Source organism: Herbaspirillum sp. RV1423 (genome assembly GCF_000577615.1).
Lineage (GTDB): Bacteria > Pseudomonadota > Gammaproteobacteria > Burkholderiales > Burkholderiaceae_D > Herbaspirillum.
Genome location: NZ_CBXX010000001.1, coordinates 343,655 through 400,587, shown reverse-complemented (window position 1 = coordinate 400,587; position 56,933 = coordinate 343,655). Strand labels below are relative to the sequence as shown.

The 56,933-nt window shown below is 60.5% G+C and carries 48 protein-coding genes (2 of these 48 running past the window's edge); 15 read left to right on the top strand and 33 right to left on the bottom strand.

From position 1 onward, the window contains the following. The 3 genes from RV1423_RS01810 to RV1423_RS01800 form a co-directional block, all read right to left on the bottom strand. On the bottom strand, positions 1-261 hold the 5' portion of the coding sequence (locus RV1423_RS01810) for a hypothetical protein (protein ID WP_034292552.1). 228 nt of this gene lie to the left of the window's left edge; 261 of the gene's 489 nt are visible here — the first part of the coding sequence; it begins with the start codon at positions 259-261; the stop codon falls past the left edge of the window. A gap of 132 nt (positions 262-393) precedes the next feature. Then, entirely contained in the window at positions 394-978 is a 585-nt protein-coding gene (locus RV1423_RS01805; RefSeq protein WP_034292421.1) for a TetR/AcrR family transcriptional regulator, read from the bottom strand. Between the two features lie 297 nt (positions 979-1,275). Continuing rightward, the gene (locus RV1423_RS01800) at positions 1,276-1,542 is read right to left on the bottom strand and encodes a hypothetical protein (protein ID WP_034292420.1); all 267 of its coding nucleotides are present in this window, start codon (positions 1,540-1,542) and stop codon (positions 1,276-1,278) included. 637 nt (positions 1,543-2,179) lie between these two features. Between RV1423_RS01800 and dcd the strand changes: the two genes are divergently transcribed. Further along, complete coding sequence (gene dcd, locus RV1423_RS01795; RefSeq protein ID WP_034292419.1) at positions 2,180-2,746, top strand: dCTP deaminase; 567 nt, start codon at positions 2,180-2,182, stop codon at positions 2,744-2,746. Between the two features lie 32 nt (positions 2,747-2,778). Here dcd and RV1423_RS01790 read toward each other — a convergent pair whose 3' ends face one another. Beyond that, positions 2,779-3,735 (bottom strand): LysR family transcriptional regulator, encoded by a 957-nt coding sequence (locus RV1423_RS01790; RefSeq protein WP_051516413.1) that lies wholly within the window; start codon positions 3,733-3,735, stop codon positions 2,779-2,781. A gap of 185 nt (positions 3,736-3,920) precedes the next feature. Between RV1423_RS01790 and RV1423_RS01785 the strand changes: the two genes are divergently transcribed. Both RV1423_RS01785 and RV1423_RS01780 read left to right on the top strand, forming a co-directional pair. Further along, on the top strand, positions 3,921-4,505 hold the full coding sequence (locus RV1423_RS01785) for a chromate transporter (RefSeq protein ID WP_034292547.1): 585 nt from the start codon (positions 3,921-3,923) through the stop codon (positions 4,503-4,505). Beyond that, positions 4,502-5,026 (top strand): chromate transporter, encoded by a 525-nt coding sequence (locus RV1423_RS01780; RefSeq protein ID WP_034292418.1) that lies wholly within the window; start codon positions 4,502-4,504, stop codon positions 5,024-5,026. Before RV1423_RS01785 ends, RV1423_RS01780 begins: the two co-directional genes overlap by 4 nt. Before the next feature lie 164 nt (positions 5,027-5,190). On the opposite strand, the gene RV1423_RS01775 is transcribed toward RV1423_RS01780, so the two are convergent. Together RV1423_RS01775 and RV1423_RS01770 are read right to left on the bottom strand one after the other, a co-directional pair. Further along, complete coding sequence (locus tag RV1423_RS01775) at positions 5,191-7,455, bottom strand: arginine/lysine/ornithine decarboxylase (RefSeq protein WP_034292417.1); 2,265 nt, start codon at positions 7,453-7,455, stop codon at positions 5,191-5,193. Positions 7,456-7,682: 227 nt separating this feature from the next. Next, a complete protein-coding gene (locus tag RV1423_RS01770) occupies positions 7,683-8,186 on the bottom strand; it encodes a dihydrofolate reductase (RefSeq protein WP_034292416.1) in 504 nt (167 codons plus the stop codon). 364 nt (positions 8,187-8,550) lie between these two features. Between RV1423_RS01770 and RV1423_RS01765 the strand changes: the two genes are divergently transcribed. Genes RV1423_RS01765 through RV1423_RS01750 form a run of 4 tightly spaced genes read left to right on the top strand, consistent with a single transcriptional unit; the run spans position 8,551 to position 15,365 of the window. Then, positions 8,551-10,137 carry a glucan biosynthesis protein G gene (locus RV1423_RS01765; RefSeq protein WP_231502010.1) on the top strand — a complete coding sequence of 529 codons (1,587 nt, stop codon included), beginning with the start codon at positions 8,551-8,553 and terminating at the stop codon, positions 10,135-10,137. Further along, the gene (gene mdoH, locus RV1423_RS01760; RefSeq protein ID WP_034292414.1) at positions 10,110-12,659 is read left to right on the top strand and encodes a glucans biosynthesis glucosyltransferase MdoH; all 2,550 of its coding nucleotides are present in this window, start codon (positions 10,110-10,112) and stop codon (positions 12,657-12,659) included. Before RV1423_RS01765 ends, mdoH begins: the two co-directional genes overlap by 28 nt. Further along, positions 12,656-13,855: an efflux RND transporter periplasmic adaptor subunit gene (locus RV1423_RS01755; protein ID WP_051516418.1), complete on the top strand. Its 1,200-nt coding sequence runs from the start codon at positions 12,656-12,658 to the stop codon at positions 13,853-13,855. The genes mdoH and RV1423_RS01755 overlap by 4 nt, the downstream gene beginning before the upstream one ends. Before the next feature lie 28 nt (positions 13,856-13,883). Beyond that, entirely contained in the window at positions 13,884-15,365 is a 1,482-nt protein-coding gene (locus tag RV1423_RS01750) for an efflux transporter outer membrane subunit (RefSeq protein WP_034292410.1), read from the top strand. 30 nt (positions 15,366-15,395) lie between these two features. On the opposite strand, the gene RV1423_RS01745 is transcribed toward RV1423_RS01750, so the two are convergent. The 10 genes from RV1423_RS01745 to RV1423_RS01700 form a co-directional block, all read right to left on the bottom strand. Continuing rightward, a complete protein-coding gene (locus RV1423_RS01745; RefSeq protein WP_155834999.1) occupies positions 15,396-15,629 on the bottom strand; it encodes a hypothetical protein in 234 nt (77 codons plus the stop codon). Positions 15,630-15,889: 260 nt separating this feature from the next. After that, positions 15,890-16,588, bottom strand: a complete 699-nt coding sequence (gene aqpZ, locus RV1423_RS01740; protein WP_034292406.1) for an aquaporin Z — start codon at positions 16,586-16,588, stop codon at positions 15,890-15,892. 278 nt (positions 16,589-16,866) lie between these two features. Next, the gene (locus tag RV1423_RS01735; protein ID WP_034292404.1) at positions 16,867-17,661 is read right to left on the bottom strand and encodes a thymidylate synthase; all 795 of its coding nucleotides are present in this window, start codon (positions 17,659-17,661) and stop codon (positions 16,867-16,869) included. A 205-nt stretch (positions 17,662-17,866) separates the two neighbouring features. Beyond that, on the bottom strand, positions 17,867-18,799 hold the full coding sequence (locus RV1423_RS01730) for a 3-keto-5-aminohexanoate cleavage protein (protein ID WP_034292403.1): 933 nt from the start codon (positions 18,797-18,799) through the stop codon (positions 17,867-17,869). A 178-nt stretch (positions 18,800-18,977) separates the two neighbouring features. Further along, the gene (locus RV1423_RS01725) at positions 18,978-19,250 is read right to left on the bottom strand and encodes a hypothetical protein (protein WP_034292402.1); all 273 of its coding nucleotides are present in this window, start codon (positions 19,248-19,250) and stop codon (positions 18,978-18,980) included. A gap of 73 nt (positions 19,251-19,323) precedes the next feature. After that, positions 19,324-20,256 (bottom strand): 3-hydroxyacyl-CoA dehydrogenase, encoded by a 933-nt coding sequence (locus RV1423_RS01720; RefSeq protein WP_034292401.1) that lies wholly within the window; start codon positions 20,254-20,256, stop codon positions 19,324-19,326. A gap of 24 nt (positions 20,257-20,280) precedes the next feature. Then, a complete protein-coding gene (locus RV1423_RS01715) occupies positions 20,281-21,063 on the bottom strand; it encodes an SDR family oxidoreductase (protein ID WP_034292400.1) in 783 nt (260 codons plus the stop codon). Between the two features lie 26 nt (positions 21,064-21,089). Then, complete coding sequence (locus tag RV1423_RS01710; RefSeq protein ID WP_034292398.1) at positions 21,090-23,612, bottom strand: branched-chain amino acid ABC transporter ATP-binding protein/permease; 2,523 nt, start codon at positions 23,610-23,612, stop codon at positions 21,090-21,092. A gap of 8 nt (positions 23,613-23,620) precedes the next feature. Next, positions 23,621-24,496, bottom strand: a complete 876-nt coding sequence (locus RV1423_RS01705) for a branched-chain amino acid ABC transporter permease (RefSeq protein WP_034292396.1) — start codon at positions 24,494-24,496, stop codon at positions 23,621-23,623. A 158-nt stretch (positions 24,497-24,654) separates the two neighbouring features. After that, on the bottom strand, positions 24,655-25,929 hold the full coding sequence (locus RV1423_RS01700; RefSeq protein WP_034292395.1) for an ABC transporter substrate-binding protein: 1,275 nt from the start codon (positions 25,927-25,929) through the stop codon (positions 24,655-24,657). Positions 25,930-26,391: 462 nt separating this feature from the next. Here RV1423_RS01700 and RV1423_RS01695 point away from each other — a divergent pair, with 462 nt between their 5' ends. Continuing rightward, positions 26,392-27,099, top strand: coding sequence for a GntR family transcriptional regulator (locus tag RV1423_RS01695; protein WP_051516412.1), 708 nt, complete (start codon positions 26,392-26,394; stop codon positions 27,097-27,099). Here RV1423_RS01695 and RV1423_RS01690 read toward each other — a convergent pair. Then, positions 27,050-27,295 (bottom strand): hypothetical protein, encoded by a 246-nt coding sequence (locus tag RV1423_RS01690; protein ID WP_155834998.1) that lies wholly within the window; start codon positions 27,293-27,295, stop codon positions 27,050-27,052. The two genes, RV1423_RS01695 and RV1423_RS01690, sit on opposite strands and share 50 nt — an antisense overlap. Before the next feature lie 311 nt (positions 27,296-27,606). Between RV1423_RS01690 and RV1423_RS01685 the strand changes: the two genes are divergently transcribed. Next, positions 27,607-28,806: a serine hydrolase gene (locus RV1423_RS01685; protein ID WP_034292392.1), complete on the top strand. Its 1,200-nt coding sequence runs from the start codon at positions 27,607-27,609 to the stop codon at positions 28,804-28,806. 96 nt (positions 28,807-28,902) lie between these two features. After that, positions 28,903-29,547 carry a DedA family protein gene (locus RV1423_RS01680; RefSeq protein WP_034292390.1) on the top strand — a complete coding sequence of 215 codons (645 nt, stop codon included), beginning with the start codon at positions 28,903-28,905 and terminating at the stop codon, positions 29,545-29,547. Positions 29,548-29,630: 83 nt separating this feature from the next. On the opposite strand, the gene RV1423_RS01675 is transcribed toward RV1423_RS01680, so the two are convergent. The 8 genes from RV1423_RS01675 to folD form a co-directional block, all read right to left on the bottom strand. Next, the gene (locus RV1423_RS01675) at positions 29,631-30,695 is read right to left on the bottom strand and encodes an asparaginase (RefSeq protein WP_034292388.1); all 1,065 of its coding nucleotides are present in this window, start codon (positions 30,693-30,695) and stop codon (positions 29,631-29,633) included. 359 nt (positions 30,696-31,054) lie between these two features. Beyond that, positions 31,055-32,095: a GGDEF domain-containing protein gene (locus RV1423_RS01665; protein WP_034292384.1), complete on the bottom strand. Its 1,041-nt coding sequence runs from the start codon at positions 32,093-32,095 to the stop codon at positions 31,055-31,057. A 566-nt stretch (positions 32,096-32,661) separates the two neighbouring features. Beyond that, positions 32,662-33,561 carry a lipid A hydroxylase LpxO gene (lpxO, locus tag RV1423_RS01660; RefSeq protein WP_034292382.1) on the bottom strand — a complete coding sequence of 300 codons (900 nt, stop codon included), beginning with the start codon at positions 33,559-33,561 and terminating at the stop codon, positions 32,662-32,664. Between the two features lie 251 nt (positions 33,562-33,812). After that, complete coding sequence (locus RV1423_RS01655) at positions 33,813-35,120, bottom strand: D-amino acid dehydrogenase (RefSeq protein WP_034292380.1); 1,308 nt, start codon at positions 35,118-35,120, stop codon at positions 33,813-33,815. A 245-nt stretch (positions 35,121-35,365) separates the two neighbouring features. After that, the gene (locus tag RV1423_RS01650) at positions 35,366-35,812 is read right to left on the bottom strand and encodes a hypothetical protein (protein WP_034292378.1); all 447 of its coding nucleotides are present in this window, start codon (positions 35,810-35,812) and stop codon (positions 35,366-35,368) included. A 4-nt stretch (positions 35,813-35,816) separates the two neighbouring features. Further along, on the bottom strand, positions 35,817-36,236 hold the full coding sequence (locus RV1423_RS01645; RefSeq protein WP_034292376.1) for a DNA polymerase III subunit chi: 420 nt from the start codon (positions 36,234-36,236) through the stop codon (positions 35,817-35,819). A 173-nt stretch (positions 36,237-36,409) separates the two neighbouring features. Beyond that, positions 36,410-38,512 carry a M3 family metallopeptidase gene (locus RV1423_RS01640; protein ID WP_051516411.1) on the bottom strand — a complete coding sequence of 701 codons (2,103 nt, stop codon included), beginning with the start codon at positions 38,510-38,512 and terminating at the stop codon, positions 36,410-36,412. An 8-nt stretch (positions 38,513-38,520) separates the two neighbouring features. After that, on the bottom strand, positions 38,521-39,366 hold the full coding sequence (gene folD / locus RV1423_RS01635) for a bifunctional methylenetetrahydrofolate dehydrogenase/methenyltetrahydrofolate cyclohydrolase FolD (RefSeq protein ID WP_034292539.1): 846 nt from the start codon (positions 39,364-39,366) through the stop codon (positions 38,521-38,523). Positions 39,367-39,532: 166 nt separating this feature from the next. Here folD and gshA point away from each other — a divergent pair, with 166 nt between their 5' ends. The 4 genes from gshA (at position 39,533) to lpdA (ending at position 48,130) form a co-directional block, all read left to right on the top strand. Continuing rightward, positions 39,533-41,137, top strand: coding sequence for a glutamate--cysteine ligase (gene gshA, locus RV1423_RS01630; protein WP_034292374.1), 1,605 nt, complete (start codon positions 39,533-39,535; stop codon positions 41,135-41,137). Positions 41,138-41,621: 484 nt separating this feature from the next. Continuing rightward, on the top strand, positions 41,622-44,318 hold the full coding sequence (gene aceE / locus RV1423_RS01625) for a pyruvate dehydrogenase (acetyl-transferring), homodimeric type (RefSeq protein ID WP_034292372.1): 2,697 nt from the start codon (positions 41,622-41,624) through the stop codon (positions 44,316-44,318). Positions 44,319-44,465: 147 nt separating this feature from the next. Then, a complete protein-coding gene (aceF, locus tag RV1423_RS01620; protein ID WP_034292371.1) occupies positions 44,466-46,115 on the top strand; it encodes a dihydrolipoyllysine-residue acetyltransferase in 1,650 nt (549 codons plus the stop codon). Between the two features lie 233 nt (positions 46,116-46,348). Next, positions 46,349-48,130: a dihydrolipoyl dehydrogenase gene (lpdA, locus tag RV1423_RS01615; RefSeq protein ID WP_034292369.1), complete on the top strand. Its 1,782-nt coding sequence runs from the start codon at positions 46,349-46,351 to the stop codon at positions 48,128-48,130. A gap of 121 nt (positions 48,131-48,251) precedes the next feature. Here lpdA and RV1423_RS01610 read toward each other — a convergent pair whose 3' ends face one another. The 3 genes from RV1423_RS01610 to RV1423_RS01600 form a co-directional block, all read right to left on the bottom strand. Continuing rightward, a complete protein-coding gene (locus RV1423_RS01610; RefSeq protein WP_034292367.1) occupies positions 48,252-49,187 on the bottom strand; it encodes an exopolyphosphatase in 936 nt (311 codons plus the stop codon). A gap of 209 nt (positions 49,188-49,396) precedes the next feature. Further along, positions 49,397-50,431: an aldo/keto reductase gene (locus RV1423_RS01605; protein ID WP_034292364.1), complete on the bottom strand. Its 1,035-nt coding sequence runs from the start codon at positions 50,429-50,431 to the stop codon at positions 49,397-49,399. Further along, positions 50,361-50,864: a MerR family transcriptional regulator gene (locus RV1423_RS01600; protein ID WP_034292363.1), complete on the bottom strand. Its 504-nt coding sequence runs from the start codon at positions 50,862-50,864 to the stop codon at positions 50,361-50,363. Before RV1423_RS01600 ends, RV1423_RS01605 begins: the two co-directional genes overlap by 71 nt. Positions 50,865-51,059: 195 nt before the next feature. Here RV1423_RS01600 and RV1423_RS01595 point away from each other — a divergent pair, with 195 nt between their 5' ends. Then, positions 51,060-51,830 (top strand): dienelactone hydrolase family protein, encoded by a 771-nt coding sequence (locus RV1423_RS01595; RefSeq protein WP_034292361.1) that lies wholly within the window; start codon positions 51,060-51,062, stop codon positions 51,828-51,830. A gap of 72 nt (positions 51,831-51,902) precedes the next feature. On the opposite strand, the gene RV1423_RS01590 is transcribed toward RV1423_RS01595, so the two are convergent. From RV1423_RS01590 to RV1423_RS01570, 5 genes are all read right to left on the bottom strand, one after another. After that, positions 51,903-52,787 (bottom strand): carbohydrate ABC transporter permease, encoded by an 885-nt coding sequence (locus tag RV1423_RS01590; protein ID WP_034292359.1) that lies wholly within the window; start codon positions 52,785-52,787, stop codon positions 51,903-51,905. Then, a complete protein-coding gene (locus RV1423_RS01585; RefSeq protein WP_034292357.1) occupies positions 52,784-53,683 on the bottom strand; it encodes a carbohydrate ABC transporter permease in 900 nt (299 codons plus the stop codon). Before RV1423_RS01585 ends, RV1423_RS01590 begins: the two co-directional genes overlap by 4 nt. A 116-nt stretch (positions 53,684-53,799) precedes the next feature. Beyond that, entirely contained in the window at positions 53,800-55,137 is a 1,338-nt protein-coding gene (locus RV1423_RS01580) for an ABC transporter substrate-binding protein (protein WP_034292356.1), read from the bottom strand. Between the two features lie 123 nt (positions 55,138-55,260). Then, positions 55,261-56,349: an ABC transporter ATP-binding protein gene (locus tag RV1423_RS01575; protein WP_034292354.1), complete on the bottom strand. Its 1,089-nt coding sequence runs from the start codon at positions 56,347-56,349 to the stop codon at positions 55,261-55,263. Between the two features lie 282 nt (positions 56,350-56,631). Then, positions 56,632-56,933 carry the 3' end of a C-terminal binding protein gene (locus RV1423_RS01570; RefSeq protein ID WP_034292352.1) on the bottom strand. The gene runs 655 nt beyond the window's last position, so the window shows 302 of its 957 coding nt (coding positions 656-957); the start codon falls outside the window, past its right edge; it ends in the stop codon at positions 56,632-56,634.

Here is a 56,933-nt window from a genome sequence, read left to right as displayed (position 1 = left end):
ACCTCCTGCCTTCGAAAATCTGCCCGCGCTATAGCCCACAAGAAGAAAAAACAGCGTGGCGACAGCGATTGCATAGCTGACCGGCTGATGCGTCACGAAAAAGACCGTAGTGGCCCCCGCCAACATTGAAATCAGATAGACAGTGCCGGCTCTCGAACGGGGCGTGATTCGTCCATAGCGCGCAAACATATACACAGCCGCCGGAATGGCCGGCAAGCTGCCTAGTGTGTGAATCCAGCCGAGATGAGAAATTCCAAACATGAAGCGATCCTTTATCAAAAAATGCAAGGTGCAAAGAAGGGCGATCTTGTTTCAGAACAGCGATTCTTGCAATAAGGCTACCTACTAATCGGTAGGTAAAGCGGCCGAGCGTTGAAGCAATTGCTTCACACATCAACCCTGACGAACGAGGCGTGCCAGAAGCGGATTGATGATGGCGCCGAACATGTGCGCGTCCCCGTAGGCGCGCGCCGACAGCATGGCGCCGTGGACTGCCGCCATGAATATTTCAGCTTCCACCCCGGGCGGCTCGGTCAGTTGCAAGCTGCCTTGCGCTGCGCCGCGTGCGAAAACAGATGTCAGCCAGGTCGAAAGCACCCGAAAATGCGCTCTCACTTCAAGCGCGATCTCATCAGGAAGAATCGGCATTTCACTCGCCAGCAAGGCGCAAACGCAAAATGAGGAGGATGCATCAGCGATGCAAACTTCCCAAAATTTGGCATAGGCGCGAAGCTGTTCAAGCGGATCGGAAACGCTGTGCTCCAGATTTGCAATTCCAGCTTGCATCTCCTCGCGATACTGTGTCACCAGTGTGCGAACGAGAATGGCTTTGCTGGGAAAATGATGATGAATACTGGCGTTGCGGATGCCAATGACCTTCGCTATGTCGGCATAGCTGAAGCCATTGTAGCCGCCGGAAACGATCAGCGATTGGGCGCACCGTAAGATGCCGTCGGATGTATTGGATGAAGTGGACATGCATGCAGGCTACCTTTTAGTAGGTAGTCTGTCAAGCGATGATTCGTTTTCCTTCAGTCGACCCCGTTGCCGCATATGTACTGCAAGAAGATTTGAGTGTTACGGGCCAGGCGAGCGATACCTTGACCGGCGTCTGATTTCGTCATCCGGTAGTCCGCGGCATCGATTAGAGCAGATCGGATCAATCGCAGGAAAGCCGGCGAGTGCGCAATGGTTGTCGGTATTGGCGAGGTAAAAGCGGAGGGAGAAAATGGCTCCGTCAAAGCAGGATGATGCTTGAACAGGAGCCACAAAGGCTTAAGCGCCTTGGTAGAGTTGTTTGTCAGCCGCCTGCAGTTGCATGGCGTTTTCGTGCTTGCTCATGGACGGCGCGGGCTGGACTGCAACCGGATAGGCATTGGTGCGTGCCATGTTGGGATCGTTTGCACGAATCTGCTCAATGACTGCAGCGCGTGTGGTGGTCGAAACGAATGCGGTTTCGGGAGGATAGACGCCGCCTTCGGCAAAGGCAGCGCCGGCGGTGACGGCAAGAGTGGCAGCAATGGCAATGTGTTTGATGTGCATAGTGGTGTGGGTAAGTAAATTAAACGTTGATAAAAAGAAGATTCGACTGAGAAGAATTCCTGGTCGTGACATACGTCGGAGACATGACGGCTTCTTCGGCTTTTTGTCGCAGGCAGCAGCCGGTCGAATCGATTCCGCAATCAATCACTGGAGTCGATGTATTTCGAGAGCAATGAGGACCGTTTGTCGGGTCGTCTACTTGATCGATTCAGTGACGCTTGCGGGCAGCCATTGTGGTGGCGATCATCCGGGCGATATATGAGAAAACTCTCAAAACAATATTTCGCAGTCGTTTATCCTCAATTGTAGAAAATATGAACGAATAAATTCTTATTGTTTATCGTCAAGCATCAAGTAATGAGCAGTGGGAGGCGGTGAATGCGAAAATACCCTCGTCACACTCCCCCGTCCGTCGTCCTGACGCAAGTCAGGACCCAGCGTCGTATCGGCCATCCTCACGCCGCTGAATCGCAACGTTCGCTGGGATGACGGCGATAGAGGAGGCATGCTTCGTTTAGGGCCGCTCGAGTCTGTTTTCAATGCGGCAGTAGTGCGCATCCTTTTCTCAATTCGCGATTTACGCGGCATTTAGCGTAGAATTGCAGCACTTTTATCGCACTCTATTTCCAAAAAGACAATGGCAATCAAATCCGACAAATGGATACGCCGCATGGCGGAAAACACAGGCATGATCGAGCCCTTCGAGCCCGGTCAGGTGCGCGAGGCCAACGGCCACAAGATCGTGTCCTACGGGACGTCTTCGTATGGCTACGATATCCGCTGCGCCAACGAATTCAAGATTTTTACCAACATCAATTCGACCATTGTCGATCCCAAGAACTTCGATGAAAAATCTTTCGTTGATTTCAAGGGCGATGTCTGCATCATTCCGCCGAACTCGTTCGCGCTGGCGCGCACGGTGGAGTATTTCCGCATCCCGCGCAGCGTGCTGACGATCTGCCTCGGCAAGTCGACTTACGCGCGCTGCGGCATCATCGTCAACGTCACGCCTTTCGAGCCGGAGTGGGAAGGCTACGTTACGCTGGAGTTCTCCAACACTACGCCGCTACCGGCCAAGATCTACGCCGGTGAAGGTTGCGCTCAGGTGCTGTTCTTTGAAAGCGATGAAATCTGCGAGACTTCCTACAAGGATCGCGGCGGCAAGTATCAGGGCCAGCACGGCGTGACGCTGCCGAAGACCTAAGCCGTTCCGTCATCGGAAACAGCCGCATGTTCTCAGGACATGCGGCTGTTTTCGTTGGCGCGTGCTGAATGCTTCTTGACGGCTTTCGCACATTTCCTGGCTTCGGCGATGAAGCGTTTCACCGCGCCCGACTGGCCGCTGTCGCGATAGGCCAGATGCAGCGGTGCGCTCAGGCCGGGGGCGTCGTCGATGTTGAGGTAGGTCACCGATTCCAGTTCGACGTGGCGCATCGATGCGGGGATGATCGAGATGCCGAGACCTGCGGCCACCAGGCTCAGTGTGGAGAGGTTCTTGCGCGCTTCCTGTTCCACGCGCGGGCTGAAACCGGCGGCGCGGCAGGCGGCGATGATCGTGTCGTACAGGCCGGGGCCGCTCGGGCGCCGGTTGAGGACGAAGACTTCGTCCGCCAGCGCCGTCAGCGGCACGCTCTTGCGGCGCTTGTTGCGCACCAGCGGGTGGGCGGCGGGGAGGGCGACGATCATTTCTTCCACCATCATGGTTTCGATGGTGATGTCGCTGACATCGCCCACCGGCGAGCGAATGAAGGCGACGTCGATGCGGTTCTGGCTCATCAGGGCGACCAGATCCGTGGTGCTGCTTTCTTCCACGGTCAAGGTCACGTCGGGGGCGATGTCGCGGAAGGCGCGGATCACGGTCGGCACGAAAGGATGCAGCGACGCCGATTCGGTGAATCCCACCGCGATGCGGCCGAGCTCGCCGCGCGCGATGCGCCGTACTCCGGCCACGCTGGAATCGACCTGCGACAGGATTATGCGCGCGTCGGCCAGCAAGGCATGGCCGCTTTCGGTCAGTTCCATGCCGCGCGGCAGGCGATTGAACAGCGTCACGCCCAGTTCGTTTTCCAGCGCGCGGATCTGCTGGCTCAGCGGCGGTTGCTGGATGCCGATGCGTTGCGCGGCCTTGGTCAGGTGGCCTTCTTCGGCCACGGCGATGAAATAGCGCAACAGGCGCAGGTCGATGGATGACATATGATTTATATATGATTAGTGTGCCTGCCATATATTAGACAAAATAACGTCGCAAGAGTAGCCTGCTGTTCGTGGCCGCAAGGGCCGCACCAAGAAGGAGAAACAGCGTGCACAATCAAAACAATCCACAACAGTCTTCCGGCCCGGCGCCGTCCGATCAACCCGTCGCATCCTCGGCATCCGCGATGCAGGAGGGCGGCCATGTCCGCGTTGTACCGACGTCCAGGGAGTTGTTCCTGGGGTTTCTCGGTCTCGGCATGACGGCGTTCGGCGGCGCGCTGCCTTTGGCGCATCGCATGGTGGTCGAGCGTCGTCGCTGGCTGAGCGAAGCCGAGTTCGTCGAGTTGCTGGGTTTGTGCCAGTTCCTGCCGGGCGGCAACATCATCAATCTGTCGGTGGCGCTGGGCATGCGTTTTCGCGGCGTCAAGGGCGCGCTGTCCGCGATCCTCGGCCTGATCGCGGTGCCGTCGATGGTGGTGATCATGCTTGGTATTCTTTACGAGCATTACCGGAACGATCCCAACATCAAACATCTGTTCGCCGGACTTGCCGCGGCGGCGGCCGGCCTGCTGGTGCAGATGGCGATCAAGATCGCGCTGCCGCTGCGCAAGAATCTTGTGCTGGCCGGCCTGGCGGCGGTCTGCTTTGTCGCCATCGCCTGGCTGCGCATTCCGCTGTTGTGGACCATGCTGGTCATGACGCCGGTCAGCGTGGTGATCACCGCCAAACTGGCGGAGAAAAAAGCCGCCGGAAAGGGAGGTGCCAAATGAGCCAGACCCTGATTGCATTGGCGATGATTTTTTCGGAGTTGTCGCTATTGGCTTTCGGCGGCGGCAACACCATCCTGCCGGAGATGCAGCGCCAGGTGGTGGACGTGCATCACTGGATGACGGCGGAGGACTTCAGCGCCCTGTTCGCGCTAGGCCAGGCGGCGCCCGGACCGAACCTGATGATCGTGACGCTGGTCGGCTGGCATGTGGCCGGTTTTTACGGGATGCTGGTCAGCACGCTGGCCAAGTTCGGCCCGTCTTCGGTGGTGACCGTCCTCATGCTGCATGTGTGGGAGCGCTTCAAGGACAAACCCTGGCGCCGCCATGTGCAATCCGGCCTGTTGCCGGTGACGGCCGGACTGGTCGCCGCCAGCGCCGCGCTCATTGCGCATGCTTCGATCAGCAATGGCATCCTGGCGGCGATTACCGTCGCGACCGCAGCCATTTCGCTGAAGACCAAAATCCATCCGCTGTGGCTGCTGTTCGGCGGGGCGGCGGCGGGGATGTTGTTGCTGCGTTGAATTCGGTTGCGTTGGTCCGGCTGTTGTGAGGATTCGGGAAGTCGGGATATTTTCGGTTGTAATAGGCTGATGATGGTCTCGGCAGAAAAAATCCCGAAAAAAAACCGGCGCTTGTCATCGGCGCCGGTTTTTTCACGTCCTGATATTGCTCATCGCGCTCAGGCTTACTGCTTCACGCAATCCACAAAGTAATCGCGTCGACCATCCACTTCACGCTTGACCAGACCATGCACGTCGGTCTCGAAGCCTGGGAATTTCTCGTTGAAATCGCGCGCGAATTTCAGGTAGTCGACGATGGTCTTGTTGAAGCGCTCGCCCGGGATCAGCAGCGGGATGCCCGGCGGATACGGCGTCAGCAGGATCGAGGTGACGCGGCCTTCGAGTTCGTCCAGCGGCACGCGGTCGATTTCGCGATGGGCCATCTTGGAGAACGCGTCGGACGGTTTCATCGCCGGTTGCATGTCGGACAGGTACATCTCTGTCGTCAGGCGCGCGACGTCGTAGGCGCGGTAGGTCTCGTGGATCTGCTGGCACAGGTCGCGCAGGCCGAGGCGCTCGTAGCGCGCGTTGCGGCCCTGGTTGGCGGCGGCGAACTCGGGCAGGATGCGCCAGATCGGCTGGTTCTTGTCGTAGTCGTCCTTGAACTGCTGCAAGGCCGTCACCAGCGTGTTCCAGCGGCCCTTGGTGATGCCGATGGTGAACATGATGAAGAAGGAATACAGGCCGCATTTCTCGACGATGACGCCGTGTTCCGCCAGGTATTTGGTGACGATCGAGGCGGGGATGCCGGTCTCGCCGAACTTGCCGTCCAACGACAGGCCGGGGGTGACGATGGTGGCCTTGATCGGGTCGAGCATGTTGAAGCCCGGCGCCAGGTTGCCGAAGCCGTGCCAGTCGTCTTCGGCCTTGATGACCCAGTCTTCGCGTTCGCCGATGCCTTCGGTGGAGAAGCTGTTCGGCCCCCACACCTGGAACCACCAGTCCTGGCCGAATTCCTGGTCGATCTTTTTCATGGCGCGGCGGAAATCCAGCGCTTCGAGGATGCTTTCTTCCACCAGCGCGGTGCCGCCCGGTGCTTCCATCATGGCGGCGGCGACGTCGCACGAGGCGATGATCGAGTACTGCGGCGAGGTCGAGGTATGCATCAGGAAGGCTTCGTTGAAGGCGTCCTGGTCGAGCTGCACGGTTTCCGATTCGCGCACCAGGATCTGCGAGGCTTGGGACAAACCGGCCAGCAGCTTATGGGTCGACTGGGTCGAGAAGATCATGGACTTCTTGGCGCGCGGGCGGTCCTTGCCGATGGCGTGCATGTCCTTGTAGAACTCATGGAAGGTCGCGTGCGGCAGCCAGGCTTCGTCGAAATGCAGCGTGTCGATCTCGCCATCGAGCATTTCCTTCAGCGTTTCGACGTTGTACACCACGCCGTCGTAAGTCGATTGCGTGATGGTCAGGATGCGCGGCTTTTTGTTGACGGCTTCGCGCGCGAAGGGGTTGGCTTCGATCTTGCGACGGATGCTTTCCATCGTGAACTCTTCCAGCGGGATCGGTCCGATGATGCCGAGGTGGTTGCGCGTGGGCATCAGGAACACGGGAATAGCGCCGGTCATGATGATGGAGTGCAGGATCGATTTGTGGCAGTTGCGGTCGACCACGACGATGTCGCCGGGCGCCACGGTCGAGTGCCACACCATCTTGTTCGACGTCGAGGTGCCGTTGGTGACGAAGTAGCAATGGTCGGCGTTGAAGATGCGCGCGGCATTGCGTTCGGAATTCGCGACCGGGCCGGTGTGGTCGAGCAGTTGGCCGAGTTCTTCGACGGCGTTGCAGACGTCGGCACGCAACATGTTTTCGCCGAAGAATTGATGGAACATCTGGCCGATCGGCGACTTCAGGAAGGCCACGCCGCCCGAGTGGCCGGGACAGTGCCACGAATACGAGCCGTCCTGCGCGTAATGCACCAGCGCGCGGAAGAACGGCGGCGCCAGGCCGTCGAGGTAGGACTTGGCTTCGCGGATGATATGGCGCGCCACGAATTCGGGCGTGTCTTCGAACATGTGGATGAAGCCGTGCAGTTCGCGCAGGATGTCGTTGGGGATGTCGCGCGAGGTGCGGGTTTCGCCGTACAGGTAAATCGGGATGTCGGCGTTCTTGTGGCGGATTTCGCCGACGAAGGCGCGCAGCGATTTGAGCGCGAAGGCGGTTTCTTCGAAGGAACCGGCGCCGAATTCCTCATCGTCGATCGACAGGATGAAGGCGGAGGCGCGCGATTGTTGCTGGGCGAACTGCGACAGGTCCCCGTAGCTGGTGACGCCGAGCACTTCCATGCCTTCTTCCTGGATGGCGTCGGCCAGGGCGCGGATGCCCAGGCCGGAAGTGTTTTCGGAGCGGAAGTCTTCGTCGATGATGACGATGGGGAAACGGAATTTCATAGGTTCTCCAGGTAGAACGCGTCGTATGGATGAAGGACGCGCGTTCAGTTTCAGTTAATACTGCGACTGCGCCTGGGCGAAAAGCTTACGCGCTCGGACGGCTTTGTTGGCAGGCCGGTCTCTGAAAAGAAGCCGAATTTTCGCAGATATCGAGAAATGATGGGGCGAAAACTGAAGCCGTTTTTATCAAAAATTCAGGAAAAACAACAAAAAGAAGCGCCAGCCTTTCAGCGTCTTTCGTATGTCACAAAGGCGTAGTCAAATCCCTGGGGTTCGGCGCGGTGGTTTTCGCGCGCTACCTCTTGCCACAGTTGGGGATCGATGACCGGGAAAAAAGCGTCGCAGTCGAAGCTTTTGCCGATTTCGGTGACGATCAGGCGGGTCGCCAGGGGCAGCGATTCCGCATAGATCTGGGCGCCGCCGATGATGAAGGCGTCGGTGCCGGCGACCAGGCTTGCAGCATCTTGCAAGGATGATACTGTTTCGACGCCGGCATGAGACCAGTCGCGGTTGCGGGTGATCACGATATTACGGCGATTCGGCAGGGGCCGCCCGATTGAATCGAAGGTCTTGCGGCCCATGATGATGGGGTGGCCGGAGGTGGTGCGCTTGAAGTGGGCCAGGTCTTCCGGCAGATGCCAGGGCAGGGTGTTGTTGATGCCGATGCCGTTCTTGCTGTCGGTGGCGACAATGACGCACAGCGCGCCGGAGGCGGAAGATGTAGGTAACATGCCGATACTTGTGTAGGATTGCCGGAACCCGGCGCACATGCGCCGCCGATGAGGGCGCTATCTTACAGGAGTGTCCGGCCGTGAAGGAACTTTATGGGCCGGAATTGCCCTTACTAGAGTTGTCTCCGGGAGCGTCGAAGGAATCCGGCCGGCTCTCCGCCGGGCATGGTTCCTTCCGGCAATGCGCGAAAATCGCATGATGCCGCGTCAGTATTAGGTTTCGGGCGATTTCAGAGGACAATATGCGGTTTACCGGGCCGAACTCTTCGGCCAAGTCGGGCAACATTAGGTAAACTACGTCATCTTTCGAAACGTCGGAAGGGCGTTATCGGATAAGAAAAACTGCATGTCAGACGGAAATTCAATGTTCTTATCTTTGTATCGGCGAGGCGCTTTGAAAGCTTTTGCCACATCGTCCCGTTTCGTGGGACAGGTTATTTTCCCGGCTGCGCTGACCGCATTGCTGGTGTTCTACGGAAACAATGCGGCGGCGTTCGATTTCAACGATGTCGCGGCGCGCGCCAAGGCGCTGGCCGGCAAATCGTATCGCAAGCCGCCGGACAAGTTGCCCAAGGAGATCAAGGATCTCAGCAACGAACAGGCCAGCCAGTTGCATTTCAAGCAGGACCGCGCCTATTGGCGTCCACAGAAACTGCCGTTCGAGTTGTCCTTCGTGCATCTGGGCGGTGCTTATGTGGAACCGGTGCGCATCAATGAAATCGTCGGAGGCGGCGTGCGCGAGATTGCCTTCAGTTCGGCCTTGTTCGACTACAGCCGCACGCACCTCGATCCGCGCCGCGTGCGCAATATCGGTTTTGCCGGATTCCGCATCCGCTATCCGCTCAATTCGGCCAAGGAAAAGGACGATGTCCTGACCTTCCTCGGCGCGAGCTATTTCCGCGCCATGGGCAAGGGCCAGGGCTACGGCATGTCGGCGCGCGGGCTGGCGATCGACACGGCGTTGTATTCGGGCGAGGAGTTTCCTCGTTTCACCGAATTCTGGCTGAATCGTCCGAATCCGGGCGACAAGGAACTGACGGTGTACGCGCTGCTGGATTCGCCGCGCGCGACCGGAGCTTATCGCTTCGTGCTGCGTCCGGGCGTGGATACGGTGATCGACGTCAAGGCGCAGCTTTACCTGCGCGCCAACGTCACCAAGCTTGGCATCGCGCCGCTGACCAGCATGTTCTTCTTCGGCGAAAACCAGAACGGCCCGGTCGACGATTTCCGCCCGGAGGTGCATGACTCCGACGGCCTGTCGATCCAGTCGGGCACCGGCGAATGGATCTGGCGTCCGCTGGTCAATCCGAAACGCTTGCTGGTGACCGCGTTCAGCCTGGATAATCCGCTCGGTTTCGGCCTGATGCAGCGCGACCGCCAGTTCTCCAATTATGAAGACCTGGATTACCATTATGAAGCGCGCCCCAGCGCCTGGATCGAACCCAGGGGAAAATGGGGCGCAGGCCGCGTCGAGCTGGTGCAGATTCCGACGCCCGATGAAACCAACGACAACGTCGTGGCTTACTGGATGCCGAACGCGATGCCCAAGCCGGGCCAGCCCTTCAACGTCGAGTACCGCATGTACTGGCAGAAGGATACTGAAAAGAGGCCGCCGCTGGCCTGGGTGGCGCAGACGCGCGTCGGTCACGGCTACCGCGCCAAGACCGACGACACGATAGGCATGGCGATCGACTTCGACGGCACGGCACTGAAGAAACTGCCGGCCAATGCGAGGGTGGAGGGGACAGTGGAAAGTGACGGGAACGGCAAGGTTGTGAGCGTGGTCACACGCCGCAATGACGTCACCGGAGGCTGGCGCATGGAATTGAAATTGCGCCGCAATGAAGAAAACAAGCCGGTCGAGCTGCGCGGATTCCTCAGGAATGCCGCCCAGAGCGGCGCCGGCGCAACCCTGTCTGAAACGTGGAGCTACATATTACCCCCCAACTGAGGCAAGCCTCGGAAATATCGCAACAGCTCGAGCGTTATCTCGATCGCCTGCCGCTGACGCCGGAGCAGCGCCAGGATCTGGTTGAGCGCGTGGGCGAGCTGGATTCCGGCGACGCCATGCGCGATCTGCATGGCACGCTGGCAGGGGCGCAACACAATCTCCACGACAACCCGGCGCAGGACTCCATCGCGGCGCGTCTGGAATTGCTGTATCCGCGCGCCGCCGTGCAGGCCATGGCGCCTGCCGTCCGCATCGCTCCCGGAGAGCGTCCGGTGCCCGGCCCCGGCGACAACATCAAGGTGGCGCCGCCTATCAATCGCAAGTCCATGGTGCCGCGTCCCTGGGGTACGCTCAACCCGCTGTCGCGCTGGGTCGAGGAAGCCAACCGCAAGTTTGAGCAGCGCGCCGCGCGCCGCAAGGGGCTGCCGATCAAGGAGCCGGTCTTCGTCGAAGACACGCTGGATGGTCCCGACGCCCCCGATCCGCGCGGCTACTGGCAGCATAGCGGCAACGTGCGCCGCGTGGTGCTGCTGATCCTGATGGTGATGCAGACCGCGCTGGCGACCTATTTCATGAGCTATGTCCTGCCCTATCACGGCGAGAAACCGTTGGAGATGGTTGTTCTCGGCCTGTTCGCCTTGCTGTTCTGCTGGGTCTCGGCCGGTTTCTGGACCGCGATGACCGGCTTCCTGGTACTGATGCGCGGCGACGATCCCTACCTGATTTCGCATGAAGCGGCCGGTCCCCGATGGATTGCGCCGGACGCGCGCACCGCCATCGTCATGCCGATCTGCAACGAAGACGTGGCGCGCGTGTTTGCCGGATTGCGCGCGACCTACGAGTCGGTCGCGCGCCATGGCGACCTCGACCGCTTCGACTTCTTCGTCCTGAGCGACAGCGGCCAGACCGATATTTGCGCCGCCGAAACCCAGGCCTGGGCGACGCTGTGCAAGGAAGTCGGCGGCTTCGGCCGCATCTTCTACCGCCATCGCCGCCGTCGCGTCAAGCGCAAGAGCGGCAACATCGACGACTTTTGCCGCCGCTGGGGCGCCGACTACCGTTACATGCTGGTGCTCGATGCCGACAGCGTCATGAGCGGGCAATGCCTGTCGACGCTGGTGCGCCTGATGGAAGCGCATCCCGGCGCCGGCATCATCCAGACCGCGCCGCGCGCGGCCGGGCGCGACACGCTGTACGCGCGCATCCAGCAATTCTCGACACGCGTATACGGCCCCTTGTTCACCGCCGGCTTGCACTACTGGCAACTGGGCGAATCGCATTATTGGGGCCACAACGCCATCATCCGGCTGGCGCCGTTCATGAAGCATTGCGCGCTGGCGCCGCTGCCCGGGGAGGGCAACCTGGCCGGTCCGATCCTGTCGCATGATTTCGTCGAAGCCTCGCTGATGCGGCGCGCCGGCTGGTCGGTGTGGATCGCCTACGACCTCGACGGCAGCTACGAAGAAATGCCGCCCAACCTGCTCGACGAACTGAGCCGCGACCGCCGCTGGTGCCAAGGTAACCTGATGAACTTCCGCCTGTTCCTGGCGCGCGGCATGCACATCGTGCATCGCGCCGTGTTCGTCACCGGCGTCATGGCGTATCTCTCTGCGCCGTTGTGGGCCCTGTTCCTGGCGATGTCGACCGTGCTGCTGGCGACGCATACGCTGATCGATCCGCAATATTTCGTCGAGCCGCGCCAATTGTTTCCGATCTGGCCCGAATGGCATCCGGAGAAAGCGCTGGCGCTGGTCTCGGCCACCGCCTCGATCCTGTTCCTGCCCAAAATCCTTAGCGTGCTGCTGATCGTGGTCAAGGGCGCCAAGGGGTACGGCGGCTCCTTGCGCGTCACGCTCAGCATGTTCATCGAACTGCTGTTCTCGATGATGCTGGCGCCGGTGCGCATGCTGTTCCACACGCGCTTCGTGCTGGGCGCTTTCCTTGGCTGGGCGCTGAGCTGGAAGTCGCCGCCGCGCGCCGACAACGAGACCGGCTGGGGCGAGGCCTTGCGCCGCCACGGCTTCCATTCGGTGCTGGGCGTGGTCTGGGGCGCGGTGGTGTACTGGCTTAACCCGTCCTTCATCTGGTGGCTGATGCCGATCGCCGGTTCGCTGGCCTTGTCGGTGCCGTTGTCGGTGCTGTCGAGCCGGGTGTCGTTCGGTCGCCTGTTCCGCCGCGCCAAGCTGTTTTCGATTCCGGAAGAAGTGGACGCGCCGCGCGAGCTGCGCGACACGGTGGCGCATCTTCATGCGACCGCGCCGTTGCCCGGGTTCATCGACGCGGTGGTCGATCCGGCCGTGAATGCGCTGGTCTGCGCCGCCGCCCACGGTCATCCGCGCATGCCGGACACCGGCCGCGCCATCGGCGATTCGCTGGTGTTGCAAGCCTTGCGCCGCGGTCCGCACGTTCTCACCGAAAAGCAGAAGCATGCCTTGCTCGACGATCCGCGCCTGTTGTCGGCGCTGCATCTGGCGGTCTGGAGTCAGCCGACGCGGCATTCGTCATGGATGGCCACACGATGAAAAGGGACGACATGGCGCAGGATAGTGCAACTCCCTCCCAGGACTCCCGCCGCAAGCTGAACCGGCGCGGCTGGACGGCGCTGGCCTTGCTGCTGGTGGTTGCCGCCGGCGCGGCCGGCTGGTACGGCTATCGCCAGCGCCATCCCGAGCCGGTGCCGGTCAAACTGGAGACCGTGGCGGCAGGGCGCGGCGACATCGAACAAGTCGTCAACGCCACCGGCAACGTCGCCATGCAAAGTTACGTCGACGTCGGCACCAAGGTATCGGGGCAGATATCGGATGTCTATGTCGCCATCGGCGAACTGGTCAAGGAAGGCAAATTGCTGGTCGCCATTTCCCCTGCCGTGCAGGCCGGCCGCCTCGAAAGCAACCGCGCCCAGATGGCGCGACTGAAGGCGGAACTGGCCGGGCAGAACGCGCAGCTCGACTTCGCCCAGTTGCAATTCCAGCGCCAGACCCAGTTGAAGGCGGAGAACGCCACCCGCGAAGAAACCTACGAATCCAGCCGCATGGGCATGTATTCGGCCGCCGCCAAGGTCGACGCCATCAACGCGCAGATCCAGCAGCTCGATGCGACCATGAAAGAAGACGACGCCATCCAGAAACAGACCAAGGTGGTGGCGCCGATCAGCGGCACCGTGGTGGCCTTGTCGGCGCGCGTGGGGCAGACCCTGTCGGCCAACCAGGACGTGCTGATGCGCATCGCCGACCTCAGCCGGATGAGCGTGCAGGCGCGCGTGGCCGAAGAAGACGTCACGCGCCTGCACAAGGGCATGACCGCGTATTTCACCACCCCGGGCTATCCAGGCAAGCGCTGGGCCGGCAAGCTGCGCCAGATCATGCTGCTGCCGGCGGATGATTCCGGCAGGCAGGGCAAGAAGGCGTTCTATACTGTGCTGTTCGATGTGCCGAACCCGAGCCGCGAACTGATGGCCGGCATGACCGCCGACGTCTTCTTTGTGTTGGCCAGGGTCGAACATGCCGTCACCATTCCCGCGTCGCTGGTCGTCAAGCCGGACAGCAAAGGCTTGCAAAAGCTCAAGGTACTGCGACCCGACGGTAAGCTGGAAACGCGCGAGGTTAAAATCGGCATCCGCGACGCCGACAAGGCGCAGGTGCTGTCCGGCCTGAAGGAAGACGAACAGGTCTTGTTGCCGGCGACGGCGCCGTCGGCACGCGACAAATCCGGGCAGTGACCGGCATGCCATTGCGACAGGTATTTTCATGATCTTCCGTTTCGACCACTTATCGACGAAACCGGCTGCAACGGCTGTCCTGGCCCTGTTGCTGGCCGGCTGCGCCACGCAGGTCGAGGTCGAACCGGTACAGAAGGTCGACGTTCCCCGGCAATGGAGCGATCCCGCCGCATCGCAGCCTGCGGCAGCGGGCGCCGACAGTGCCGGACAACTCGATGCCGATTGGTGGAAGCAATTCGGCAGCCCGGAACTGAGCACGCTGGTCGGCGAAGGCCAGAAAAACAATTTTGAAATCGCCGCCGCCGTCTCGCGTGTGCATCAGGCCGAAGCCAATGCCCGCATCGCCGGCGCGCCGCTACTGCCGGACGTGGACATTGCCAGCAGCGCCAACCGTGCGTTGCCGCTGAGCGGAGGCGTGCCGACCACGACCGCCAGCGGCATGCTGGAAATCAACTACGAAATCGACTTCTGGGGCAAGAACAGGGCCGGCCTGGCAGCGGCGGAAGCGTCGCTGCGCGCCAACCTGTACGACCGCGAAACCGTGGCGCTGACCGTCACCAGCGGCATCGTCTCGACCTTCCTGCAAGTGCTGTCGCTGCGCGACCGCCTGGAAATCGCGAAACAGAACGTCGGCAATGCCCAGCGCGTGCTGAAGCTGGTCGAGGCGCAAAGCCGTGCGGGCGCCGCCTCGCCGCTCGATCTGGCGCGCCAGCGTTCGGCGCTGGCCAACCAGCAGGCGGCATTGCCCGACCTGATGCAGCAGGAACGAGATGCGCAGACCGCCCTAGCGATCCTGCTGGGCCGCCCGCCGCAAAATTTCAGCGTCCATGAAAAAGGACTCGCGGCCATCCAGATGCCCAAGATTGCCGCTGGCCTGCCGTCCGAACTGCTGACGCGCCGTCCCGACATCCGCCGCGCCGAAGCGCGCCTGGCGGAAGCCAATGCCAATGTCGCGGTGGCGCGCGCCGCCTTGTTCCCGAGCATTCGTCTGACCGGCTCAACGGGCGCGCAGAGCAATGCCTTGCTGTCGCTGTTCGACGGTCCCAATCTGCTGGCCAATCTGGGGGCGTCGCTGACGGCGCCGATCTTCGACGCCGGCCGCCTGAGCAGCCAGCGCGACCTGGCGATTGCACAGAAACAGGAACTGGTGCAGGTCTATCGTTCGGCGGTGGTGAGCGCCTTGTCGGAGGTGGAAAAATCGCTCGGCGCGATTCGCAGTCTGGAAGAACGCTATCGCCTGAAGAACCAGGAAGTCGACCAGGCGCGTTTTGCGTTCGAATTGTCGGAAATCCGCTACCGTAGCGGCGCGGAAGATCTGATGGTGGTGCTGGATACGCAGCGCATCCTGTCGGAAGCGCAAAATCAGTTGGGGCAGATCAAGCTGCAACGGTTGCAGGCCACGGTGTCGCTGTACAAGGCGCTGGGCGGCGGCTGGCAGGATGACGTGCGCTACGGCAATCCGGCCGCCGACTCCGGCGGCACGCCGCAAAAGGTCAACGGCGCTTCGTAGCCGCCGGCCGGACCATCTCGCTATCCGGATTCAGAGCAGGATGAAGATCGTCGCAGGACCGACTTCCACGTCCTGCATGCCGCGTTGAAACTGCTCGTTGCGCTCATTGCGCGACAGCGCCAGCGGATACAACACCCCGAACCCGACGACCGCCACCACGGTTGCGGCGAACAGCGCCTCCCATTGCGACGAGAACGGCAACGCCAAAACCAGCAGGGCGATGAGCGAGGTCAGTTGCGCAATTCGTTTTGCAGAGCTATGCATTGCCGACTCCTTGGTCATTAGAACGCGTCTCACGTCTGTTGATGGAGCGAGTTCCAGTTAAAGGCAATATAGAAGGGATGGCGGCTAAAGGGAAATAACAAATACGACTTAGCTAAGCATTATTTCGACCGAGCGGGCTTGCAAAGATGATGTGTCGTGTCACCGCCACGCAGGAAACGATGGGAAACGGGCAGAAAAACAGAAGGGGGGATGTCGGGGAAGGAGAGAAGCCCCGATGGAAGCGGCTTCTCCCCGAATGCTTATTTCTCGTCGGTAATCAGCGGGTACACAACACCGGCGACAATCGCGCCGACAATCGGCGCGACCCAGAACAACCACAGTTGCTGCAAGGCCCAGCCGCCCACGAACAGCGCCGGCGCGGTCGAACGAGCCGGATTCACCGAGGTGTTGGTGACCGGGATTGAAATCAGATGGATCAGGGTGAGTGCAAGACCGATGGCGATGGGGGCGAAGCCTGCCGGTGCGCGTTTGTCGGTGGCGCCCAGGATCACGATCAGGAAAACAAACGTCAGGACGGTTTCGCAGACCAGCGCCGCGCTCAACGCATAGTGACCGGGAGAGTGGTCGCCGTAACCGTTTGCGGCGAAGCCTCCGGCAACCAGGTCGAAGCCCGGCTTGCCGCTGGCAATGCAGGCGAGGACGGCGCTGGCGATGACTGCGCCGAGGAGCTGGGCGACGACGTAGGGAATGATTTCCTTCACGGGGAAGCGGCGTGCCGTTGCCAGGCCGATGGTCACGGCCGGATTGAAGTGTCCGCCGGAAATATGGCCAAGCGCGAAGGCGCCGGTCAGGACCGTCAGACCGAAGGCCAGTGCCACGCCCGCAAATCCGATGCCCAACTCGGGAAAACCTGCGGCAAGCACGGCGCTTCCCGTGCCGCCCAATACCAGCCAAAAAGTGCCGAGAGCTTCTGCTGCCAATTTTTTAGAGAGGTTCATATTTGTTCCCTGTCAATTTGAAATTTGAGATGACTTGCCGGGCCTGCCGGCGCGGTTTCGTGAGCTTATTCCAGTTCAGCGGGAAAGGCCATGCCTGCCCCTGAAGAGGCAGGAAATGTCAGGTAATGACAATAATCTGGTTGAATTTATTGAAGGTGATGTTGGTAAAAATTAACATCACTGCAACCGGAACGACATACGCGCGAGGCTGCGGAGCGGGAGAAGGCAAGAAGATGCAAGCCTCATTCATCCATATTGTGACTGAGGCTTGCCGATGATTACACTGCGACGGGCGCCTTGATGTGGGCTTGCGCTTCGTAGTCGACAATATCGAAATCTTCGAATTGGTAATCGAAGATGGTTTCGGGTTTGCGCTTGATGACCAGCTTCGGCAACGGGCCCGGTGTGCGCGAGAGTTGTTCCTGCACCTGTTCCATGTGGTTGGAGTACAGGTGGCAATCGCCGCCGGTCCAGACGAAGTCGCCGACATCGAGGCCGGTCTGTTGCGCCACCATGTGCGTCAGCAATGCGTAGGAGGCAATGTTGAACGGCACGCCGAGGAAGATGTCGGCGCTGCGCTGGTACAACTGGCAGGACAGCTTGCCGTCGGCCACATAGAACTGGAAGAAGGCATGGCAAGGCGGCAGCTTCATTTGCGGAATGTCGGCGACGTTCCAGGCCGACACGATGAGGCGGCGCGAGTCGGGGTTGTTCTTGATCTGGCTGACGACTTGCGCAATCTGGTCGATGTGCTGGCCATTGGGCGCCGGCCAGGAGCGCCATTGGTAGCCGTAGATCGGTCCCAGGTTGCCTTCCGGATCGGCCCATTCGTCCCAGATCTTGACGCCGTTGTCTTTCAGATAAGCAATGTTGGTCGACCCGGCCAGGAACCAGATCAGTTCATGCACGATGGACTTGATGTGCAGCTTCTTGGTGGTCAGCAGCGGAAAGCCGTCCTGCAGGTTGAAGCGCATCTGGTAGCCGAAGACGGAGCGGGTGCCGGTGCCGGTTCGGTCGGTCTTTTCGGTGCCATGGTCGTGGACATGGCGCATGAAATCAAGGTATTGGCGCATGGTGTCTGGTGCGGATGGAATGAGGGGGATTGTAACTGATTTGAGGAAAGGAGCCCGGATTGAAGAGACGCGCAGGGAGGGACGGAAAGTAAAAAAAACGGCACTCACGATGTGTGCAGTGCCGTCGGAGACTAGAACGCATCTCACGCTTATTTATGAAATGAGTTCTATATGAAAATTTTATTTTTTAAATGGACGAGGGCAATCAGAACGCGACGTTATTGCCGCCCTTGAGCTTGAGCATCTGACGCGCGTCGTCAGGCGTCGCCACTTCCAGCGACAGGGCTTCGATCACGGTGCGGATGCGCCGGACTTGCGCGGCATTGCTTTCGGCCAGTTTGCCCGGGCCGTCCCACAGTGAATCTTCCAGGCCGACGCGTGTGTGGCCGCCGATTGCCGCCGACATGGTGGCGATAGGAATCTGGCCGCGTCCGGCGCCCAGCACTGACCAGAAGTAGTCGTCGCCGAACAGGCGGTCGGCGGTGCGCTTCATGTGCATGACGTCTTCGACGTCGTTGCCGATGCCGCCGCGCAGGCCGAACACCGACTGGATCAGGAACGGCGGCTTGATCAGGCCGCGGTCGATGAAGTGGGCGGCGGTGTAGAGGTGGCCGATGTCGTAGCACTCGATTTCAAAACGGGTCTGGTTGGCGCTGCACGATTCGAGGATGTAGGCGATGTCCTTGAAGGTGTTGCGGAAGATGCGGTCGTCGGATTCGGCGAGGTAGGGCTTTTCCCAGTCGTATTTGAAATCCTTGAAACGGTTCAGCATTTCATACAGGCCGAAGTTCATCGAGCCCATGTTGAGCGAGGCGACTTCGGGCTTCAGTTGCAGCGCCGGTTGCAGGCGTTCTTCCACGCCCATGGTCGGCGCGCCGCCGGTGGTGAGGTTGATGACGACGTTGGATTTGGCCTTGATCTGGGGCAGGAATTTGCGGAATTCGTCGGGGTCTTGCGTCGGTTTGCCGTTGTGCGGGTCGCGGGCGTGCAGGTGGACGATGGCGGCGCCGGCTTCCGCGGCTCCCAGCGCGGCGTCGCGGATTTCGTCCGGCGTCACCGGCAGGTACGGCGACATCGAGGGGGTGTGGATGGCGCCGGTGACGGCGCAGGTGATGATGACTTTTTTGGATTTACTCATGGGGTTCTCCTGGTGATTGTTGGTTTGTGGTGCTTGTCCGTTGCTGCTTGTCTGTTGCCGCCGCCGTCCTGACGAAAGTCAGGACCCAGCGGCGTTCGTTGTTCCGCCTAGTTGTTCGCATGTAACCGATTCTGTTTTTTCTTCGATCAAGCTTTGCCGGGGGCGGCCCGGCAGCCGCTCACTTTTCTTGCTCCGCCAAGAAAAGTAAGCAAAAGAAGGCGGCTGCGGGACCTAGCCCCTTACGGGGTCCCCAGCGCTGCGAAGCAAAAAATGGGAAGGAAAAAAACTCGCTTCGCTCAGACAGTTTTTCCTTCTTTTTCCATTTTTCGCATCGCATCACCGGCTTGCTCCAAGCGGAACTTCTTGCCCGGCTCGCTTCGCTTTGCCCTGGGGGGCTCGTCTTCGGCATCGCGATTTCAAGCGGCTGAGATGCTGCAAATTTCATTTCCATTTTTAACTCCGTCGTCCCAGCGAACGCTGGGACCCAGCGTCGTTACAGTCGTCGGTATTGCCGTCACTTCCACTTACGTCGCTTGCTTCCGCTTATGCGCAACCAAGCCCATCAAGCGGTTGTCGCGCCAGCGCGAGCGCTCTTCGAGTTGGTCGGCGCGCAGCACCTTGCGCCGTTCGTCTTCGATCTGCTTGAGCGTTTCGGCATTCCACTCGTTCGGCAATTGCGTCTTCGCCACGTCGCGGTAAGTGTGTCCATAGCGTTTCGCATAATCGATCACGCCTTCCGGGGCATTGAGGTCGATCGTCTCGAACGGACCCATGAAGGACCAGCGCAGGCCCAGGCCGTCTTTCAGCACCTTGTCCAGATCTTCCGATGAGGCATAGCCGTTTTCATAGAGATTCAGCGCTTCGTTGAGTACGGCGCCCTGGATGCGGTTGAGCAGGAAGCCGGTGATTTCCTTCTTCAGCAGCACGGGCGACTGGCCGGCGCGGGTGTAGATGTCGTGCGCGCGCTTCACTGTTTCGGCAGACGTCCACGGCGCGGGCGCGAGTTCGACCAGCGGCACCAGGTAGGGCGGATTCACCGGGTGCGCAACCAGGATGCGGCCGCGGCCGGGGAGATGCTCCGAGAATTCCGAAGTCGGAATCCACGAGGTCGAACTGGTGAGGAGGGTGTCGGGCGCGGCCAGCCTGTCCATCTCGGCGAAGATCTGGCGTTTGACTTCGACGGTTTCCTTGACGTTTTCCTGCACCAGCGCGGCGCCCTTCAACGCTTCGGCCAGGCTGTCGACCGGCGTGATGCGCGCCAGTACGACGTCCGGCGTTTCTGTGATCAGACCATGTCTGGCGAGGTCGCTGATGTTGTCGTGCAGGAGTTTCTGGCAGGCGTTCAGTGCCGCCGGGACAGCGTCGTAGATGGCGACGCTGCAGCCGGCGCGGGCGAACACGATGGCCCAGGCGCGGCCGATCAGTCCGGCGCCGATGACGGCGATTTTTTCGTTCATGGGGTGTCTCCTTGATGGGGCTCGTCAGCCGAGATGTTCGACATTACCGCAGACCGACAAACTTTGCCCGCTGATGGCCGATCCGGCCGGCGAACAGATGTAGATGATCTGGTTGGCGATGTCTTGCGCGGTGACCATCTTGCGCATCGATACCTTGGACAGCAGGCGCTCGCGCATCTCTTCGTGGCCGATGCCGTAGGATGCCGCCTTGGCCGCGATCACGCGTTCCTGGCGTTCGCCGGCGACGATGCCGGGCAGGATGGCGTTGACGCGGATGTTGGACGGACCGAGTTCCATCGCCCAGCTTTCGGTCAGGCCGATGACGCCGAATTTGGAGGCGGAGTAGGGCGTGCGCAGCGGGAAGCCGAGACGTCCCGCCACGGACGAGATGTTGACGATGGAGCCGCCGCCGGCTTTCTTGATCAGCGGCACCGCGCGGCGCGTGCACAGGAAGGGGCCGGTCAGGTTGACGGCGATGGTCTGGTCCCAGGCGGACAGTTCGGTCTCTTCGACCCTGGCGGTGGGACCGGCGATGCCGGCGTTGTTCACCAGTACATCGAGCGCGCCCCAGCGTTGCGCGAGTTCGGCAAACATGGCGTCGACCTGGGCTTCGTCGGCGACGTCGGTCTTGCTGTAGCTGACCGGCGCATCGGCGAACTGCGTGCGGGCGTTGTTGAGAAAGTCGTCGTTGACGTCGCAGATGTGAACCTGCGCGCCGGCTTCCACGAACGATGCCGTGATGGCCAGGCCGATGCCTTGTGCGCCTGCGGTGACGACGACGCGCTGATCTTTCAAATTGGTGTTCATGTGTTTTCCTTGTTGCTTGTAAAAAATCAGAGCCAGAGAATCTGTTTGCGATAAGTCAGGTCGGTCAGCAGCGGTTCGGCCGGGCCGGTGTGGAACACCGCGCCGCGTTCCAGCGCAAACACGCGGTCGGCCAGCGCCAGCACCAGGTCGAGGTTGTGTTCGACGATGACGATGGAGACTTCGCGGCGCAACTGGTCGAAGACCGTGAACAGTTCCTGCACGACGGCGGGCGCGAGTCCTTCGAACGGTTCGTCCAGCAACAGCAGCTTGACGTTGCCGGACAGCGCCCGCGCCACCGCCACCATCTGCTGCTCGCCGCCCGAAAGGAAATCGGCGTGGGTGTGCAGGCGTTCTTTCAGGCGCGGGAAGTAGTGCAGGATTTTTTCCTCGCTCCAGGAGATGCCGTTCGAGCTGTCGGTCTTGCGCGCCAGACGTCCGAGCGATAGATTCTCGGCCACAGTCATTCCCGCGAACAGGCCGCGCCCCTGCGGCACGTAGCCGATGCCGAGGCGGGCGATGTCGGGCGCGCTGAGGCCGGCGATGTCGCTGCCGTTGTAGCGGATTGATCCCGAGGCCGGTCTGAGCAGGCCGGTCAGCGTTTTCAGCAAGGTCGACTTCCCCGCGCCGTTGCGGCCGAGCAGCGCAACGATTTCGCCTTCGCGCACTTCCAGCGTGGCGTCGTTGAGGATGTGGCTCTTGCCGTAGAAGGCGTTGACCTTGTCGAAGGCCAGCAGTTGCGCACGTTCCTGCGCGTCGCCGGCGACGCGTCCGGTGACCGGCGGCGTGCCGCTGCCGGTGTAGATTTCCTGCACGCGGCGGTCGGCGCGCGCCTCATCGGGCGTACCCGACATCAGCACGCTGCCCTGGTTCATCACCGTGACCTGGTGCGAGAAGCCGAGCACGCGATCGATGTCGTGTTCGACGATCAGCACCGGGATGTTGTCGGCAATGATTTTCACGAGTCGCGACACGCGCTCGCGCTCGGCGGCGGCAAGACCGGCCAGCGGTTCATCCATCAGCAGCACATGCGGCTTGGAACCGAGCGCGATGCCGAGGTCGACCAGGCGCTGGCCGCCGTAGGACAGTGCGCCGCCTTCGATGTCGTCGATGCCCTTGAGGCCGAGGAAGCGCATCAGCTCATCGGTTTCGGCGTGGATGTCGGGATAGCTGTCGATGTCCTTCCACATGTTGAAGCGCGAGGCGTGGCGCGCTTGCAGCGACAATCGCAGGTTTTCGTAAATCGTCAGACCCTTGAACAGGTTGGTGATCTGGAACGAACGCGCCAGGCCGCGCTGGCAGATCTGCCCCGGCGTCAGGCCCTGGATTTCTTCGCCGTTCAGTTTTACCGTGCCGTGATTGGGGATGAACATGCCGGAAATCAGGTTGAAGGTGGTCGTCTTGCCCGCCCCGTTGGGACCGATCAGCGCGTGGATCTCTCCGGCATGCAGATTGATCTGCGCGCTCTTGACCGCCTGGATACCGCCGAAGCGGATATCGATGTCCTTGACCTCCAGCACCAATCCATCCTGCCGTGGTGGTTGCAGGAAAGCAGGCAAAGGCAGGCCGTCGACGATCTGGCGCTGGCTCATCGCCGCGCCGACCTCGGCTGGCGGACGCAGCCGGCGCTTGACCTGCTGCCAGATGCCGACCAGGCCGGTCGGCGAGAACAGGATGAAACCGACGAAGGCGAGACCGAACCACAACAGCCAGTTCTCGGTCCAGATCGACAGGCATTCGCGGAACAGGATGTAGAACAACGCGCCCAGCGCCGGCCCGAGGAAGCTGCGCATGCCACCGATCACCACCATCGCCAGCAGCTCGCCGGAGAACGCGACCGAGGTCGGCTCGGCCGATGCGAAGCGATGGTGGAAGGCCAGCAGCGCACCCGCCAGACCGGTGACGCCGGCCGACACGATGAACATGATCAGCTTGTAGACGATGGTGCTGTAACCCTGGAAGCGGGCGCGCTGCTCGTTCTCGCGGATCGCCACGATAGTGTGGCCGAACGGCGAGCGGATCACGCGTTGCAGCACGAACAGCACGATCCACGCAATCACGCTGACGAATACCAGGAAGGGAATCGACTGATCGAGATCAATGCCGGCCACGACAGGCCGCACGACATTGCCGAGCCCGGATTCGCCTCCGGTGAAATCGGTCCAGCGGAATGCGATCGCAAACGTCAGCGCCGACAAGGCCAGCGTCAGCAGCGAGAAATACACGCCGCGCCGGCGCAGGATGAGGAAGCCGACAATCGCCGCCGCGGCAGCGATGAAGACGATCGTGAACAGCATCGGCGCGACGATCTGGCCGGGGAACCAGTATTTCTGCGACAAGGCTGCGGCATAGGCGCCGACGCCGAACCATGCGCCGTGGCCGAACGAAGTCAGGCCGGTGTAGCCGACCAGCAGGTTCAGGCCCATCGCGGCGATGGCGTAGATGACGACGTCGGTGGACGAGGTGGTGGTCAGACCCAGCAGTTGCAGCAGGAAGGGAACGACGATCAGCGCCAGCGCGCCGACCCACAGGGATTGGTATTTATTGAACATGGCCGCTCTCATTCAAAACGTTCGATGCGCTCGCCGAGCAGGCCGCGCGGACGGAAAATCAGGACCAGCAGCATCAGCAGATACATCGACGCTTCGCCGGCCGGCGCATAGAACTGGATCGTGACGCCGCGCACCACGCCCACCAGCAGCGCCGCCAGCACCACGCCCCAGAAGCTGCCGAGACCGCCGATCACCACCACGACGAAGGCGGCGGTCATGATTTCCGCGCCCATGGCCGGATGCACGCCCGAGATCGGTGCGAACAACACGCCGGCCAATGCCGCCAGACCGACGCCGAGCATCACGATGGCCGTCATGTACGGTTGCAGCTTGATGCCGAGCACCGCCACCATGTCGGGCTTTTGCACGCCGGCGCGCACCACGCGGCCGAACGAGGTCTTGTTGAGCAGCATCCAGATCAGCGTCAGCGCGACGATGACCGCGACCAGCATCAGCAGGCGGTATTTGGAATACATGAAGTCGCCGACGATGACCTGGCCCTTGAACGCAGGCGGGATCGATGCCGGCAGCGGCGAGGCGCCCCAGAAGATGCGGATGACCTGTTCCGCCACCATCGCCAGCCCGAAGGTCAGCAGCAGGCCGAGGATAGGATCGGCCGAATAGAATTTGCGCAGCAGGAAGCGCTCGAACAGGATGCCGATCAGCGCCACCAGCAGGGGCGAAATGATCAGCGCGCCGGTGAATCCGAGGTACTTGGTGATTTCCACCGCGAGATAGGCGCCGATGGCGTAGAAGGCGCCGTGCGCCAGATTGACCACGCCGCCCAGACTGAAAATCAGCGACAGCCCGAGGGCGATCAGCAGGTAGTACCCGCCAACCAGCAGGCCGTTGAGGATTTGTTCCAACAGGAAAACGATTTGCATTGCTGCTCCGGAGTGGAGGACAGGAAAAAACGGAGATGCTCGATCATTCGCCGTCGTCCCAGCGAACGCTGGGACCCAGTGTCGTTACACCGACGGATGACGACCGAAACGACGCTGGGCTCCAGCGTTCGCTGGAGCGACAGAGACGGCGGGAACGTTCAGGTAAAGGTGCAGGCGTTCTCTTGCATCGTCGGCGCAAGAATTTCCAGCGACTCGTTCGGTCCCGGCACCGATGCGCCCAGCAGCATGAAGTCCCACTTGTCCTTGATCTGCGCCTTGGGTTTGGGCGTGACCGTGTACATCTCTTGCAGCAACTGGTGATCCCAGGCGCGGTAAGTCCCCTTGCGCGCCTTCAGCGCATCGATGGGCGCCCCCTTTTCGAAGTATTCGATCAGCTTGGCGGTATCGAGCGACTTGGTTTCGGTAATGGCTTGCACGATCGAGCGGAAGGCGACGTACTCGCCCCAGGCCTGGTTCTCGGGCGGCTTGCCGTATTTCTTCATGAAGGCGGCCACAAAGGCCTTGGCCGACGGCGCGTTGACATCGTGATGCCAGGTGGTCGGCCAGGTGCCGGCGAAACTGTCGGCGCCGGCGCCCCAGGCCACGGCAGTGTCGAAGCCGAAACCGGCGATCGGGAAGGGCAGGCCGAATTCCGAATACTGCTTGATGAAGTTGGTGATCTGGTTGCCGGCCAGGTTGGAGATGACCAGGTCCGGTTTGGCCTGGCGGATTTTCAGCAGGTATGGGCTGAAGTCGGTGGCGTCGGTCGGCACCAGTTCGTCGTTGGCGATCGTGCCGCCGTTGGCCGAGACGAAGGACTTGGCGGCGCGCAGCAGATCGTGGCCGAAGGCGTAGTCGGCCGAGAGCGCATACAGCTTCTTGCCCTTGATCAGGTTGTCGCGCAGCAGCGAACGGCCGCATGCCTTGACATAGGTCGAGTTGGCGGCTTCGATGTGGAACATGTGCTTGTTGCAGCTCTTGCCGCGCAACTCGTCGGAGTTGCAGCCGGTGTTCATGAACAGCTTCTTGTTGCGCTGCGCGACCTGGGCGATGCCGAGCGCCGAGGCGGACGAGATTTCGCCGATCAGCACCGCGGCGCCGTCGCGCTCAAGCAGGCGCTGCGCCTTGGACGAGGCCGTCGGCGGGTTGACCGAGTCTTCCGAGATCAGGGTGAGCTGGCGGCCGAGCAGGCCGCCGGCTTTGTTCTGTTCTTCCACTGCCAGCGTGATGCTCATGACGGCGTATTCGCCGAGCGGACCGAGGAACCCGGTGCGCGGGGTCAGGTGGCCGATGATGATTTTGTCCGACTGCGCCTTGACGATGGCGGGGAAGCCGAGCGCCGATGTTGCCGCTACGGCGGTGCCTGCTTTCAGAATCGTGCGGCGGGCAGGCGACAGGATCTTGCTGCGAACTTTGCTATGGTCTTGCTCCATGGTGCAAACCTCCTTATGGTCCGGCGCGAGCCGGGTTGTCTCGATGAAAAGCCGGGCCCGGCAATCGACTGCGGACTGCCGGAACGGCCTGTTTTCTTATTGAGCGCCGGTTGCAAAGAGGAAAAAACGAAGCCGTCGCTGCCATCAGCCCGGTCCGTTTTTGCCTTGAATTTTTGCAACAACCTCTTTTTTATGTCATTTATTTGACATGTGATCAAATGTATTCGATAGAATTAGGACGTGTCAACCGGCTATGCAGCACAAACGGATGAGTTCACGGCGTCGTGCCCGGCCGTGAAAAAGTGCGTCCGGCAGGGATGCAAAAATGCCGCAAATCGCAGTGCGGCGCTGCATTGAGCGGGAAGGGCGGAACATCGCGACTGCTATAATCCGCGACAATTTTGACAACAATCGCATTTCATCGGCACGGATGAAATGGTTTCAAGTGAGAAGCCGGGGACCATGGAACATACGATACTTGCGGACCTTTCGCAGATGCGCAAAATCACGCACGCCACACTGTCGCAACGCGTGTATGAAGATTTGCGCGAACTGCTGCTGGCAGGCCAGGTGCGGCCCGGGCAAAAGCTCACGCTCAAGAGCTTGTCGGAGGCGCTGGGCACCAGTCCGATGCCGGTGCGCGAAGCGATCCGCCAGTTGGCTGCCGAAGGTGCGCTGGAAATCCTGCCCAACCGCGCCGTGCGGGTACCGCTGATGACCAAGGACAAGTTCCGCGAGCTGCTCAAGATCCGCCTCGCGCTGGAAGGACTCGCGGTCGAGCATGCGGCGCAGAACATCACGCCGGCGGGACTCAAGGAAGTGGCCGACCTGCACGACACCTTGTGCGTCGAGATGCACCGCAAGAAACCCAGCGTCGACCTGATCATCCGCCTCAACAAGCAACTGCACTTCGCCGCCTACGAAGGATCGGGCATGCCGACGCTGGTGGGCCTGATCGAAAGCCTGTGGCTGCAGGTCGGTCCGGTCATCAATCTCGACTTGCGCGCCGGTTCGCGGCGTCTGTCGGAAGCGCCGGCGCTGGTGCATCACGCCGCCTTGCTCAAGGGCTTGCAGGACAAGTCGCCGGAGCAGGCGCGCGCCGGCTTGTCGGGCGATCTGCTCAGCGCCGCGCAGATGATCCTGGCCGGTGATGGCCTGCCGGACGCGTAGCACTGGCCGCACGCGTCGGACTGCGATAGAAGATGCTGGCCAGCAGCAGGCTCAGCAACGGAATTGCGGCGGCCAGCATCTCGAGGATGCCGGTGTCTCGTTCGAGCATTTCCAGGCGGACCTGATAGCACATCGCGAACGCCATCAGCAGACACAGGAATACGGCGCACAATCCTCCCATCAATCGTAGTCGCATGATGTTCTCCTCAGCCCCACAGGATAGCGACGGGCGCGATCGCCAACGCCGCGAGCACGATGCTCACGGCGCCGAAACCGGTATAAATGATCAGATCGAATTTGTTCATGGCTGCCTTCCTGAAATGTGTCGATACGTTGAAGCCTGCTCTGGATATCGGCCGGGGAATGGAAAGACTTGTGCGTTTCCGGCGTAAAGAAAGGTAAGTTTGCGTTGCCGTATGTGGTCCGAGTCCGTGTGCCGGCTGCATCCGCCGCAGCGAATACGGATAAAATGCCGGCACCCATATCGCCGGTAAAAAAGGATTTTTCATGCCCGTTCTGCATTCCGCTTCTCGTCAGCTACTGGCGTCCGCGTTGCTCTGGTGCGTTTGTCAGCTCGGCATGGCGCAGACCGCTGCGCCGGTTGCCATGGTGTCGCTCGATCAGACGCTGACGCCCTATCTGATTCAATACAAGTTGCCGGCGCTGGCCGCCGCCGTGGTCCAGAACGGCCGCATCGTCGGCGCCGGCGCGGTCGGCACGCGCAAGGTCGGCTCGGGTATTCCGGTCACCGTCAATGACCGCTTCCATATCGGTTCCGACACCAAGGCGTTCACGGCCACGCTGGCCGGCATCCTGGTCGATCGCGGCGCGATGGCGTGGACCACGACCGTCGGCGAGGTTTTCCCGGAGCTGGCGCCAAAGATGGACCCGGGTTTCCGCAGCATCACCATCCGCGAATTGCTCTCGCATACCTCCGGCATCCCGGCCGACAATGCCGAGTTCATGGACGTGCTGGCCAAGTCGGTATTCGAGGAAGGCAATCTCGACGACCTGCGCTACTGGGCCGTGCAGCAATGGATGAGCAAGCCCTTGCAGGCGCAGCCGGGTCAGCGCTTCGCCTATTCCAACATGGGCTATACCATCGCCGGCGCGATGATCGAGCGGGTCGCCAGGAAGAGCTGGGAAGAGTTGATCAATGAATGGATCTTCGACCCGATGGAATTGAAGACCGCCGGCCTCGGTTCGCAGGCGCAGATCGGCAGGGTCGACGCCGCGCTCGGCCATGTGATGGTGGGAGAGGACACGGCCAAAGCCTTCATGGCCGGTCCCGGCGACGACAATCCGCAGATCATCGGACCGGCCGGGCTGGCGCATATGTCGGTGCTGGATTTTGCGCGCTGGGCCGGCTGGAATGCCGGCGAGGGAAAACGGGGTCCGGATTTGCTCAAGCCCGGGACGCTGAAGCTGCTGCATGCCGCCGTCATCGACATGCCGTCGGTGCAGAACCCGGCGCCCGGCACGCCTGCGGCCGGCAAGTATGCGTTGGGCTGGGTGGTAGTGAAGATGGATTGGGCGCCGCAGCCACTGGTCTTCCACGGCGGCTCCAACCAGAAGAACCTGGCGCACATCTGGTTCAGCGCGGAAAAGGACTTTGCCATGGTGGTGGTGACCAACATCGCCAGTTCCGGCGCCAACGATGCCTTGTTCGCCGTGGCTGAAAAACTCTATAAACAGTTCGCGCCGTGACGATGTGAACCGGATTCCGCCGGGCGCGGACGCGCATCTTGATACAATGCGCGTTCTTTTCTGTTCGCGCATTTTTCAACTTCCCGGCGGGTGCTCATGGATTTTCTTTTGTTTCTGGTCGATTTCGTCGTCCACATCGATCGTCATTTGGCCGAGCTGGCCGCGGCGTACGGCCCGTGGTTGTTCCTGATCCTGTTCCTGATCGTCTTCGCCGAGACCGGCCTGGTGGTGACGCCCATCCTGCCGGGCGACTCGCTGTTGTTCGTGACCGGGGCCATGGCGGCGACCGGCGCCATCGATATCCATTTGATCGTGCTGACGCTGATCGCCGCCGCCATCCTCGGCGACAGCGTCAACTACCAGATCGGCAAGTCCATCGGGCTGAAGCTGTTCGACAAGCCCGATTCGCGTTTCTTCAAGCGCGAGTACCTGGACAAGACCCATGCCTTCTATGAGCGCCACGGCGGCAAGACCGTGATCATCGCGCGTTTCGCGCCCATCGTGCGCACCTTCGCGCCGTTTGTCGCCGGCGTGGGCGCCATGACGTATCCGCGGTTCTTGGCCTTCAACGTGATCGGCGGCATCCTGTGGGTGGCCAGTTTTTCCTATGCCGGTTACTTCTTCGGCAATCTTCCCGTCGTGAAGCAGAATCTCAGTCTGCTGATCCTCGCCATCGTGGTGCTGTCGTTCATGCCGGGCGTGATCGGTTACCTGAAGCAACGCAAGGGGCGGAAAGGCTGACGTCGACCCCAAACAAAAAGCCGTTCATTCGAACGGCTTTCTTTTCGGACATGTCTCCCGTGCAGGGATGATCCGGCAACGGTTCAGTATTTCCACAAGATTTCTTGTATGGTCTGCCTGTCGTTGGTCCTGGTCAAGGCAAGCGCGGTCAGGATGCGCGCTTGCTGGGCGCTCTGGTCGCCGGCGACCAGCCAGTCGAAGCGGTCGTCGGGCTGCTCGCCGTCGCGGATGATCACGCCGTTGCCGGTGCGCGATGCACGCACCACCTGTATGCCTTTGCTGCGGATTTCCTGCAACACCGGGATGATCTGTTCGGCGACGCTGCCGTTGCCGGTGCCGTTGTGGATGATGGCTTTGGCGCCGGCATTGGCCACGGCTTGATAGGCGACAGGATTCGCATTGCCGTAGTTGTAGACGATATCGACGCGCGGCAGGCTGGTCAGTTTGTCGATATCGAATTCGGTTGCGGTCGTATGCGGACGCGTCGGCTGACGATAGAACAATACCCTGTCTTCGACGACGAGTCCCAGCGGGCCATAAGGCGAACGCATCGTGTTGACCTTGAGCGAGTCGCTCATCGTAACGTCGCGGCCGGAATAAATTTCATCGTTCATCACGACCAGTGTGCCTTTACCGACGGCTTCCTTGCTGGATGCCACCAAAACGGCTTCGTACAGGTTGAGCGCACCGTCGGTGCCCAGCGCCGTGGCGGGCCGCATGGCGCCGACCAGAACCACGGGTTTGTCGCTTTTCAATGTGAGGTTGAGGAAGTAGGCGGTTTCTTCCAGCGTGTCGACGCCATGCGTAATGACAATGCCGTCCACGTCGCGCTGTTTGAGCAGCTCGGAAATGCGCTTGCCCAGTTTGAGCAGGCGTTCGTCATTGAAATTCTCGCTGGGGACCTGGAAAATCTGCTCCCCTTTCACGTGGGCCACCGCGTTGATCTCGGGAACCGCGGCGATCAACCTGTCGACGGGAACGACGGCGGATTGATAAGCAGGGGAGCGAATGCTTGATGTGCTGGCTCCGGCGATGGTGCCGCCCGTGGCGACGATGACGATGTTGGCTTTTTGCTCCGCGTGGAGTAAGGACATGGCGCCCAACAGGATCAACAGGCCGCCGATTTGCTTGAGTTTCTTGTGTTGCATACGAAGCTCCTTTACAAGAAATGTCTGAATACATCCATTCAGCATGACAAGGCGCAGCGACTTGAGATACTTTCAAAAGGAAAGCAGCCTGGCTCCGGCAATGTAAGCAAACTTATCATCGGATCGAACTCGCATTTTTGAAGTGTCGAAAAGACCATAAAAAATGGCGGAATTCGTCAATATCGACGTCGGCATTGCGTCGTCGGACATGTTGCAATTGGTCAAGGCCCGATCAAGCTTATCGGGCGTTTCTGGCCACGGGAGAGCGTCAGGGAAGTACTGTGCCTTCAAAGCATGGTTGCACGGGGCGATGCGGCACGCAGATGGTCTTGGCCTGTATAACAAAAAGGACTGGAAATTCAGAAGAATTCGACAATATCGTTGGTCGATATTTCATTGCTCAGTACGCCCGAGGTCACCAGTTCATCGTAGAAGCAGATGCGGTTGCGGCCGTTTTTCTTGGCGTGATACAACGCCTGGTCGGCGTGGCCCAGGATGACCACCGGCGTTTCCTGCGAAATGCCGACGAAGCCGAGGCTGACGGTGACCTTGCCGACCTGCGGGAAGTCGTATTCCTGTACATGCTGGCGGAAGCGGTCGAAAATCTTGCTGGCGTCGGCCAGCGTGGTGGAGCGCAGCAGGATCACGAATTCTTCGCCGCCGAAGCGGAAGATGCGGTCATGCGAACGGAATGAGGTGCGCAAGATGTTGGCCACCAGAATCAGCACTTCGTCGCCGTACAGATGGCCGTACTGATCGTTGACCTGCTTGAAATGGTCGATGTCGACCACGGCCAGCCAGTGCGCTTTGCTGTCGCCGGCATGGCGGCGTTCGTCGTTGTCCAGCGAATGCGCTTCGTGCGGCGCGAGGGCGAAGGCATGGCGCGAGAATTGTTCGTCGAAGGTCTTGCGGTTGAAGAGACCTGTCAGCGCATCGCGTTCGCTATAGTCGAGCAGGCTTTGATAGTTGCAGTAAATGCCGAAGATGCCGTCGATCAGCTCCAGCGTTGCGGTGTCGTAAGGGTGCGGATGACGTATCTCGAGACAGGTGTTGATCTTGCCGTGCAACCACACCGGCAGCCATAGTACATGCCAGCCGTCGGCGGCGATTTCGTAATGCTCGTTCTTGTGCTGCCGCATGCATTCCATGATCGATGGATAGCGGGCGATAGGTTCCTTGGGATCGTCTTCGGTGTGTTCGGCGATGGTGCTCAGGTGCTCGTCGTTGAGGAACATCTTTTCCTGCACGAACATTTCTTCGCGCAGAGAAAAAATTTCCAGCACGCGAATCTGCCTGACCTGGGCCAGTTCATGCAACGCCAGGATGACGGAGCCGGCAAGGCGCGAATTTTCACGCTGCGCTGTGATATCTACCAGGTTCTTTAGAAGCTGTTTCATCATCCGGATGTCGACTCCTGCTTGAGCACATTATTCTATGTTTGGTGGGTACTCTAAGAACCTGCTCACGCTTGCGCCGCGTTGCTCGCGAGATCGCCAGCAGGTTTTGATAGGCTTACCATTCATAGAATGCGTAAGAACTTTACGCAAGAATCAAGCCATGAATCAAGCCGTCAATCTCGGGATTTTACACGCAGCTTCGACGAACAGCTATTGCGTTGACATGAAATCAAAAGGAATAATTCGGTTTCATTTCCGAGCGGAAATTTTTCATCAGTTTTGCTTGCATTGTTCGCACTATATTGGCGTCGCGTGAAAATTTTCGTCGTTTTCCCCATGCCGTAAATACATTGCCGTAGTGGAATTCGATGCGACGTGGAAGTCGACGCGGGCCTCGCTTTTTTGACGATGTCGTCTTAAAAATGGTGCGTCCCGCAGCGGTGCATCGCGGTCCCGGTGCGCTGAAATGCCGCTCGTCTTTTCATGAAACGCCGACGCGATGTTGCAGAGGAGGAAGGGAATGCCGCAGCGCAAACTCGTGCGAACTTGCGCCGGGAGAAAGAGGGAATTTACAGGTAGATGATCGCCAGCGCGACGGCGGCGATCAGGGCGAACTTGGTGGCGCGATAGACGTTGCGATTCCACTTTTTGAACTTGCGGCGGTATTGGCCGGCGAGCCAGACGAAACGGAACAGCTTGTTGATGCGGCCGGTCTGGTCGCCGGTTTCATTGGGCGAACTGGCGGCGGTCATCATGGTCTTGCCGAGCCATCTGTTGATGGCTTGCGCCCAGCGATAACGCAATGGACGCTCGACGTCGCAGAACAGGATGATACGGTTCGTGTCGGCACCGTTTTGCGCCCAGTGAATGAAGGTCTCGTCGAACACCACGCTCTTGCCGTCGCGCCAACTGTAGCGTTGGCCGTCGACTTCGATGAAGCAGCGGTCGTCGTTGGGCGTCACCAGGCCCAGGTGATAGCGCAACGAACCGGCATAAGGATCGCGATGCGGATTGAGCGTGCCGCCGGGCGCCAGCTCCGCGAACATGGCGGCCTTGACGCAGGGAATCTTGCGCAGGATTTCCACCGTCTTGGGGCAGAACTGCTCGGCCGACGGATGGCTGGCGTCGTACCATTTCAGGTAAAAACGCTTCCAGCCGGCCTTGAAGAAGGAGTTGAAACCGGCATCGTCATTCTTTTCCGCGGCCTTGATCTTGGAAATGTTTTGCAGGTTTACCGCCTCGGCCTTGATGGTTTCCCAGTTGTCGTCGAGCAGGTGCAGGTTCTGGAAGTCGTCGACCGCGGGATACGGCACTGCCGGCACGCGCGAGAAGGCGTACATGAATACATTGATCGGGGCCATGATCGAGGAGTGGTCGAAGAATTGCCGGAAAAACGGCAGTCTCACCTTTCCGCGGAAATGGATGAAAAAGATGGAAAAAAGATAAATGCCGACAACAACCCACTTCATTGCAATGTCCTCATGATGACGGCCGCGGCGAGCGGCAGTCCGATATGGATAAGCACCCCGCGCGCAATATCAGTGCGACGGATGCGTGATGATCTGGAAATCCGGCAGATGTGCCGAGATGGATGAGGCTGATTCTACACCAAGCCGATTTGAGGGGCTTTGCGGTGGATCAGTGAAAAAATGTAAAAAATAAGGGCCAAAACCTCGCCAGGGGGAGGGCGAGGTTCGGGCTATAAGGAGGGAAATGCCGGTTATGCCGGCTGGGCAGCCAGCTTGCGCGGCGTTTTGCGCGGCAGGCCGGTGAAGCCGAAGTCGATTTCCGGTTGGCGGCCGGCAATGATTTCGGCAATCGCGCGGCCCGAGCCGCAACCCATGGTCCAGCCGAGCGTGCCGTGGCCGGTATTGAGGTACAAGTTGCTGAACTTGGTCTTGCCGACGTACGGGATGTTGGACGGCGTCAACGGACGCAGGCCGGTCCAGTACACCGGATTGTCGTAGTCGCAGCCGTCCGGGAACAGTTCGCGGGTGCGGCGCGTAATCGCCTCGCAGCGCGTGTTGTTCAGTTCGCGGGTGTAGCCGTTCAGTTCGCAGGTGCCGGCCACGCGCAGGCGATCGCCCAGGCGCGAAACCACCAGCTTGTAGCCGTCGTCGGTCAGCGAGACGGTCGGCGCCGCATCCGGGTTGGTGACCTTGTAGGTCGCCGAATAGCCCTTGCCCGGATACAGCAGCAGGTTGATGCCCAGCGGACGCAGCAGCGGTTCGGAGAAGCTGCCCATGGCGACCACGAAGGCGTCGGCACGCAAGATCTTGTGACGGCCTGCGCCGTCGATGACTTCGACGCCGGTGATTTTTGCGGCGGCACCCGTGCCTTCGGTCAGCAGGCGGGTGATGGTGGAGTTGAACTGGAAGTCGACGCCAGCGTCTTCAGCCTTTTGCGCCAGGCCGGTGGTGAGCTTGTAGACGTCGCCCGATTCATCGGTGGCGGTGAAGTCGCCGCCGACGATCTTGTCGCGGATGCTGGCCAGGGCCGGTTCGATTCTGATTACTTCTTCGGCGCTGATCGAATCGCGCGGGCAACCGAGGTCGCGCATCAGTTTGGCGGCCGGCAGCGAGAGTTCGAATTCCTTCTCTTCCGTATAGAAGTGCAGGATGCCCTTGGTCAGGTGGTCGTACTGGATGCCGGTTTCGGCGCGCAGGGCCACCAGCGTCTGGCGGCTGTATTCGCACAGCGCGACGATCTGGCGGATGTTGGCGTCGGTGCGCGCAGGCGTGCATTCGCGCAGGAAGTTCACGGCCCATTTCCATTGCAGCCATTCGGGACGGAAGCGGTACAGCAGCGGCGCATCTTCCTTGCCCAGCCACTTCAGGACCTTGAGCGGAGCGGAGGGGTTGGCCCACGGTTCGGCGTGCGACACCGAAATCTGGCAGCCGTTGGCGAAACTGGTCTCCTGGGCGGCGCCGGGCTGGCGGTCGATGACGGTGACGTCATGCCCCTCACGCTTCAAAAACCACGCGGACGCGGTGCCGATGATGCCTGCTCCCAATACGATGACTTTCATCACATTCTCCTTGTTCAATGATGGGAGTGACGCAAAACCGACCAGGCGTTGTTGCGTTTCCTTGCCGTACAACCGTACCGTCTTCGTCGGCGCATCGGGCCAGGACAACTTTGCGTCACTCTTGGATGGGTGAAATTGTAAGAAGTAATCGATTTTTTAGGTAAGCAATCAATGTGCCTGAATTTCTATTTTTTAATGAATAAGCGAGTGATGTGTTTAAAAAACAAAATATTCTTATTTAAGACTTAATATTTTGCATTTTCAAATTTTGCCATTTCTTCCGCCAGCGCCTGCGCGACGGTTTCAGCCAGCGCCTGTTCCAGGCTGGCGCGCACGCGGGTCTTGAGAATGTCGGCCATGTTGTCCAGCACAACCGCCAAATGGTCTTGGAGATGCCGGTCCAGGACATTGTCGACCTGGCCGAGCAACTGCTGCATGACGTTTTCCTGAATGTCCTGGCGAATGTGCAGGAGTTGCTCGGCAGTCGGGACTGGCGCGCCCACGGGCTGCGGCGGACTGACCGGGACCGGCAGCGGCTCGGCGCCGTAAGTCGGTTGGTATTGCGGCTGGAACGGTTGCGCAGGTTCGGCCTGGTAATGCTGGTGATAGTCCGGCGTCGGCGTTTCCGCAGCGGCAGGCGTAGCGATGACTTCAGTCAGGAGGGGAATGCTGTGGTCGGTGGACTGGCTCATGGCGTCAGTCCGCGACGAAATGGCTGAGGGGGTAACCGCGTTCTTTGTAGAAACGATAACGATCGCGTCCGGCGACTTTGTCGGTTTCATCCGAGGAGATGATCTCGAACATGCGCTCGAAACGGGCGAAGTGTTCGGGCGTGGCGCCGGACAGGTTGATCAGCACCTGATGGTGTGGCAATTCCGCGGTTTCGCTGTCGGTCAGGATCACCGGCGTTTGCGCCGCCAGCGGGTCGCCGGCGCGCACATGCGGCAGGAAATCCTGTTCCGAGAACGTCCATAGCAACTGGTCGAGCTGGGCCAGTTCGCTGCGATCCTTGCCGAGCAGGACGATATTGCATTGGGCGGTGCGCGCCTTGCGCACCAGGCGGCAGGCGTAGGCAAGTTTATTGGGGACGTTGCTGTGGAAGTCGATGCGGGTCATGGACGAAGTATAGACATATCCAGAGAAGAGGAAAACCCGGAGAAGGGAATTAAACCACCGCCGCCATGCTGACGAAAGTCAGGACCCAGTGACGTGCCGACCGTTGGCACGACGCTGGGACGGCGGCAGGTTTTAATGCCGTGTCGCTACTGCTGCTGGGCTGTTGCTATTGTTTAAGCCGCCATGCCGCTGTGGCGCAGCAGGGCGTCGATGCTCGGCTCGCGGCCGCGGAAGGCCTTGAACGATTCGATCGCCGGACGCGATCCGCCGACGGCCAGGATTTCCCGCTGGAAGCGCTGGCCGGTTTCGATCGACACCACGTTGTCGCCCTTGGCGGCGGCTTCTTCAAACGCGCTGTAGGCGTCGGCGGACAGCACTTCGGCCCACTTGTAGCTGTAGTAGCCGGCCGCGTAGCCGCCTGCGAAGATGTGGCTGAACGAATGCTGGAAGCGGTTGAATGCGGGCGGGCGGATCACCGCGAACTTGTCGCGCACGGCGTCGAGCACCGATTGCACGCTGTCCTTGCCGGCGGCGTCGTAGTCGTAATGGATGTGCATGTCGAACAGCGAGAACTCGACCTGGCGCAGCATTTGCAGGCCGGACTGGAAGTTCTTGGCGGCGGTCATCTTGTCGAACAGCGCGCGCGGCAACGGCGCGCCGGTGTCGGCGTGGGCGGTCATGTGTTGCAGCACGTCCCATTCCCAGCAGAAGTTTTCCATGAACTGCGAAGGCAGTTCGACCGCGTCCCACTCGACGCCGGAGATGCCCGACACGCCGACTTCGTCGACTTGCGTGAGCATGTGATGCAGGCCGTGGCCGGATTCGTGGAACAGCGTGATGACTTCGTCATGCGTGAACAGGGCTGGCTTCTTCACGCCGTCGACGGTCATCGGCTCGGTGAAGTTGCAGATCAGGTAAGCGATCGGCGTCTGCACGCCATTGGCGGTCATGCGGCGGGCGCGGGCGTCGTCCATCCAGGCGCCGCCGCGCTTGCCGTTGCGCGCGTACAGGTCGAGGTAGAACTGGCCGACCAGCTTGCCGTCGCGCTCGATGCGGAAGAACTTGACGTCCTGATGCCAGACCGGCGCGCTGTCGGGTTTGATGTTGACGTTGAACAGGCGCTGGATGACCTGGAACAGGCCCTCGATCACCTTCGGCTCGGGGAAGTATTGCTTCACTTCCTGCTCGGAGAAGGCGTAGCGTTGCTCGCGCAGTTTTTCGGAAGCGTAGGTCATGTCCCAGGCTTCGAGCGTGTCGAGGCCGAGTTCTTCCCTGGCGAAGACGCGCAGTTCGGCCCAGTCCTTCTCGCCGTAGGAACGCGCGCGACGGCCGAGGTCTTCGAGGAAATGGATGACTTCTTGCGGCGACTGCGCCATCTTCGGCACCAGAGACAGTTCGGCGAAGTTGGCGAAGCCCAGCAGGGCGGCTTCTTCGTGGCGCAGTTGCAGGATTTCCTGCATGTTGGCGGTGTTGTCCCATTCCGGCTTGGCGCCCAGTTCGGACGCCTTGGTGGCGTTGGCGCGGTAGATCTGCTCGCGCAGCGTACGGCTGTGCGCGTATTGCAGGATCGGGAAATAGGACGGGAAATGCAGCGTGAACTTGAAGCCGCCTTTTTCGAAACCATTGCCGTCTTTTTCGGCGGCAGCGCGCGCGGCCTGCTTGACGTCGTCGGGCAGACCGGCAAGGTCGGCTTCGTTCTCGACGAACAGGCCGAAATCGTTGGTGGCGTCGAGGATGTTTTCCGAGAAGCGAGTGGTCAGCGCCGCCAGCTTTTCCTGGATTTCAGCAAAACGTTCTTTCTTGTCGTCGGGCAGCTCGGCGCCGGACAGGCGGAAGTCGCGCACGGCGTTGTCGATGACCTTCTTGCGCGCGCCCGACAGGCCGGCGTATTCCGGGCCGGTTTGCACAGCCTTGTACTTTTCGAACAGCGCCAGGTTTTGGCCCAACGCGGTCCAGAACTCGACCAGCCTGGGCTGGTTTTCATTGTAGGTGGCGCGCAGTTCGGGCGAGTCGACCACCGAATTCAGATGCCCGACAATGCTCCAGGCGCGGCCCAGTTGCTCGGTGGCGTTTTCCAGCGGTTCGACGAAATTGGCCCAGGTGACCTGCGCCATCGGCGCTTCCAGTTCCGCGACCAGTTTGCTCGCCTTGGTCAGCAGGATGTCGACGGCAGGCGTGACGTGTTCGGGCTTGATCGCATCGAAGCGCGCCAGGCCGGAAAAGTCCAGCAGCGGGTTGTTGTCGGGAGCGATCGCGGTGTCTGTAGTGGTCGTCATAGGTGAACTCAGGTTCTTTCAGCAGCTTCAATGGTATTGACCAGCAACATGGTGATGGTCATCGGCCCCACGCCGCCCGGCACGGGGGTGATGTAGCCTGCGACCTCCTTGGCGTTCGCGAAATCCACATCGCCGCACAATTTGCCGTTATCGTCGCGGTTCATGCCGACATCGATGACGACCGCGCCGGGCTTGACCATGTCGGCGGTGACGATGTTGCGTTTGCCTGTCGCCACCACCAGGATATCCGCCTGGCGGGTATGGTGGCCGAGGTCGCGGGTCTTGGAGTTACAGATAGTGACGGTTGCCCCGGCTTGCAAGAGCAACATCGCCTGCGGCTTGCCGACGATGTTGGAGGCGCCGACCACCACCGCATTGGCGCCGCGCACCGGGTAATCGATGGATTCCAGCATCTTCATCACGCCATACGGCGTACAGGGGCGGAACAGCGGCTGGCCCGTCATCAGCAGGCCGGCGTTGCTGACATGGAAGCCGTCGACGTCCTTCTCGGGCGCAATCGCTTCGATCACCTTGTGGGCATCGATATGCGCAGGCAGCGGCAATTGCACCAGGATGCCGTGGATCTTCGGATCCTTGTTGAGCGCATCGATGCGCGCCAGCAGGTCGGCTTCGGTCAGCGTGGCATCGTATTTTTCCATGACGGAATAAAGGCCGTTGTCCTGGCAAGCCTTGACCTTGTTGCGCACGTAGACCTGGGAAGCCTGGCTGTCGCCGACCAGGATCACGGCCAGGCCGGGTTGCTTGCCCTGGGCGGTGAGGGCGGCGGCGCGCCTGGCGACATCGGCGCGCAGTTGTTGGGAGAGCAGGTTTCCGTCGATGAGTTGTGCTGGCATGATGGCTGAGGCTGAAAAGTATAAAGCGACATTATAAAGGTCCCGGAGCAGCAAGACAGGCGACTTGAATGCGAGCAAAATCGATTGTTCGCGGATTTGGTTGTCCGATGACGCGGATTTTAATTTTCGGTTATGCTCCGCCAACTAATTCATCGAAGGACCCTGAATGACCGACCTGCTGACCCGCCGTCTCGCCCTTTTTGCCAGCCCGGAAAACCGCGCGCTGCTTGGACAAGGCTTGCGCGGCGTCGAGCGGGAAACCCTGCGCGTAACCTCCGAAGGCCGGCTGGCGACCACGCCGCATCCGGCCGTGCTGGGTTCGGCGCTGACCAATGAGCAGATCACCACCGATTATTCGGAATCCTTGCTGGAATTCATCACGCCGGCCGAACACGATATCGCCGACGCCTTGACTCGGCTCGACGAAATCCATCGCTTCGTGCATGCCAATCTGGGCGGCGAACTGCTGTGGAACGAGTCCATGCCTTGCGTGCTGCCGCCCGAAGAAGAGATTCCGATCGCCTGGTACGGCACGTCGCATATCGGCACGCTCAAGCACGTCTATCGGCGCGGCCTGGCATTGCGTTACGGCAAAACCATGCAATGCATCGCAGGCATCCACTACAATTTTTCGCTCAACGAAAACGTCTGGGCCTTGTTGCGCGGGCTGGACGACAGCGAGCAGAGCGTCGAGCCGTCGTTTTCCGCGCGCGATTACCAGTCGGAAAGCTACATCGCGCTGATCCGCAACTTCCGCCGCTATAGCTGGCTGCTGATGTATCTGTTCGGCGCGTCGCCAGCGTTGGCGTCGAATTTCCTGCGCGGCCGTGCGCATCAGCTCGATACATTGAGCGGCGACACGCTTTACCTGCCGTACGCCACCAGCCTGCGCATGAGCGACCTTGGCTACCAGAGCAACGCCCAGGCCAACATCACGCCGGACTACAACAATCTGCACAGTTATATAAGAAGCCTGTCGCAGGCGGTCAGCCAGCCCTATCCGGCCTACGAGGAAATCGGCACCAAGCGTGACGGCGAGTGGATACAGATCAACACCAATATCCTGCAGATCGAAAACGAGTACTACTCGTCGATCCGTCCCAAGCGCGTCATCTACAGCGGCGAACGTCCGGTGCAGGCGCTGGCGGCGCGCGGGGTTCAGTACGTCGAAGTGCGCTGCATGGACATCGATCCTTTCGAACCGCTCGGCATCAGCCTGCAGGCTTCGCGCTTCCTCGACGTGTTCCTGCATTTCATCGCGTTCGAGGAAAGCTCGTTGACGTCGGACGCGGGTGGCACTGAAAACCGCAGCAACTTCGCCAGCGTGGTCAAGCAAGGCCGCCGTCCGGGCCTGCAATTGCAGCATGAAGGTAAAGCCGTCGCCTTGCAGGACTGGGGTCTGGCGCTGCTGGAACGCATGCAGCCGGTGGCCGCCTTGCTGGATGAACAGGCCGGCGGCGAGCAGCATATGCAGGCTTTGCAGGCGCAGCGCGAAAAGCTGCGCGATGCCGAGCTGACGCCTTCCGCGCGCGTCCTCCGGGAAGTACGTACGGCCGGCAACTCGTTTGCCGCCTTTGCCCTGAATCAGAGTCGGGCCCAGGCCGCGCAATTCCTCGCGCGTCCGCTGAACGTGGAACAAACTGCAGAATTCGCCGCAACGGCGAAGACTTCCATCGAGCAGCAACAATCGATGGAGCGCACCCAGACCGGCGACTTCGATACCTTCGTTGCTGCTTATCGCGCCAGTACGCTGGGTAATATCAGTATCTGAGGTTCTTCCGGCTTCGAATGGATTCGAGCGGCGAGTAGTCATGCTTTGATTGTTCGCCGTTTTTTTGCCGGTATATCCACATACACGCCATCCCGGCGGGCAATTTCATCTCTTATCTGTTTATCATTCGGCCAGACGCTGATTTCGCTTTACCAGGCCTTCTATATAGATACAGGTCTGCACGCCCGTGACATTGCGGGCGGGAAGCTTTCGATGCACTGCAATCAACGCGGTTTTACGTGATTCCAAGAGAGATGGCAAAAAAACACCTCGCGGGAGAACAAGTGTTTATGCCGCTTTGCAGCAAAATATCATAATATGAAATCAAATATCGCTATTTGAAAATTGAAAAACCCCTGTTAAAATGCCTCGTCCACGCGGCACAAAGACCGTACAGTATTGGCAAAAAGAATCGCGTTACGGCGTATCGCACCTTAACGATCCGGCTTTCCCCGCCGATCCCTATCAACTCAGGAGACATACCATGTCAGCCCAAATTGACCAAGTCCTGGCGCAAGCCGCCAACGATCCCGATGTGATTGAAACACAAGAGTGGATCGACGCCCTCGAAGCCGTGATTGAAGCGGAAGGCCCGGAACGCGCGCACTACCTGATGGAACGCATGGTCGATCTGGCCCGCCGCCGCGGCGCCCATATCCCGTTTTCCAGCAACACCGCTTACGTCAACACGATTCCTGCCGACCAGGGCGAGCACTGCCCGGGCAATCTGGAATATGAAGAGCGCCTGCGCTCGTGGATGCGCTGGAACGCCATGGCGATGGTCGTCAAGGCTAACCGCGTCGACGGCGACCTCGGCGGCCACCTGTCCTCGTTCGCCTCGCTGGCCAACATGCTGGGCATCGGTTTCAACCATTTCTGGCACGCCCCGACCGAAGACCACGGCGGCGACCTGTTGTACATCCAGGGCCACTCCTCGCCTGGCATCTACGCGCGCGCCTTCCTGGAAGGCCGCCTGACCGAAGACCAGTTGCTCCACTTCCGTCGCGAAGCCGACGGCCATGGTCTGTCCTCGTATCCGCATCCGAAGCTGATGCCAAAATTCTGGCAGTTCCCGACCGTGTCGATGGGTCTGGGACCGTTGATGGCGATCTATCAGGCGCGCTTCCTGAAATACCTGCATGCACGCGGCATTGCCGACACCGCCAACCGCAAGGTATGGGCCTTCTGCGGCGACGGCGAAATGGACGAACCGGAATCGATGGGCGCCATCGGCATGGCCGGCCGTGAAAAGCTGAACAATCTGGTGATCGTGGTCAACTGCAACCTGCAACGCCTGGATGGTCCGGTGCGCGGCAACGGCAAGATCATTCAAGAGCTGGAGTCCGACTTCCGCGGCGCCGGCTGGAACGTGGTCAAGGTCATCTGGGGCAGCGGCTGGGACGAGTTGCTGGCCAAGGACAAGGAAGGCATCCTGCAAAAAGTGATGATGGAAACCGTGGACGGCGAATATCAGAACTACAAGGCCAAGGACGGTGCCTTCGTGCGCAAGCATTTCTTCGGCAAACATCCCAAGCTGCTGGAAATGGTCAGCAAGATGTCCGACGACGACATCTGGCGCCTGACCCGCGGCGGCCACGATCCGCACAAGATCTATGCCGCCTTCAAGGTCGCGCAGGACAGCAAGGACCAACCGACCGTCATCCTGGCAAAGAGCATCAAGGGCTATGGTTTCGGCAAGGCCGGCGAGGCGCGCAATACTGCGCACAACACCAAGAAGCTGGACGACGAAGCCATCAAGGCCATGCGCGACCGCTTCCAGTTGCCGATCCCGGATGCCGAACTGCCGAACATCCCGTTCTTCAAGCCAGCCGACGACACGCCGGAAATGCAATACCTGCACGAGCGCCGCAAGGCCCTCGGCGGCTACCTGCCACAACGCCGTCCGCAGGCCGACGAGAAGCTGCCGGTGCCCGAACTGTCGGCTTTCCAGGCCATGCTGGAGCCGACCGCCGAAGGCCGTGAAATCTCTACCACAGCCGCCTATTCGCGCGTGCTGACGGCACTGCTGCGCGACCCCAACCTGGGTCAGCGCGTGGTGCCGATCATGGTCGACGAATCGCGCACGTTCGGTATGGAAGGTCTGTTCCGCCAGATCGGCATCTTCAGCCAGGTCGGCCAGTTGTACGAGCCGGTCGACAAAGACCAGGTCATGTACTACCGCGAAGACAAGGCCGGGCAGATCCTGCAGGAAGGCATCAACGAAGCGGGCGGCATGAGCTCGTGGATCGCCGCGGCGACCTCATACTCGACCAACAACCGCATCATGATCCCGTTCTTCACGTATTACTCGATGTTCGGCCTGCAACGCGTCGGCGATCTGGTCTGGGCGGCGGGCGACATGCGCGCGCGCGGCTTCCTGATCGGCGGCACCGCCGGTCGCACGACGTTGAACGGCGAAGGCCTGCAGCATGAAGACGGCCACAGCCATGTGCTGGCGTCGACCATCCCGAACTGCGTGCCTTACGATCCGACCTTCGCCCACGAAGTCGCGGTGATCATGCATGACGGCCTGCGCCGCATGGTCGGCAACCAGGAAGACGTGTTCTACTACATCACCGTGATGAACGAGAACTACGCCCATCCAGGCATCAAGCCGGGCCAGGAAGAAGGCATCATCAAGGGCCTGTACCTGCTGAACGAAAGCGGCAAGAAGAACAAGCTGCGCGTGCAGTTGCTGGGTTCCGGCACGATCCTGCGCGAAGTCATCGCCGCCGCCGACCTGCTGCGAGACGACTGGAAAGTCGACGCCGACGTCTGGTCCGCACCTTCGTTCACGCTGTTGGCGCGCGAGGGACAGGACGTGGAGCGCTGGAACATGCTGCATCCCGCCGATGCGCAACGCACCAGCTATTTCTCGCAATGTCTGGAAAAGACCGAAGGCCCGATCGTGGTCTCGACCGACTACATGCGCACCTATGCCGAGCAAGTCCGCGCCTTCGTGCCGAAGGAGCGTTCCTACAAGGTGCTGGGCACGGACGGTTTCGGCCGTTCCGACACCCGCGCCAAGCTGCGTGAGTTCTTTGAAGTCAATCGTTACTATGTGGCCGTGGCGGCATTGAAATCCTTGGCCGACGAAGGCAAGATCAAGCCTTCCGTGGTCGCCGAAGCGATTGCCAAGTACGGCATCAATCCGGAAAAACCGAATCCGGTGACCCAATAAACCGGGAACCTGTCGGACCTGAACCATCAGCAAGGCGGCTTGTCATGTCCTATCGGCAAGCCGCCTTCAACATGAGCGGACACAAATCCGGCGCTGCATTTTCCCCCTGTGCAGCGCGCCGGATCCAGAACAAACGGAGCGCAAAAGATGAGTCAAATCGAAGTAAAAGTACCGGACATCGGCGATTTCAAGGAAGTCGAAGTCATTGAGATCCTGGTCAAGGTAGGCGATACCATCAAAGTCGAACAATCCCTGCTGACGGTCGAATCCGACAAGGCCAGCATGGAGATCCCGTCCAGCCACGCCGGCGTGGTCAAGGAAATCAAGGTCAAACTCGGCGACAAGGTTGCCGAAGGCTCCGTGGTCGTGATCGTCGACGCCGAAGGCGCAGCCGCTGCACCGGCTGCTGTTGCCGCCGCGGCCGCTCCGGCTGCCGCGGCGGCGTCGGCGCCCGCACCAGCAGCACCCGCGCCGGCGCCTGCTGCACCGGCAACATCGGGCGGCCTGCAAGACATCCTGGTTCCCGATATCGGCGATTTCAAGGAAGTCGAAGTCATTGAGATCCTGGTCAAGGTAGGCGACACCGTCAAGGTCGAGCAATCGCTGCTGACCGTCGAATCCGACAAGGCGAGCATGGAAATCCCGTCCAGCCATGCCGGCGTGGTCAAGGAATTGAAGGTCAAGATCGGCGACAAGGTTGCCAAGGGCTCGCTGGTTGCCGTGATTGAAGCGACCGGCGGCGCAACTGCTCCGGCAACGCCGGCGTCCGCACCTGCACCGGCCGCAGCAGCTCCGGCGCCGGCAGCAACTGCTCCGACTGCAGTGCCTGCGATGGCAGTCGCCGCCGTCACGCCTGGTGCCGGCAACAAGTCGCACGCTTCGCCGTCGGTGCGCAAGTTCGCGCGCGAACTCGGCGTCGACCTGACCCGCGTGGTCGGCACCGGTCCGAAGAACCGCATCCTGCAGGAAGACATCCAGAAATTCGTCAAGGCCGCGCTGGCCGGCGGCGCAGGTACGGCCTCCGCACCTGCGAAGAACGGCAGCGGCGTCGGCCTCGACCTGTTGCCATGGCCGTCGCTGGACTTCAGCAAGTTCGGCCCGACCGAACTGCTGCCGCTGTCGCGCATCAAGAAGATCAGCGGCCCGAACCTGCATCGCAACTGGGTCATGATCCCGCACGTCACGCAGTTCGACGAAGCCGACGTGACCGAGCTGGAAGAATTCCGCAAGTCGTCCAACGACGCCTACGCCAAGGCCAAGTCGCCGGTCAAGCTGACCATGCTGGCGTTCGTGATCAAGGCCAGCGTCGCGGCGCTGAAGAAATTCCCGGCCTTCAATTCCTCGCTCGACGCCAACGGCGAAAACCTGATCCTGAAGCAGTACTACAACATCGGTTTCGCCGCCGACACGCCGAACGGCCTGGTGGTGCCCGTGATCAAGAATGCCGACCAGAAGAGCATCGGCCAGATTGCCCAGGAAATGGGCGACCTGTCGGCGCAGGCGCGCGACGGCAAGTTGAAGCCTGCCGACATGCAGGGCGCGACCTTCACCATTTCGTCGCTGGGCGGCATTGGCGGCACGGCCTTCACGCCGATCATCAATGCACCTGAAGTGGCGATCCTGGGTTTGTCCAAGTCGATCATCAAGCCGGTCTGGGACGGCAAGCAATTCGTGCCGCGCCTGATGCTGCCGACCTCGTTGTCCTACGATCACCGCGTGGTCGACGGCGCGATGGGCGCGCGCTTCTCGGCCTATCTGGCCGAAGTGCTGGGCGATTTGCGCAAGTCCTTGCTATAAATGCGCGAGCGCATACAGGAGCAGGCTTCTCGGCTTACCTGGCCAAAGTGCTGGGCGATTTGTGCAAGTCGCTGCTGTAAGTCATTTCGTCGCTCCGGCGCAAGCCGGAGCCCAGCGGCGTGACGCGTATCAATGCGCCTCGCCTGACAACGCAACGTCACTGGGTCCCAGCGTTCGCTGGGACGACAGCCTGACAGCGTTGAGCGAATAACAGAACATAACGGAGTAAAGACATGAGTCTGAGCGAAGTCAAAGTCCCCGATATCGGCGATTTCAAGGAAGTGGAAGTGATCGAGTTGCTGGTCAAGGTTGGCGACACCATCAAGGTCGATCAATCGCTGATCACTGTCGAGTCCGACAAGGCCAGCATGGAAATCCCGTCCAGCACCGCTGGCGTGATCAAGGAAATGAAAGTCAAGGTCGGCGACAAGGTTGCCGAGGGCTCCGTCTTGCTGCTGGTGGAAGCCAGCGGCGAAGCGGCAGCGGCTCCCGCGCCTGCCGCCGCTCCGGCCCCGGCTGCTGCACCTGCCGCACCTGCAGCTTCCGCTGCGGCGACACCTGCTCCGGTTGCTGCCAGTTTCGGCGGCTCGGCCGATATCGAATGCGACATGATGGTGCTCGGCGCCGGTCCCGGCGGCTATTCCGCCGCATTCCGCGCCGCCGACCTGGGCATGAACACCGTGCTGATCGAACGCTATTCGACTCTCGGCGGCGTCTGCCTGAACGTCGGTTGCATTCCGTCGAAGGCGCTGCTGCACGTCGCCGCCGTGATTGATGAGGCTGCTGCGATGGCATCGCACGGCGTCACATTCGCCAAGCCGCAAATCGACATCGACAAGCTGCGCGCCTACAAGGAAAAAGTCATCGGCACCATGACCGGCGGCCTGTCCGGCATGGCCAAGGCGCGCAAGGTCAACGTGGTGCAGGGCGTCGGCCAGTTCGTCGGTGCCAACCACATCGAGGTGACTGCAGTCGACGGCAGCAAGAAGACCGTCAAGTTCAAGCAAGCCATCATCGCCGCCGGTTCGTCGGTGGTGAACCTGCCGTTCGTACCCCAGGATCCCCGCATCGTCGACTCGACCGGGGCGCTGGAACTGCGCCAGGTGCCAAAGCGCATGCTGGTCATCGGCGGCGGCATCATCGGCCTGGAAATGGCGACCGTATACTCCACGCTGGGCGCGCGCATCGACGTCGTCGAAATGATGGACGGCCTGATGCAGGGCGCCGACCGCGACATGGTCAAGGTCTGGCAGAAGTTCAACGAAAAGCGTTTCGACAACATCATGCTCAAGACCAAGACGGTCGCCGTCGAAGCGCTGAAGGAAGGCATCAAGGTCACCTTCGAGGCAGCCGAAGCAGGCGCCAAGGCGCCGGAACCGCAAGTCTACGATCTGGTGCTGGTGGCCGTCGGCCGCAGCCCGAACGGCAAGAAGATCGCCGCCGACAAGGCCGGCGTGACCGTGACCGATCGCGGCTTCATTCCGGTCGACAGCCAGATGCGCACCAACGTGCCGCACATCTTCGCCATCGGCGACCTGGTCGGCCAGCCGATGCTGGCGCACAAGGCCGTGCATGAAGCCCATGTCGCCGCGGAAGCCGCGGCAGGGCAGAAGAGCCACTTCGACGCCAGCGTCATTCCCTCGGTAGCCTACACCGATCCGGAAGTGGCGTGGGTCGGCATCACCGAAGACGAAGCCAAGGCCAAGGGCATCAAGCTGGAGAAGGGCCACTTCCCGTGGGCCGCTTCGGGCCGCGCCGTCGCCAATGCCCGCTCGGAAGGTTTCACCAAGCTGCTGTTCGATGCTGAAACGCACCGCATCGTCGGCGGCGGCATCGTCGGCACGCACGCCGGCGACATGATCGGCGAAATCGCCCTGGCCATCGAAATGGGCGCCGACGCCGTCGACATCGGCAAGACCATCCATCCTCACCCGACGCTGGGAGAATCGATCGGCATGGCGGCGGAAGTGTTCGAAGGCGTCTGCACCGACTTGCCGCCGATGCGCAAGAAGTAAGAGGATTACTTCATCACGAGTCGTTCCTGCTGAAGCAGGAACGACTCATTGAATGAATGTGCTGCCCACATCACCCCGGTGTCTTGCCTGAATGGCCGGGGAACATTGCACAGATGTTCGCTTAGCCGTCTGAGTTTATACGGGCGATCAGCGCTTTCAGCACTTCTTCCGAGCGCTCATTCTCTATCTGGCATGTGCCGGCGTTTTCATGTCCGCCGCCGCCGTATTCCAGCATTAGCGCGCCGATGTTGGTTTTTGAGGTGCGGTTCAGAATGGATTTTCCGGTAGCGAACACAGTATTCTGGTTTTTCAGACCCCACAGGACGTGGATGGAAATATTTGTTTGCGGAAACATCGCATAGATGACGAAGCGATTGCCGGCGAAGATCACTTCTTCATTGCGCAAGTCCAGTACAACCAGATTCTTGTACACGCTGGCACAGCGGCGGATTTGTTCCTTGCATTTGTCGGCGTGCTCGAAATACAGGTCTTTGCGTTCCTTGACGTCCGGCGTAGCCATGATTTCATCGATCGTGTGCGTTTTGCACAGCTCGATCAAATCCATCATCAAATTGTAATTGGAAATGCGGAAATCGCGAAAACGGCCCAGGCCGGTGCGTGCATCCATCAGGAAATTCAGTAAATCCCAGCCCTGCGGGTTGAGTATTTCCTGTTCGTTGAAGCGCGCCGCATCGCCCTTGTCAACGGCTGCCATCATGTCGCCCCATGCCGCGGGGAATGTCTTCTCGCCACCGTAATAATCGTAGACCACGCGCGCGGCCGACGGGGCTGCGGGTTGGATCACGTGATTTTTGCGCTCGCCGGTGTGGCGTATGGTTTCGGACAAATGGTGATCGAACGCGATATGAACGCCCGGCACGAATGGCAGATTGGTCGTAATGTCGTTGTCGCTGACGGCAATTTTTCCATCCTGCATATCTTTCGGATGTACAAACAGAATCTCGTCGATCATGTTCAGATGCTTCAACAGGACTGCGCACACCAAGCCATCAAAGTCGCTGCGCGTCACCAGACGGTATTTTTTTGTTTCCGACATACATGCCCCCTAATAAATTGAACATTTCACTCGGTACCCCGGAACTACGGTGCAGTGGTCAATAATACAACTCAAATTTATGCAGGGATAGCGGATGTTGTTTCAATTTAATCTCAATTTGCGCGAGGCATTCCTGCCAGCAATTTACGCAATATGGCCGGCATCATGAGATGCCGGCCATATTTTCTTTTGGCTCGTTTTGCTCAGGATCAACCGTTCAGAATACGCATGCCTTCCTCGGTATAACGCTCGCCGCTGGCTGCATCGGCAGGGAACAGGCGGTTCAGTTCTTCCAGATGCGCCGCCGTCAGTTCCACCGCCAGCGCGCCGCTGTTTTCTTCCAGATATTTACGGCGTTTGGTGCCGGGGATCGGCACGATATGGTCGCCTTGCGCCAGGACCCAGGCCAGCGCCAGTTGCGACGGCGAGCATTGATAGCGTGCCGCCAGTTCTTTTACCTTCTCGACCAGCAGCAGGTTCTTCGCAAAGTTCTCGCCCTGGAAACGCGGGCTATGGCGACGGTAGTCGTCTTCGGCAAACTGGTCCGGGCGCGTGATGGCGCCGGTCAGGAAACCGCGGCCCAGCGGGCTGTATGGCACGAAGCCGATGCTCAGCTTTTTGCAGGTCGCCAGCACATCCCGCTCGGGGTCGCGCGTCCACAACGAGTACTCGCTTTGCAGCGCGGTGATCTTGTGTACTTTGTCGGCGCGTTCGAGCGTCTGCGACGACGCTTCTGACAAGCCGATGTAACGTATCTTGCCGGCCTTGACCAGTTCGGCCAGCGCGCCGACGGTTTCTTCGATCGGCGTGCTGCGGTCGATGCGATGCTGGTAGTACAGATCGATGGTCTCGATGCCGAGACGCTTCAGACTGCCCTCGACCGATCTGCGGATGTAGTCGGGTGTACCGTTGACGCCGCGCGCGGCCGGATTGGCCGGATCGCGCACGATGCCGAACTTGGTGGCGATGAAGACCTGGTCGCGTTTGCCCTTGATGGCTTTGGCGATCAGTTCTTCGTTGGTGTACGGTCCGTACATGTCGGAGGTATCGAGGAAATTGATGCCGAGTTCCAGTGCGCGATGGATGGTGGCGATCGATTCGGCGTCGTCGCGATTCGAATAGAAATCGCTCATGCCCATGCAGCCCAGGCCGATGGCCGAAACGGTCGGTCCGTCAGCGCCGAGCTTGCGTGTTCCGACGTGCGTCGCCGGTTTTCCTGGTGCGGATGTTGTTGCTGTGTTCATTGGGAGCGTCCTCGTGAGATGGCTGCGGTGGCAGCGGTTGCGTGACGACGTCGGTCGGCGGCGCGGCTTCCATGGCTTCGTACAAGGCGATTTTCTTGTGCAGGACAGTCAGGTTGCTTTGCAGTTCGGCGAGCGTCTGTTCCACGGTGTGCGTATGCTGTTCCAGCAAGGCTTTCCGTGCAGACACACTGTCCCTGGTGTCGCCTTGCCGGCGCAATTCCGCATAGCGCAGCATGTCGCGGATTGGCAGGCCGGTCGAACGCAGCTTCAGGAGAAAGCCGATCCAGAGGAGGTCTTCCTCCCGATACAGCCGATGGCTGTTGTCCTTGCGTGTTACCGGATCCAGCAAGCCGATGCGCTCGTAATAGCGCAGGGTATGCACCGACAATCCGGTAGCGGCGGCGGCTTGCTGTATGGTCAGGGAAGTGGTCATGGCAGGCAGTCTAGAAGTTCGAGTGCGCTCTAAGTCAAGGGGGATTATGAACCTTTTCATGAAAAGCGCATGGAAGGCCGCGCGGCCACCGCCAGCAAACTTTTTTCAGCTATGCAAAGATACCGGTTTTCGCAGGAAAGCCGGGTGTGCAGATGGCATCGGGCTTTCGTTATCTATTGTTCAGGAGAAGATCGAATGAGTCACCATTTTGACCCGGCAGCCATCGCGGCAAAATTCGGCGTTCCCGCCGCCGACCTCGGCATCGAGCTGATCAGCCATCAGCTCGACGGCGTCGAATATGAAAGCGTGTTGCTGTTCAACAAAAAGAACACGGCGCCGGTCGCCGGCGTGCTTGCCGTACCCAACTTCTTCGGCATCAGCCAGAAGACGCTGGAAGTTGCGGCCGGTACGGTCGGTCCGGCGCAGGCGCTGCTGGTGGCCGACGTGTACGGCAAGACCGTGCGTCCGAAGAATGCCGACGAGGCGCTTGCGGCGATCATCCCGCTGAAGAAAGAGCGCGCAGAACTGCGCAAACGCATGAACGCCGCGCTCGATGCATTCAAGGGGCAGGACAAGGTCAAGCTGAACGGCAAGCTGGGCGCATGCGGTTTCTGCTTCGGCGGTACGGCGACGCTGGAACTGGCGCGCTCGGGCGCGGCCGTCAATGCGTTCGCGTCGCTGCACGGCGCGCTCGATACGCCGAATCCGCAAGATGCGCAGAACATCAAGGGCGCGATCCTGGTCCTGCACGGCATTCAGGATCCATCGGTGCCGCGCGAGCAGGTCAATGCCTTCATCGATGAAGTCAGCGCCGCCAAGCTGGACTGGCAAGTGGTCTGCTACGGCCAGGCCGGCCATTCCTTCACCGATCCGGAAGCCAACAACCCGGGATTCTTTTATCACCGTCCCACCGCCGAGCGCGCTTCGGCGGCATTGAAGAACTTCTTCGCGGAAAAACTCGCCTGATCCGCATTGACGCTGCAAGGAAAAACGGCCGGCATCGCAAGACGCCAGCCGTTTTCTTTTGAGCGGGAATATCTATTCCTTGACCGCCCCGGTCATGCCCGACACGTAGTATTCCACGAAGAAGGAATACACCACCGCCACCGGCAGCGAACCCAGCAGCGCGCCGGCCATCAGCGCACCCCAGTGGTAGACGTCGCCGTCGACCAGCTCGGTCACGATGCCCACCGGCACCGTCTTCACTTCGGACGAGGAGATGAAGGTCAGCGCGTAGATGAACTCGTTCCACGACAGCGTGAAGGCGAAGATGCCGGCCGAGATCAATCCCGGCACCGCCAGCGGCAGGATGATCTTGATCAGGATTTCCCAACGCGTGGCGCCGTCGATCAGCGCGCACTCTTCCAGTTCATAGGGAATCGAGCGGAAGTAGCCCATCAGCAGCCAGGTGCAGAACGGGATCAGGAAGGTCGGATAGGTCAGGATCAGGGCCCAGCGCGTATCGAACAGGCCCAGCTTGAACACGATCGCCGCCAGCGGAATGAACAGGATCGACGGCGGGATCAGGTAGGCCAGGAAGATGCCCAGGCCGACCTGCTTGGAGCCCTGGAAGCGCAGCCGTTCGATCGCATAGGCGGCGAATACGCTGGCCGCCAGCGAGGCGAACGTCGACACCACCGACACGATCACGGTGTTGAGCAGCCAGGCCGGATACTGGGTTTCAAACAGCAGTTTCTTGAAGTGGGCCAGCGTCGGCGCCACCACCCAGAACGGATTGCCGGTCTGGCGCAGCAGTTCGTTGTCGGGCTTGAACGCCGTGATCACCATCCAGTAGAACGGGAACAGCAGCACGAACACGAAAATGCCCAGCGGAATATAGGTCGTGATCCAGCGCCGCGGCATCGATTGCAGGAAATCCATGCCCTGGGTTTCCTGCTGCTGGTCTTTTGATTTTTTGCTCATTTGTCACCTCCTTGTTGCCAGCCGCGACGTTGCAGGCCGAAGTACGAAAACATGATGGCCGCGAGCAGGAAAGGAATCATGTAGGTTGCCAGCGCCGCGCCTTCGCCGAGCGAGCCGCCGGGGATGGCCCGTTGGAACGACAGCGTCGCCATCAGGTGCGTGGCATTGAGCGGGCCGCCGCGCGTGAGCACGTAGATCAACTGGAAGTCGGTGAAGGTGAACAGCACCGAGAACGTCATCACCACCGCGATGATCGGCGTCAGCAGCGGCAGCGTGACGTAGCGGAACTGCTGCCACGGCTTGGCGCCGTCGATCGCGGCCGCTTCATACAGCGAAGGCGAGATCGTCTGCAGGCCGGCCAGCAGCGAGATGGCGACGAACGGAATGCCGCGCCAGACGTTGGCGATCACGGTGGAAATCCGCGCCAGCCAGGGCTCGCCGAGGAAGTCGATGTAATGATCGATCAGGCCCATCTTCATCAGCGACCAACTGATCACGGAAAACTGCGAGTCGTACATCCACCAGAACGCCAGTGCCGACAGGGCGGTCGGCACGATCCACGGCAGCAGCACGATGGCGCGGAAGAAGGATTTGATCGGGAGGTTCTTGTTCAGCAGGATCGCCAGCCACAGACCGAGCACGAACTTCAGGATGCTGGCGGTGATGGTGTAGAACAGCGTATTGAACAGCGACAACTGCGCCAGCGAGTCGCCGAGCAGGTAAGAATAGTTGTCCAGTCCGATGAAGCTGCCTTCGCCGCCGATCTTGGTATCGGTAAAGCCGAGCCAGATGCCCAGCCCCAGCGGGTAAGTCAGGAAAATGACAAGCAGTAACACAGCGGGCGCCATGAACAGGACGCCCAGCACATTACGGTTGTTCAGCATGCGGGATAACATAAGCAGACCTCGTTAAGCGTGATGACTGCATGCGTGGCGACGTCAGGCGACGCGCCGCGCATGCATGTTTTGCTCCATGCGCCGGTCGCGGCAAGGCCGCGGCCGGCAGCAGGTTGTTACGCCTTGTAGAAGCGCTTGGCTCGCTCGGCAGCACGATCGATCGCCTGCTGGACGGTCTTGGCGCCGCTTGCTGCTTCCGCCACCATGTCGACCACCACATAGTCCGCCATGCAGGCAGCCGACGCCTGGCCCAGCGGACCTTCGTGACCGTGGTCGATCATCAGTGCCGCCGAATCGCGGTACACGGTCGCCTTCGGATCCGATGTCCAGATCGGGTTCTTTTCATAGGCCTTGAGCGACTGGCTGACGTAACCGATGGAGGCTTCCATCCACGGGTTGTACTGCTCGGGCTCGAACATGAACTGCACGAAAGCCTTGGCGGCGTTCGGGAACTTGGTGTGCTTGAAGATCATCATCTGCGTGATCTGCATCAGCTCGGTCGGCTTGCCGGCGGGACCGATGGGGAAGTGGGCGTGTTGCGTATCCTTCGCCATTTCCTGCATCTTCGGATCGGGCGAGTTCTTGGCGGCGTAGTACACCGAAATGCCGTTGGCCGTCATGCTGATCTGGCCGTCCAGGTAAGCCTTGTTGTTGGACGGATCCTGCCAGGATAGCGTGCCCGGGATGAAGGTCGCGTACAGTTGCTTGGCGTATTCCAGCGCCGCCCTGGTTTCAGGCGAATTGATGGCGACCGCGCCTTTTTTGTCGACCAGCTTGCCGCCGTGCGACCACAGCAGCCAGTGCGCCCAGTTGTTGGCATCGCCGACCGCCTTGCCTAGCGCGAAGCCGACCGGCGTATTTTTGGCCTTCAATGCCTGGCACATCTTCAGGAAGCCGGCGGTATCCTTCGGCACGCCGTCGAAGCCGGCTGCCTTCACCTGGCTTTCGCGATAGACCAGCGCATTGCCGACCACGCCGACCGGCAGCGCGATCCATTTGCCGTCCTTGGTGCCGTATTTGCGGCACACGTCGTACCAGCCGCCCAGGCGGCTGCCCAGCGAGGTCGCCAGATCGGTCAGGTCGATCAGCTTGGTCGGATATTGCTGCGGATCGTCGAACCAGCTCATCACGATGTCCGGGCCGGAACCGACGTTGGCGGCAACCGCCGCCTTGGGACGCAGGTCTTCCCAGCCTTCGCTGTCGGTGCGCACGGCGACGCCGGTCTTTTCGGTGAATTTCTTCACGTTGGCGTTCCACAGGTCTTCGTCGCCCTGGACGAAACGCTTCCAGCGCAGCACGCGCAGGGTGGCGCCTTTTTCAATGTCGAACTTCAGGCCGGCGCCGGTGGAGGCAGGCGCCGCCGGTGCGGCAAATGCGTTGGTGGCGGCTACGGTCGATGCGGCGGCGACGGATGCGCTCGCAGCCAAGAAATCACGTCTGGTCAGCTTGGTCATGTCTCCTACTCCTTCTCTCTGATGAAAGTGAATGGGCCCAGGTTTTTAGGCTTTTATTTTTACTTGCTGTACTGCAGGGACTGCTTGCTAAAAGATGTTGCCGGATAACGGTAATGGAAATCCTCAGCCGCGCGCCAGCGTCTTGCCGCTGTCGGCATCGAACAGATGCGTGCTGCCGTGTTCCGGCACCAGCGTGATCGTGTCTCCCGCCGCGAAATTGTGACGTTCGCGGAAGATCGAGGTCAGGCTGGTGTCGTTGAAGCGGGCATAGACTTCGGTATCGGCGCCGGTCGGTTCGACCACGATGACCTTGGTACTCATGCCGTTGCCCGCAGGGCCGATGCTCAGGTGCTCCGGGCGTACGCCGTAGATCACGCGCTGGCCGTCGACGCCATCCAGGCCGCGATGGGCATAGGGCGCCGGCAGGCGCGTGCCGTCGGTAAATTCGACTTCGGCTTTGTCCGCGTTCCTGCGCAGCGTGGCGGGGATGAAGTTCATCGCGGGCGAGCCGATGAAGCCGGCCACGAAGATGTTGGCCGGGCGGTCATACAGTTCGAGAGGACGGCCGCGCTGTTCGACCAAACCGTCGCGCATCACGACGATCTGATCGGCCATGGTCATCGCTTCGATCTGGTCATGCGTGACGTAGACGGAAGTAGTCTTCAGGCGCTGATGCAATTCCTTGATCTCGGTGCGCATCTGCACGCGCAGCTTGGCGTCGAGGTTGGACAGCGGTTCGTCGAACAGGAACACCTGCGGATCGCGCACGATCGCGCGGCCCATCGCCACACGCTGGCGCTGGCCGCCGGACAACTGGCGCGGATAGCGTTCCAGCAGGGTGGTCAGGCCGAGGATTTCGGCAGCCTTCTTGACCTGCTGCTGGATGAAGGACTTGTCCTTCTTTGCCAGCATCAGCGAAAACGCCATGTTGTCGTTGACCGTCATGTGCGGATACAAGGCGTAGTTCTGGAACACCATCGCGATGTCGCGGTCCTTGGGCTGGACGTTGTTGACGACGGTGCCGCCGATGGAGATTTCGCCTTCGGTGATTTCTTCGAGGCCCGCCAGCATGCGCAGCAGCGTCGACTTGCCGCAGCCGGAAGGGCCGACCAGTACGGCGAACTGGCCGTCCTCGATGTCGATGTCGACGCCGCGAATAACCTGGGTACTGCCGAATTGCTTCTTGATGCCGCGAATCTGTACTGATGCCATGCCTTGCTCCTCGTCTATTTCCTCGTTTTTGTGTCTGCGATAAACCCCTTCTTGGAGGGCTTTCGCACATTTGATTCTGATGCATGCGCCGTCTGGTTTTTTGTGATTTTCGGCGGCATTGAGAGAGACAAAATGCCAGTGCGCCATCGCCATGCGGATAAGCTCGCGACAGTGAACATGTTTACATCATCGGCCAGTCGTTCCTCTCTCTGCTGGTTGCTGCTGGTTGCTGCGCGATCATGGGCTGCGTCTGGTTCTGCCGTGATCGGCGCAGCATGTTTCTTATTTTTTCTTTCCTTCAACCACGACATACGACGGGCGTCCTGTGCGGTCCCAGTCGATCAGGTTCTGCGCGGCCTTGCGACGCAGTTCCCTGGCCGCGACTTCGGAATAGAAGGCGGCGTGCGGCGACAATAGCACACGTTTGTGCTGGACAATAGCGGAACTTGTCGCCGGCGGTTCGACCGGCAGCACGTCCAGCGCGGCGCCCTTGAGACGCGTGTCGAGCGCCTTCAGCAGGTCGTCGATATTGACCAGTCCGCCGCGCGCCGAATTGACCAGGAAGCTGTCCTGCTGCATCAGGT

What these genes read in the sequence shown, in the direction of transcription:
- RV1423_RS01805 (WP_034292421.1), bottom strand. Translation starts at nt 978, where the DNA reads ATGTCCACTTCATCCAATACATCCGACGGCATCTTACGGTGCGCCCAA.
- RV1423_RS01775 (WP_034292417.1), bottom strand. Translation starts at nt 7,455, where the DNA reads ATGAAATTCCGTTTCCCCATCGTCATCATCGACGAAGACTTCCGCTCC.
- RV1423_RS01700 (WP_034292395.1), bottom strand. Translation starts at nt 25,929, where the DNA reads ATGGAGCAAGACCATAGCAAAGTTCGCAGCAAGATCCTGTCGCCTGCC.
- RV1423_RS01790 (WP_051516413.1), bottom strand. Translation starts at nt 3,735, where the DNA reads ATGTCATCCATCGACCTGCGCCTGTTGCGCTATTTCATCGCCGTGGCC.
- RV1423_RS01725 (WP_034292402.1), bottom strand. Translation starts at nt 19,250, where the DNA reads ATGGAAATGAAATTTGCAGCATCTCAGCCGCTTGAAATCGCGATGCCG.
- RV1423_RS01640 (WP_051516411.1), bottom strand. Translation starts at nt 38,512, where the DNA reads ATGACGACCACTACAGACACCGCGATCGCTCCCGACAACAACCCGCTG.
- aqpZ (WP_034292406.1), bottom strand. Translation starts at nt 16,588, where the DNA reads ATGAACCTCTCTAAAAAATTGGCAGCAGAAGCTCTCGGCACTTTTTGG.
- gshA (WP_034292374.1), top strand. Translation starts at nt 39,533, where the DNA reads ATGACCGACCTGCTGACCCGCCGTCTCGCCCTTTTTGCCAGCCCGGAA.
- dcd (WP_034292419.1), top strand. Translation starts at nt 2,180, where the DNA reads ATGGCAATCAAATCCGACAAATGGATACGCCGCATGGCGGAAAACACA.
- RV1423_RS01655 (WP_034292380.1), bottom strand. Translation starts at nt 35,120, where the DNA reads ATGAAAGTCATCGTATTGGGAGCAGGCATCATCGGCACCGCGTCCGCG.
- RV1423_RS01665 (WP_034292384.1), bottom strand. Translation starts at nt 32,095, where the DNA reads ATGATGAAACAGCTTCTAAAGAACCTGGTAGATATCACAGCGCAGCGT.
- RV1423_RS01715 (WP_034292400.1), bottom strand. Translation starts at nt 21,063, where the DNA reads ATGAACACCAATTTGAAAGATCAGCGCGTCGTCGTCACCGCAGGCGCA.
- RV1423_RS01675 (WP_034292388.1), bottom strand. Translation starts at nt 30,695, where the DNA reads ATGCAACACAAGAAACTCAAGCAAATCGGCGGCCTGTTGATCCTGTTG.
- aceE (WP_034292372.1), top strand. Translation starts at nt 41,622, where the DNA reads ATGTCAGCCCAAATTGACCAAGTCCTGGCGCAAGCCGCCAACGATCCC.
- RV1423_RS01580 (WP_034292356.1), bottom strand. Translation starts at nt 55,137, where the DNA reads ATGACCAAGCTGACCAGACGTGATTTCTTGGCTGCGAGCGCATCCGTC.
- RV1423_RS01720 (WP_034292401.1), bottom strand. Translation starts at nt 20,256, where the DNA reads ATGAACGAAAAAATCGCCGTCATCGGCGCCGGACTGATCGGCCGCGCC.
- RV1423_RS01800 (WP_034292420.1), bottom strand. Translation starts at nt 1,542, where the DNA reads ATGCACATCAAACACATTGCCATTGCTGCCACTCTTGCCGTCACCGCC.
- RV1423_RS01785 (WP_034292547.1), top strand. Translation starts at nt 3,921, where the DNA reads ATGCAGGAGGGCGGCCATGTCCGCGTTGTACCGACGTCCAGGGAGTTG.
- RV1423_RS01705 (WP_034292396.1), bottom strand. Translation starts at nt 24,496, where the DNA reads ATGCAAATCGTTTTCCTGTTGGAACAAATCCTCAACGGCCTGCTGGTT.
- RV1423_RS01590 (WP_034292359.1), bottom strand. Translation starts at nt 52,787, where the DNA reads ATGAGCAAAAAATCAAAAGACCAGCAGCAGGAAACCCAGGGCATGGAT.
- RV1423_RS01730 (WP_034292403.1), bottom strand. Translation starts at nt 18,799, where the DNA reads ATGAGTAAATCCAAAAAAGTCATCATCACCTGCGCCGTCACCGGCGCC.
- RV1423_RS01780 (WP_034292418.1), top strand. Translation starts at nt 4,502, where the DNA reads ATGAGCCAGACCCTGATTGCATTGGCGATGATTTTTTCGGAGTTGTCG.
- RV1423_RS01750 (WP_034292410.1), top strand. Translation starts at nt 13,884, where the DNA reads ATGATCTTCCGTTTCGACCACTTATCGACGAAACCGGCTGCAACGGCT.
- lpdA (WP_034292369.1), top strand. Translation starts at nt 46,349, where the DNA reads ATGAGTCTGAGCGAAGTCAAAGTCCCCGATATCGGCGATTTCAAGGAA.
- lpxO (WP_034292382.1), bottom strand. Translation starts at nt 33,561, where the DNA reads ATGAAGTGGGTTGTTGTCGGCATTTATCTTTTTTCCATCTTTTTCATC.
- RV1423_RS01755 (WP_051516418.1), top strand. Translation starts at nt 12,656, where the DNA reads ATGAAAAGGGACGACATGGCGCAGGATAGTGCAACTCCCTCCCAGGAC.
- RV1423_RS01600 (WP_034292363.1), bottom strand. Translation starts at nt 50,864, where the DNA reads ATGACCACTTCCCTGACCATACAGCAAGCCGCCGCCGCTACCGGATTG.
- RV1423_RS01595 (WP_034292361.1), top strand. Translation starts at nt 51,060, where the DNA reads ATGAGTCACCATTTTGACCCGGCAGCCATCGCGGCAAAATTCGGCGTT.
- RV1423_RS01710 (WP_034292398.1), bottom strand. Translation starts at nt 23,612, where the DNA reads ATGTTCAATAAATACCAATCCCTGTGGGTCGGCGCGCTGGCGCTGATC.
- RV1423_RS01645 (WP_034292376.1), bottom strand. Translation starts at nt 36,236, where the DNA reads ATGACCCGCATCGACTTCCACAGCAACGTCCCCAATAAACTTGCCTAC.
- RV1423_RS01650 (WP_034292378.1), bottom strand. Translation starts at nt 35,812, where the DNA reads ATGAGCCAGTCCACCGACCACAGCATTCCCCTCCTGACTGAAGTCATC.
- RV1423_RS01770 (WP_034292416.1), bottom strand. Translation starts at nt 8,186, where the DNA reads ATGTTACCTACATCTTCCGCCTCCGGCGCGCTGTGCGTCATTGTCGCC.
- RV1423_RS01765 (WP_231502010.1), top strand. Translation starts at nt 8,551, where the DNA reads ATGTTCTTATCTTTGTATCGGCGAGGCGCTTTGAAAGCTTTTGCCACA.
- aceF (WP_034292371.1), top strand. Translation starts at nt 44,466, where the DNA reads ATGAGTCAAATCGAAGTAAAAGTACCGGACATCGGCGATTTCAAGGAA.
- RV1423_RS01745 (WP_155834999.1), bottom strand. Translation starts at nt 15,629, where the DNA reads ATGCATAGCTCTGCAAAACGAATTGCGCAACTGACCTCGCTCATCGCC.
- RV1423_RS01585 (WP_034292357.1), bottom strand. Translation starts at nt 53,683, where the DNA reads ATGTTATCCCGCATGCTGAACAACCGTAATGTGCTGGGCGTCCTGTTC.
- RV1423_RS01690 (WP_155834998.1), bottom strand. Translation starts at nt 27,295, where the DNA reads ATGCGACTACGATTGATGGGAGGATTGTGCGCCGTATTCCTGTGTCTG.
- RV1423_RS01680 (WP_034292390.1), top strand. Translation starts at nt 28,903, where the DNA reads ATGGATTTTCTTTTGTTTCTGGTCGATTTCGTCGTCCACATCGATCGT.
- RV1423_RS01685 (WP_034292392.1), top strand. Translation starts at nt 27,607, where the DNA reads ATGCCCGTTCTGCATTCCGCTTCTCGTCAGCTACTGGCGTCCGCGTTG.
- RV1423_RS01695 (WP_051516412.1), top strand. Translation starts at nt 26,392, where the DNA reads ATGGAACATACGATACTTGCGGACCTTTCGCAGATGCGCAAAATCACG.
- RV1423_RS01605 (WP_034292364.1), bottom strand. Translation starts at nt 50,431, where the DNA reads ATGAACACAGCAACAACATCCGCACCAGGAAAACCGGCGACGCACGTC.
- RV1423_RS01575 (WP_034292354.1), bottom strand. Translation starts at nt 56,349, where the DNA reads ATGGCATCAGTACAGATTCGCGGCATCAAGAAGCAATTCGGCAGTACC.
- RV1423_RS01735 (WP_034292404.1), bottom strand. Translation starts at nt 17,661, where the DNA reads ATGCGCCAATACCTTGATTTCATGCGCCATGTCCACGACCATGGCACC.
- RV1423_RS01610 (WP_034292367.1), bottom strand. Translation starts at nt 49,187, where the DNA reads ATGTCGGAAACAAAAAAATACCGTCTGGTGACGCGCAGCGACTTTGAT.
- folD (WP_034292539.1), bottom strand. Translation starts at nt 39,366, where the DNA reads ATGCCAGCACAACTCATCGACGGAAACCTGCTCTCCCAACAACTGCGC.